47 protein-coding genes (2 of these 47 cut by a window edge) are annotated in these 57,671 nt (G+C 47.6%); 26 read left to right on the top strand and 21 right to left on the bottom strand.

Annotated elements, in window-relative coordinates; translation table 11 throughout:
* The 3 genes from LQ777_RS24550 to LQ777_RS24540 all read right to left on the bottom strand — a co-directional run.
* Positions 1–825, bottom strand: the 5' portion of a protein-coding gene (locus LQ777_RS24550; protein WP_232563109.1) for a baeRF7 domain-containing protein. Its footprint begins 375 nt before the window's first position; the window shows 825 of its 1,200 coding nt (coding positions 1–825); it begins with the start codon at positions 823–825; its stop codon lies beyond the left edge, outside the window.
* A 99-nt stretch (positions 826–924) separates the two neighbouring features.
* On the bottom strand, positions 925–1,221 hold the full coding sequence (locus tag LQ777_RS24545; RefSeq protein ID WP_232563108.1) for an HPF/RaiA family ribosome-associated protein: 297 nt from the start codon (positions 1,219–1,221) through the stop codon (positions 925–927).
* A gap of 508 nt (positions 1,222–1,729) precedes the next feature.
* Complete coding sequence (locus tag LQ777_RS24540; protein ID WP_232563107.1) at positions 1,730–2,278, bottom strand: DNA-3-methyladenine glycosylase I; 549 nt, start codon at positions 2,276–2,278, stop codon at positions 1,730–1,732.
* A 255-nt stretch (positions 2,279–2,533) separates the two neighbouring features.
* On the opposite strand from LQ777_RS24540, the gene LQ777_RS24535 reads away from it, so the two are divergent.
* From LQ777_RS24535 to LQ777_RS24515, 5 genes are all read left to right on the top strand, one after another.
* Complete coding sequence (locus LQ777_RS24535) at positions 2,534–2,896, top strand: hypothetical protein (RefSeq protein WP_232563106.1); 363 nt, start codon at positions 2,534–2,536, stop codon at positions 2,894–2,896.
* A 204-nt stretch (positions 2,897–3,100) separates the two neighbouring features.
* On the top strand, positions 3,101–3,352 hold the full coding sequence (locus tag LQ777_RS24530; RefSeq protein ID WP_232563105.1) for a hypothetical protein: 252 nt from the start codon (positions 3,101–3,103) through the stop codon (positions 3,350–3,352).
* A gap of 260 nt (positions 3,353–3,612) precedes the next feature.
* Positions 3,613–4,740, top strand: coding sequence for a sensor histidine kinase (locus LQ777_RS24525; RefSeq protein ID WP_232563104.1), 1,128 nt, complete (start codon positions 3,613–3,615; stop codon positions 4,738–4,740).
* A gap of 494 nt (positions 4,741–5,234) precedes the next feature.
* Positions 5,235–5,675, top strand: coding sequence for a response regulator (locus LQ777_RS24520; RefSeq protein WP_232563103.1), 441 nt, complete (start codon positions 5,235–5,237; stop codon positions 5,673–5,675).
* 153 nt (positions 5,676–5,828) lie between these two features.
* Positions 5,829–6,557: a hypothetical protein gene (locus LQ777_RS24515; protein WP_232563102.1), complete on the top strand. Its 729-nt coding sequence runs from the start codon at positions 5,829–5,831 to the stop codon at positions 6,555–6,557.
* A 46-nt stretch (positions 6,558–6,603) separates the two neighbouring features.
* Here the strand turns inward: LQ777_RS24515 and LQ777_RS24510 are convergent, their stop codons facing one another.
* The 10 genes from LQ777_RS24510 to LQ777_RS24465 form a co-directional block, all read right to left on the bottom strand.
* Positions 6,604–9,144: a PAS domain-containing sensor histidine kinase gene (locus tag LQ777_RS24510; RefSeq protein WP_232563101.1), complete on the bottom strand. Its 2,541-nt coding sequence runs from the start codon at positions 9,142–9,144 to the stop codon at positions 6,604–6,606.
* 126 nt (positions 9,145–9,270) lie between these two features.
* Positions 9,271–9,693 carry a BLUF domain-containing protein gene (locus tag LQ777_RS24505; RefSeq protein ID WP_232563100.1) on the bottom strand — a complete coding sequence of 141 codons (423 nt, stop codon included), beginning with the start codon at positions 9,691–9,693 and terminating at the stop codon, positions 9,271–9,273.
* Positions 9,694–9,762: 69 nt separating this feature from the next.
* Positions 9,763–10,182 carry a BLUF domain-containing protein gene (locus LQ777_RS24500; protein WP_232563099.1) on the bottom strand — a complete coding sequence of 140 codons (420 nt, stop codon included), beginning with the start codon at positions 10,180–10,182 and terminating at the stop codon, positions 9,763–9,765.
* A 617-nt stretch (positions 10,183–10,799) separates the two neighbouring features.
* Positions 10,800–12,302, bottom strand: a complete 1,503-nt coding sequence (locus LQ777_RS24495) for an FAD-dependent oxidoreductase (protein ID WP_425276961.1) — start codon at positions 12,300–12,302, stop codon at positions 10,800–10,802.
* A 233-nt stretch (positions 12,303–12,535) separates the two neighbouring features.
* A complete protein-coding gene (locus tag LQ777_RS24490) occupies positions 12,536–14,539 on the bottom strand; it encodes an FAD-dependent oxidoreductase (RefSeq protein WP_232563097.1) in 2,004 nt (667 codons plus the stop codon).
* Positions 14,540–14,623: 84 nt separating this feature from the next.
* Entirely contained in the window at positions 14,624–16,087 is a 1,464-nt protein-coding gene (locus LQ777_RS24485; RefSeq protein ID WP_232563096.1) for a RagB/SusD family nutrient uptake outer membrane protein, read from the bottom strand.
* Between the two features lie 18 nt (positions 16,088–16,105).
* Positions 16,106–19,429, bottom strand: coding sequence for a SusC/RagA family TonB-linked outer membrane protein (locus tag LQ777_RS24480; RefSeq protein ID WP_232563095.1), 3,324 nt, complete (start codon positions 19,427–19,429; stop codon positions 16,106–16,108).
* Between the two features lie 215 nt (positions 19,430–19,644).
* Entirely contained in the window at positions 19,645–20,664 is a 1,020-nt protein-coding gene (locus tag LQ777_RS24475) for a FecR family protein (RefSeq protein WP_232563094.1), read from the bottom strand.
* Positions 20,665–20,849: 185 nt separating this feature from the next.
* Positions 20,850–21,440, bottom strand: a complete 591-nt coding sequence (locus LQ777_RS24470; protein WP_232563093.1) for an RNA polymerase sigma factor — start codon at positions 21,438–21,440, stop codon at positions 20,850–20,852.
* Between the two features lie 360 nt (positions 21,441–21,800).
* The gene (locus LQ777_RS24465) at positions 21,801–22,802 is read right to left on the bottom strand and encodes a ScyD/ScyE family protein (protein WP_232563092.1); all 1,002 of its coding nucleotides are present in this window, start codon (positions 22,800–22,802) and stop codon (positions 21,801–21,803) included.
* 452 nt (positions 22,803–23,254) lie between these two features.
* Between LQ777_RS24465 and LQ777_RS24460 the strand changes: the two genes are divergently transcribed.
* Positions 23,255–24,052 carry an SDR family NAD(P)-dependent oxidoreductase gene (locus LQ777_RS24460; protein WP_232563091.1) on the top strand — a complete coding sequence of 266 codons (798 nt, stop codon included), beginning with the start codon at positions 23,255–23,257 and terminating at the stop codon, positions 24,050–24,052.
* A gap of 141 nt (positions 24,053–24,193) precedes the next feature.
* Here LQ777_RS24460 and LQ777_RS24455 read toward each other — a convergent pair whose 3' ends face one another.
* Positions 24,194–24,550: a winged helix-turn-helix transcriptional regulator gene (locus tag LQ777_RS24455; RefSeq protein WP_232563090.1), complete on the bottom strand. Its 357-nt coding sequence runs from the start codon at positions 24,548–24,550 to the stop codon at positions 24,194–24,196.
* A gap of 160 nt (positions 24,551–24,710) precedes the next feature.
* On the opposite strand from LQ777_RS24455, the gene LQ777_RS24450 reads away from it, so the two are divergent.
* From LQ777_RS24450 to LQ777_RS24430, 5 genes are all read left to right on the top strand, one after another.
* A complete protein-coding gene (locus tag LQ777_RS24450) occupies positions 24,711–25,583 on the top strand; it encodes a pirin family protein (protein ID WP_232563089.1) in 873 nt (290 codons plus the stop codon).
* A gap of 64 nt (positions 25,584–25,647) precedes the next feature.
* Positions 25,648–26,196, top strand: a complete 549-nt coding sequence (locus tag LQ777_RS24445) for a YceI family protein (RefSeq protein ID WP_232563088.1) — start codon at positions 25,648–25,650, stop codon at positions 26,194–26,196.
* A gap of 139 nt (positions 26,197–26,335) precedes the next feature.
* Positions 26,336–27,196 carry an AraC family transcriptional regulator gene (locus LQ777_RS24440; RefSeq protein ID WP_232563087.1) on the top strand — a complete coding sequence of 287 codons (861 nt, stop codon included), beginning with the start codon at positions 26,336–26,338 and terminating at the stop codon, positions 27,194–27,196.
* A gap of 75 nt (positions 27,197–27,271) precedes the next feature.
* Positions 27,272–28,087: an inositol monophosphatase family protein gene (locus LQ777_RS24435; protein WP_232563086.1), complete on the top strand. Its 816-nt coding sequence runs from the start codon at positions 27,272–27,274 to the stop codon at positions 28,085–28,087.
* Positions 28,088–28,112: 25 nt separating this feature from the next.
* Positions 28,113–28,739, top strand: a complete 627-nt coding sequence (locus LQ777_RS24430) for an NAD(P)-dependent oxidoreductase (protein WP_232563085.1) — start codon at positions 28,113–28,115, stop codon at positions 28,737–28,739.
* Between the two features lie 34 nt (positions 28,740–28,773).
* Here LQ777_RS24430 and LQ777_RS24425 read toward each other — a convergent pair whose 3' ends face one another.
* Complete coding sequence (locus LQ777_RS24425; RefSeq protein WP_232563084.1) at positions 28,774–29,982, bottom strand: FAD-dependent monooxygenase; 1,209 nt, start codon at positions 29,980–29,982, stop codon at positions 28,774–28,776.
* A 130-nt stretch (positions 29,983–30,112) separates the two neighbouring features.
* Between LQ777_RS24425 and LQ777_RS24420 the strand changes: the two genes are divergently transcribed.
* The 6 genes from LQ777_RS24420 to LQ777_RS24395 all read left to right on the top strand — a co-directional run bounded on the left by LQ777_RS24420 (position 30,113) and on the right by LQ777_RS24395 (position 36,216).
* Positions 30,113–30,739: a MarR family winged helix-turn-helix transcriptional regulator gene (locus LQ777_RS24420; RefSeq protein WP_232563083.1), complete on the top strand. Its 627-nt coding sequence runs from the start codon at positions 30,113–30,115 to the stop codon at positions 30,737–30,739.
* A gap of 144 nt (positions 30,740–30,883) precedes the next feature.
* Positions 30,884–31,498 (top strand): trimeric intracellular cation channel family protein, encoded by a 615-nt coding sequence (locus tag LQ777_RS24415; protein ID WP_232563082.1) that lies wholly within the window; start codon positions 30,884–30,886, stop codon positions 31,496–31,498.
* Between the two features lie 388 nt (positions 31,499–31,886).
* Complete coding sequence (locus tag LQ777_RS24410) at positions 31,887–32,621, top strand: helix-turn-helix domain-containing protein (protein WP_232563081.1); 735 nt, start codon at positions 31,887–31,889, stop codon at positions 32,619–32,621.
* 72 nt (positions 32,622–32,693) lie between these two features.
* Positions 32,694–33,422 (top strand): SDR family oxidoreductase, encoded by a 729-nt coding sequence (locus LQ777_RS24405; protein ID WP_232563080.1) that lies wholly within the window; start codon positions 32,694–32,696, stop codon positions 33,420–33,422.
* Between the two features lie 398 nt (positions 33,423–33,820).
* A complete protein-coding gene (locus tag LQ777_RS24400; RefSeq protein ID WP_232563079.1) occupies positions 33,821–34,621 on the top strand; it encodes a lipid II flippase Amj family protein in 801 nt (266 codons plus the stop codon).
* 506 nt (positions 34,622–35,127) lie between these two features.
* Positions 35,128–36,216, top strand: a complete 1,089-nt coding sequence (locus tag LQ777_RS24395) for an acyltransferase family protein (protein WP_232563078.1) — start codon at positions 35,128–35,130, stop codon at positions 36,214–36,216.
* Between the two features lie 94 nt (positions 36,217–36,310).
* On the opposite strand, the gene LQ777_RS24390 is transcribed toward LQ777_RS24395, so the two are convergent.
* The 5 genes from LQ777_RS24390 to cobA form a co-directional block, all read right to left on the bottom strand.
* A complete protein-coding gene (locus tag LQ777_RS24390) occupies positions 36,311–37,768 on the bottom strand; it encodes a rubredoxin (protein WP_232563077.1) in 1,458 nt (485 codons plus the stop codon).
* A 43-nt stretch (positions 37,769–37,811) separates the two neighbouring features.
* Positions 37,812–41,330 (bottom strand): nitrate reductase, encoded by a 3,519-nt coding sequence (locus LQ777_RS24385; protein ID WP_232563076.1) that lies wholly within the window; start codon positions 41,328–41,330, stop codon positions 37,812–37,814.
* A gap of 57 nt (positions 41,331–41,387) precedes the next feature.
* Complete coding sequence (locus tag LQ777_RS24380; protein WP_232563075.1) at positions 41,388–42,704, bottom strand: NarK family nitrate/nitrite MFS transporter; 1,317 nt, start codon at positions 42,702–42,704, stop codon at positions 41,388–41,390.
* An 89-nt stretch (positions 42,705–42,793) separates the two neighbouring features.
* Positions 42,794–44,317, bottom strand: coding sequence for an alginate export family protein (locus tag LQ777_RS24375; protein WP_232563074.1), 1,524 nt, complete (start codon positions 44,315–44,317; stop codon positions 42,794–42,796).
* Between the two features lie 271 nt (positions 44,318–44,588).
* A complete protein-coding gene (cobA, locus tag LQ777_RS24370) occupies positions 44,589–45,347 on the bottom strand; it encodes a uroporphyrinogen-III C-methyltransferase (RefSeq protein WP_232563073.1) in 759 nt (252 codons plus the stop codon).
* A 278-nt stretch (positions 45,348–45,625) separates the two neighbouring features.
* Here cobA and nirB point away from each other — a divergent pair, with 278 nt between their 5' ends.
* From nirB to LQ777_RS24345, 5 genes are all read left to right on the top strand, one after another.
* Positions 45,626–48,160, top strand: coding sequence for a nitrite reductase large subunit NirB (nirB, locus tag LQ777_RS24365; RefSeq protein WP_232563072.1), 2,535 nt, complete (start codon positions 45,626–45,628; stop codon positions 48,158–48,160).
* Positions 48,161–48,269: 109 nt separating this feature from the next.
* Positions 48,270–48,623 carry a nitrite reductase small subunit NirD gene (nirD, locus tag LQ777_RS24360; RefSeq protein WP_232563071.1) on the top strand — a complete coding sequence of 118 codons (354 nt, stop codon included), beginning with the start codon at positions 48,270–48,272 and terminating at the stop codon, positions 48,621–48,623.
* Positions 48,624–48,695: 72 nt separating this feature from the next.
* Positions 48,696–50,174 (top strand): ATP-binding protein, encoded by a 1,479-nt coding sequence (locus LQ777_RS24355; protein ID WP_232563070.1) that lies wholly within the window; start codon positions 48,696–48,698, stop codon positions 50,172–50,174.
* A gap of 2 nt (positions 50,175–50,176) precedes the next feature.
* Positions 50,177–50,851: a response regulator transcription factor gene (locus tag LQ777_RS24350; protein WP_232563069.1), complete on the top strand. Its 675-nt coding sequence runs from the start codon at positions 50,177–50,179 to the stop codon at positions 50,849–50,851.
* 193 nt (positions 50,852–51,044) lie between these two features.
* Positions 51,045–51,419 (top strand): nuclear transport factor 2 family protein, encoded by a 375-nt coding sequence (locus LQ777_RS24345; protein WP_232563068.1) that lies wholly within the window; start codon positions 51,045–51,047, stop codon positions 51,417–51,419.
* Between the two features lie 85 nt (positions 51,420–51,504).
* Here the strand turns inward: LQ777_RS24345 and LQ777_RS24340 are convergent, their stop codons facing one another.
* Positions 51,505–51,693, bottom strand: a complete 189-nt coding sequence (locus LQ777_RS24340; protein WP_232563067.1) for a hypothetical protein — start codon at positions 51,691–51,693, stop codon at positions 51,505–51,507.
* Positions 51,694–52,176: 483 nt separating this feature from the next.
* On the opposite strand from LQ777_RS24340, the gene LQ777_RS24335 reads away from it, so the two are divergent.
* The 4 genes from LQ777_RS24335 to LQ777_RS24320 all read left to right on the top strand — a co-directional run.
* Positions 52,177–53,421, top strand: a complete 1,245-nt coding sequence (locus LQ777_RS24335; protein ID WP_341871382.1) for a sterol desaturase family protein — start codon at positions 52,177–52,179, stop codon at positions 53,419–53,421.
* A gap of 79 nt (positions 53,422–53,500) precedes the next feature.
* Positions 53,501–53,941, top strand: a complete 441-nt coding sequence (locus tag LQ777_RS24330) for a DUF4395 domain-containing protein (protein WP_232563066.1) — start codon at positions 53,501–53,503, stop codon at positions 53,939–53,941.
* Between the two features lie 12 nt (positions 53,942–53,953).
* On the top strand, positions 53,954–54,772 hold the full coding sequence (locus LQ777_RS24325; RefSeq protein ID WP_232563065.1) for a phytanoyl-CoA dioxygenase family protein: 819 nt from the start codon (positions 53,954–53,956) through the stop codon (positions 54,770–54,772).
* 989 nt (positions 54,773–55,761) lie between these two features.
* On the top strand, positions 55,762–57,671 hold the 5' portion of the coding sequence (locus LQ777_RS24320; RefSeq protein WP_232563064.1) for a TonB-dependent receptor. Its footprint extends 652 nt past the window's final position; 1,910 of the gene's 2,562 nt are visible here — the first part of the coding sequence; the start codon lies at positions 55,762–55,764; its stop codon lies off the right edge, out of view.

Raw genomic sequence — 57,671 nt, 5'->3', positions numbered from 1 at the left:
TTCCATCAAATCCCAGGCTTCGGCGGCAAGCGCAAGCATGTCATCTGCTGAATAGCTACCAATTAAATGAGGCTCCACGATGTGCGCGTACTTGCTCACCTGTTTGTAAATAGGAATCAGATAGTCGACACCCGCCAGAAGCAACGGCAACGGATTTCGGTTAAGCAACGTATCGATATCCGCACTTAACCGGTGGTAGTACTGTAAAATGGCTACTTTACGGTCTTCGCCCGAACCACTGCCCTGCCCGTGGAACATCGCGCCGGCTTCTCCGAAACCGCTTCGATGCTGTAAGGCTTTCTGATTATCGGCATCCTCAATTTCTTCGGTGTAGGAAGTCGACAAATCGTCTGGCAACTCGATGAGCTGAATAGCCGAGCGGTTGATTTCGAATAAAGAAACTTCCTTTAAGTTGAGCGCCAGCAGATAAAAATGACCGTCGTCATTCAACTCCGGGATAAGCGGCAGCAAATAGGGGCGGCTCCCTACCCAGCAACCTTGCGACTCAATCGGCAGGGGCAGTTTGATAGCTGTGCCTTCGCCATCAAGGATAAAATAAGCCAGCATATCGGACGAGCGCATCCAGAACTCCTGATCGCCGAGCAACTGAACACCTTCAGCCAGAAATGTCTCAGCCGCTGCCGCAGACAGGCCATACTGATCCGTCAGTTGCGTACGAGCTTCGGTCAAAGCATTCTTGAAATTAATCTTATTGGCTTGGTACCCGTCCGTTGACTGGCGATCAGTAGGGGTGTAAATAGATACGCACAGGTTAGCCTGTTTTTGGGCTAGCTGGTTGAATTGATCAATATCAAAAAGAGTCATGATTACAGCGGTTAGTAAAAAAAGAAGTGAACGTTTCGGCATACCCATTCCGCCTTTCAGCAAAAACCAATAGAGCGGCAGACCGGGTAATACACGCGGTTAATCGACGAACTGACGACGTAACTTTTCACCAGCTTCACGCAGACTGCTCGACCAGGATGCGGTTCGGGCTTCGGCAAAAAGATCATTACCCGGTACACCCAGCCGCCAGCGAACCAGCTTATTAGTTTGTGGATTAGAACCGTCTTCACTAAGGTAAAAATCAGCGGCTACTATGTCTTTTCTAAACCGTAACAATCGGTTAAGTTCGCTTTTAACCTGCTCCGCCAACTGAGGACTGCTGTCAAACCCTACGGTCTGTAGATCAATTTTGATCGTGTCAACTGTGCTTTCCATGGTTGCTTAATTAGATTTTAATCTGGTTTTAATCTATATTTTCAACTTAGTAAAGCGTCGGATTGTTAAGAGCAGCTCGATTCAGCTTGTCATTCTTGTGTCTAAGAAAGTAGATTTTGGCTCATTAGAGCCGCGTTTGAAGGTTTTATGGATGTCTCGGTTAAACCAATTTTTTTTTGCCTCACTTATAAAAGCCCGGCCAAATGGTTGACCAGCAGACTATACTTTGAACTTGAATTAAGGCGATTTTAGAAGAGACAAGCACATACAGACGGACACGGATATGAGGATGCTGTGACAGTACAGATCAGAGTTGTTCAGGAAGAAATAAAAGAAGTGCAGGAAGGATAATAAAACCGGCCCAATATGGATTCGGGCAGTAACGAGAAAGAGGCACCAGCTCTGTAAGAGCCACTTGGTTGGTTACGGTATCGAGGGTACAGCCCGGTTCGACACCTCCGCTTGTTCGATTTGGAATACAGTTGCGTTGACCGCAAAAGTTACACTCTCAATACTGGCTCCAGCGAGGCTTTGCTTCCAGTACTTTACTATAGATTGCACAGATTAGCTCGTGAGCCCCTGGCAGATAGCCAGTACTCTGTAAAAACTCATTGACGATTTCACCACCAGTAAACCGGAACGTTTTCTTAAACAGCTTCACCCATTCTTCTTTGGTTCTGGGATGCTGAAAATCTAGCCAGTTTTTGAAGGAGCCATACTCGTGTTGCAATCGTTGTATCGTTATTGCATTGTCAATAGCAGCGTTAATTTTCAACCGATTACGGATTATTCCTGCATCAGCCATTAGGCGCGCCCGGTCCTCTTCGGAATAGGCAGCCACTGTAGCAATGTCAAAATTGTCATACGCTTTCCTGAAACCAGCTTCCTTCTTTAAGATGGTTTCCCAACTAAGACCAGCCTGATTAATTTCCAGGATCAACCTGCCGAACAATTCGTTGTCATCGTCAATCGGGAAACCATACAAATGATCGTGGTAGGCTTTATGTAAAGCCTTTTTTTCGGCCGACATGGATTCAATGGCGCTACAATAAGACATGGTATCTAGAAATGGATAATAGGTTGCAATAAATCGTTCAAACCTGAATACAATCTATGGTGTCGGTTTTATGAACCGAGCGGGCATACCCGATCTCACTACAGACACAAATATAGTACAAGTAAAACATATAGACATAGTAAGGCGCTGCCGTGATTGTTATTTAGAGTGAAATAGAGGCCAAAAAATACCTCCCAGCCAAAACAAATGAACTTTCAGAGTGTTGTATATTACACATGAAATACAAACAACGCTATGAAAATTGCCGTAGAAAAAGGACAAGCTAAATCATTACTGACCGACGGTCAGCAGAACGTAAGTATCACAGACATCGAAGAAGGTTCCAGCGAACATAAGCAAATTCCCTTTTTCGCTGTTCGATTCGAGAACGAAGACGGTTATATTTCACACCGATTTTATCAGTCAGCCGCCGGTATGCCCGCCATCATCGGTTTGTTTGAAGCAGTAGGTATTCAGGTGGAAGAAGGAAAAGAGCTGGATACGAAACAACTGATCGGTAAAGAATTGACCATCGAGGTTGGCGAGCGATCTTATACAGATCCGGAGACGCATAACGAACGGACGCTGAAGCAGGCCGTCAATTTTATCGTCAGCTAACAAACATAGACCCAGTGACACAGGCCGGAATGAAGGATTATTCTTTGTTCCGGCCTGTGTCTTATTGTCGAAAACTTAATTCGACCGTTACGTTTTCGAGTGAAGTCATTAACGTAGCCGCCCTGCTTAAAACCAAATGCTAATTTTCGGCTACTGGAATCGCTATCCGTTCAGCCCCGTAGTTTAGACATAAAGGTTAAGCAAATGGAAAAGCAAATCAGAATGTATTTTCCCACTACGAATGGTGCCGCAAGTGTAGCCAATGCAGGCTCGTCAGACCGGACGGGAGATGATGTAGAGACAAGTGATGATTTGGGCGTAGGCGCTGATGTGGAAGACGATGCGGGCTTCGACAACGATACAGATGATCAGGCGGGCTCAGCAGAAATGGGTACCAAAACGGTGTCAGGAACAAAGCTAGCACCAGGCAGCAACGAAGAATCCACCTCGGACTGATCGTTCCGGTAAAATCAGCAATAGAACTGGTTGACGGCTCTTATTTACTGAAACGATCAGTCCGTAAAGGGTCTGGTACACTTTCTCTCTATCCGTTTATGAGTTTACCTCCTTTTAGCTCTCCTCAAACTGTTGATCAGTTGATTGCCTTTCTCTTCAGCCGTCGTGAGGCCATATTGAACAATTGGCGTTCAACCGCACAAACTGATCCTAGACTTTCCAAAATAGCGCTCCTGAGCAGGGAGGAGTTCAACAACCTCATGCCTGCTATTCTTGACATCCTGGAGCAGCAACTGAGAGGCATCAAACCTCAATTGGATTTAGCCGCTGCGGCTCAGTCGCACGGGTTACACCGCTGGCAAAAGTCGCACCACCTACCCGATTTATTACGCGAGTTTCATCATTTATCGATGAGTTTATTCGAGGAATTAAGGCTTTTTCGGCAGTTGTTCCCCAATACTGATCCCGATACCATTTTGTTGATACAGCAGCACATTATGGTGTTTATCAATCAAACCGTTGGTGAGAGCATTACTAAACTTGACGAACTTCAGCGCCTGGAAGCAGCTAACCGAGCCACTAGTTTACAGAAAGCGTTGCAGGAGATGGAGGAACTTTCGCGTCAACGAACGGAATTGCTGCGAACGTCGTCTCACGACCTTCGCTCCGGTCTGGGCCTGATTAGTGGAGCAGCTCAAGTTCTCAACATGGACGAACTGACCGAGGAAGAACGTAAACGGTTTACAGAAATGCTGAACCGAAACCTGAGCAATGTTCAATCGTCGCTAACAGACCTGATTGACCTTGCCCGGCTGGAAGCTGGTCAGGAACCGCTTAAAATCGAAGAGTTTGATGCTGCTCAGCTCTTAACAGAGTTAGTAAGCACAGCGCAGGACATGGCTAAAGAGCGCGGTATTATTTTGCGTGCAGACGGACCCGCCAACTTACAGGTAAAAACGGACCGGGAAAAAGTGTACCGGATCGCGCAAAACTTAGTGATTAACGCCTTAAAATACACACTATCAACGCCGGAGCGTTTAGCGATTGTCTCCGTATCGTGGTCAACTGAAAACGATTGGCGGTGGGTCTTTAGCGTTCACGATTCAGGGCCGGGTTTACCAGCCGGCCTAATGGAATTATTTCACCAACAGCTCAAGCCAACTGTCGAAGAAACGAGTGTACTTTCTTTGGACGAAGGGCAACCTGTATCAGCGAAGCCGAACCTGGAACATACAATCGAAACCCTGCCCTTAGGTAAAGGAGAAGGTATAGGTTTACAAATCACCAAACGACTTTGTGACCTATTGAACGCCAGCATGGAAATTGAAAGTATTCCAGAACGGGGTACGCTTATTCGGATCCGTCTGCTCACGCAATTTCCGGATTAGATTGATACCCACATTATTTTCAGATTGTTCTAATTGAATGAACGACATTGTTGGCTATCAGTGTAATGGGCCCTCCTGTTTAAGTAAACCAGGTTGCAGCAAAGCAGTACAAAAATGAGCGTACTCCAAAACCTGGTTTCTCGACCATAATTTGTCAAACCTATTTCACTTACAATGTGAACTGTATTGTTATTGTATACACCTAAAATCAGTTCAATCTATTGTTCGATTTCATTACTGACTCATCTGTAAGTAATATTGCAACCTGTTGAATAAATTGTTTAGTGGAGGTAAGCCAGTCTTCGCTTGAGGGCTGGCTTATTATTTATGTAAAACTTAGAATCGCTTTTATAAAGACAGGTCGATTAAAGTATCACAATAGATCAGTTATTTCCAGCTACTTTTCCCACTTATCAATAAAGGCTTTGCTTTTTTCTAACTATTCTAAACAATTATAGGTTGATACTAAGATACAACCATAATTTTAGTCAACAGTGGAAAAAACGGGTCCAATTATCTTTATCGATGATGACGAGGATGATCAAGTGTATTTCAAGCCTATCTTAGAACAGCTTGCTCCTAACAATCCTATACTATTTTTTGATAATGGCCAGTCAGCTATTGATTACTTAAGAACCAGTGATCAGCGTCCCTTTCTAATCATTTCCGAAGTAAGTATGAAGGTGATGAGTGGGTTGGAATTACGTCGGCAGATAGAGGAAGATCCTGAATTACGTAAACGGGCCATTCCTTTCATCTTCTTTACTCACCCGGTTTACCGACATTTGGTTGAAGAAGCCTATGAGTTGACAATTCAAGGCTTTTTTGAAAAACAGTCAAATATTGAGCAATTGCGAAGTCAATTGCAATCAATTGTTTCCTATTGGTCAAACTGTCTGCATCCAAACAGATTTACAAGTAAAGACATCTACTAGAAATCTCCCGTTTTTGCTGATAGACCTATTTGCTAAAGATAAGTTTGTGCTATTTAAAATAATGCGTGAATAATTATTTTTAGCAAACAGGTCTATCCTTTTTTAATTTCTGTACATCATTTACTTTTGTAGTAAATAATACATGGTATTCGTATGGCTAACAAACCAACTAAACGAGAGGAACAAGCGCCTATTCAAGCGATTCGGCCCTTACTAAAAAATCAGGCTATACAGCTTTCACCACTTGTCAATCAGATTAGTAACATTCCGCCTGCCGATCAACAGCTTGAGTACTATTTCATTCCAATGCAATTTATGAAAGAGTACAAGCCTTACCATAGACCCGGCAGACCTTTTAAGAACCTTAAACTAGTTAACTATGACAAACCAGCTATTTCTCTTTCGTTTTTTTACAAACATAAGTATACTATTGAGCGTACCGTCAGTCATATTCAGGTAGTACAGCATATCAAAAACTACCGTGATGAGTTGTTAAACCGTACTCTTTTTCAACAGCTTAGCTACAACGAACAGAAAGATTTACAGCGTTCAGACGAGATTTTACGCACAATCCGTCAACGTCCTGATGCTTATCAGGCCTGCTTTTCGAATTACCATCATAAGTATTACTATTGGTACTGTACGTACCGATACTTTGATGATCTTGCTTCGATGAAAACCACTACCAGTAGTGAGCATTTGCTTAAACACACGGAACGCCCTGGCCACCAAGTACATGAGCGACTAAATATAATATTCATCGATCCAGAATACATTAGTGAACCCGTACCGCACGATCATAAGATAGTCGACCGGGAGTTAGATACATTTCCAATCCAGCTACGGCAAGGAATCACTACCTTGTATTTGCGTGAGACTTAGTAACTCCATTTATAATGTAATGCCGTATTTGCATTACTGCTCCGATTTATACAGGCAAGTAAACGCTAAACGTTGACCCTTGTCCAGGCTCGCTACTAGCGGTAATTCCACCTCCGTGATTTTCCACCACACGTTGGCAGATTGCCAACCCTACCCCTGTACCAGAGAACTCGCTCATGCTATGAAGCCGCTGAAACACCTGAAAAATGCGGTCCAGATACTTAATATCAAAGCCCACGCCTTGATCAATGACGTTGATCTGGTGGTAATGTGATGTTTGTATACTCGGTTGCACCACAGCCGGCAATTCCTTTTGTGGGCATAAGAAATACTGAACATGCACCTGCGGCTTTTTTCCGGGGGCTACGAATTTAAGCGCATTGGCTAGCAAATTTTGAAACAACTGAGTTAACTGTGTTTCGTCGCCCTTTATAACGGGCATTTCATCGACTTTGATCTGAGCGTCACTTTGCTCAATTTGCCAGTCGAGCAGACTAAGTACCTCTGTAATGATTCCTGTCAGGGAAACGGGACCAAAGACTTGCTGACGCGTCGAGATGCGAGAGTAGGCTAACAAATCTTTGATCAATGTGGACATGCGAGCGCCAGCTGAAGAAATACGCAACAAATGGCTCTGAGCCGTCTCGTTTGACGGTCCTTCTAGCTGTCCACTTAATAAGCTACTGAAGGACTGAATCTTACGAAGAGGTTCTTGCAGGTCATGACTAGCTACGTAAGCAAATTGTTGTAAGTTATCGTTAGAACGCTTAAGGTCCTGATTCGCCTGAACCAGTTCCTGAGTTCGATCAGATACGCGCTGCTCCAGCTGCTCGGATAAAAGACGATATTTCAGTTCGCTTTCGCGTAGAGCCTGCTCGGCTTTGGCGCGTTCGACTGCGATAACCAGACGAGCACTAACGTCATCTACGAGCATTAACTCATCAGCGGTCCAATAACGCGCCTGACGATAATGGATGAACAAAATAGTGACAGATCCATCTTTTAATACCAATGGCTTGTTAAGCGTCGAACCCAATTGCCGTAATCGATGGGCTTCTTTTTGTTGTTCACCAAGCGTTGGATCATTGGCAACATCAGGACGAACTATAATACGGTTGTCATCAAAGCCAGCCAGCAGCGGTCCATAGTCGGCAAAGCTTTGTTCACCCTGCCAATCATCAACTCCGTTTGTGTAGTTAGGCATTATCAGAACAGATTGCCTGTCATTCTTTTCTTGAGCATACCCGATACGGTCAACGCCAAGGTATGGTCCAAGCAAACAAGCAGCCTGATAGTACACTTCCGACGGGCTGGTGAGACTGCGAAGCTGGTCCGTCAGTTGCAATAAGAACGTTTTTTGCTCTTCACTACGTTGAATTACCTGCTGAGCAAGTACCTGCTTCGTAACATCAGTGGCCATTACCAGGATTGCATATACCTCTCCCTGCTCATTGAACAGGGGCTTGGCCGTGCAATCAACGTAATTTGTTCGGGGTGCACCGTCAACAAAAAAATCGGCTCGTGCACCCTGCGTTGAATACGTTTCCCCGGTATCGAAAACTTTACCTAAAATGGCTAATAACGGCTGATTCCGAAGCTCCGGTAGAGCATCGACCAGAGGCTGGCCAATCAACTCTTTTTGTCCACTAAAAATAGCGGATATGAACTCATTAGCCACTTCTATTTTAAACTCGCGGCCTACCAGGAGGCAGGTAGCAACCGGCGCTTCCTCAATTAAGCTACGAAAGCGAACTTCGCTGCGCTGTAATTGCTGAAGAGCCAGGACCTCCCTCGTTACATCAGTAGCTGTGTGTATAAAACCGAAGATAGTCCCTTCCTCCGTATATACCGGATTATAGGAAAAGTTGAACCAGGACTGTTGCCACTGCTCGTCAACAACGACTTTTGCCTTACCCTTGGTATTTTTATAAGCTTCTCCCCTATCGTAGACCCGCTGTAATTGCTCCAGCAATGGCTGGCTGGCCAGTTCGGGCACCGCCTGGTAAAGCGATTGACCCATTACGGACTCATCCTTACCCCATATCTGAAGCATAGGCATGTTGACCGTGTCAATCACCATGTCTCGACCGACAAAAAGAACTGTAGGCGTGGGAGAATTAAGGACTATACTCCGAAAGCGGGCTTTACTGGCTTCGAGTTGCTGCTGTGTATGTACCTGAACGGTAATGTCGCGAGCAACCCCTGAGAGTCGATAGGCAGCTCCTAAAACATCTACATAAGCCCGCCCTTGACAGTGCAACCAATGCGGCTGACCGTCTTGGGTGCCAACCGTACGAAACTGAACATCGTAGTAGCCTGCTGACGAAGGATCAAAAGCTACTTTGATAGCTTCACTAAAACGCTGACGGTCTTCTTCATAGACCAGCTCAAGAAGCTGACGATAGGCAATAACACCACTTTCTTGAGAGCCGAATAATTCCTGACAACGCTTATCCCACCATACCTGCTGTTGACTGATATCAAAATGCCACGTGCCTACCTGAGCTGCCTGAATGGCATACCGCAGGCGCTCCTGTTCGGCTTGGCTATTGGGCAAGAAAGGGAAGTAAGATGATTGATCCATCATAAAAGGCACAGCTTGTCGCTTACCAACGAAACGTTTAATGGATCGGTTTTCTTTGTGTCAATAAAATTTGTTGATCATCAGCCACTACTCGAATCCACACAGTCGTTGTCTTAAACCATTTGTTTTTCAGGGACGATGAGTAAGTTCAAAAAAGCGCTGGAGCATGCGAAGAATAACCGGCTGGTTGGGATCGAAAGACTTATTGTCTTGGTTATCAGTCGAAATAATACCCTCCACCTCCTCATATTGCTGAGTAGTCACCGTTTCATAACCCATGTACCAATGACTAAATAACCGTTGGGATATAGGCTGGCTAATAACTGTTCTAACATCTGTATGCCGAGGATCTTTGCGGATGCTGTTATACAATTCTTCCACGAGTGGCTGCTCACCCTCCAGCACTTGCACAATGTTACCCTTAACATAAAGCAGCACGCCCGTAACCCCTAATCGGGCGTTTTTGATTCGACTGAACTCGACGATATCCATTATGTCGTGCTCAGTGGTCGATTCGACGGCGGTGCTGAAGTAAGTAATGCAATAATCCATTTCTAAAATACTAACGGAACAGTTTACTGTTCGCTAAACAGAATTTTTAATCTGTGGGTTTAAAAACGCTTAATTATAGCGGTTGCTTTCGTAAAAAACTTTTAGCGTCCGCAAGAGAATATGGTCGGTCGGTTGGTCAGCAAGGCTCTCTTTCGTTTCCAGATCAATCAACGCTGTTATCTCTTCGAGTTGACGATCCGTCAGTGTTTCAAAACCCATCCACCAAGCGCTGAACAACCGTTCCGAGATAGGTCGCGACAGCACGGTTGTTACCTGAGCGTGTCGGCTATCCAGCTGAATTCGTTCATAGAGCATCTCCACTGCTTCTTTTTCTCCTTCAAGAACCTGAATGATGTTACCTCGTACGTACAGCATGACCCCGGTGATACCCGATTTGGCGTTGTTCAATCGGCTCTGCTCGACAATAGTTTTAATCTGCTGATCGGATAAGTCAGGAGAAGAACTAAAGTAAACTATACACTGCTCCACAGGATACTATGACGATTTAGAATACTCTTTATCAACAACAACAGTTGGTCGGAAATTTATTCCGACATCGACTAGCCTACAAAATTACAATAAATATACTCCCGCAAACTCAATAAAATAATTCCCATTTTGGCCAGCGCCGTCAGTCAGCGTAAGGCCAATTATATCTCGCTAAGTCGATCAATTATCTGTGTGTTTTCTTTGGTAGTATTATATATGTTAATTCATTGATAATTAAATTATTTACGTAAATGCTTTCGAATCCACCACTTGATTTCGATACTGTTTTGAATTAGTAACTGAATAGCCTGCATGAGTTCGCTTGAATAAAATTATTTATCCAATGCGCCTAAAAGCGTTTTTTGACAGTACTGTGTTGCGTGCCGCTTCAAGCACCTATCAAATACGGTTATATAGCTACAGAATTTGAGGTTATGACAAAAATGATAAATACACACAACTATACAAAAGGCGATTTAATGGAGTAAATCATTGACTCCAATGTAACTCGTATAGCATAGCTGTACGCATGACCTGGTCGACTGTTTTGTCGTAGAAACTTATTAGAGAGCCACTCTTTCTCGAATGACTCTCTCTACTTTCCTAGATGCGAGACCTTATAAAGTCAATCGTTGCTGATCTTTCAAAAGTACTGCTTTTAAGGTCGCGTAAGGCAACCGCTGGGGCGCTACCTTGTTATCAATCGAAAGGACAGCGGCAGTAGCGGCTGACTGGCCTAGGATCATAAAGACCGGCTCCATCCGAATCGAACCGTAGGCGATGTGTGAACTGGATACGCAGACCGGCACCAGCAGGTTATTGCATTCAGACTCCTTGGGCAAAATAGAGCCGTAAGAAATGGAATAAGGTTTATCAGGATGTACGCCAATATCCCCCTCGTTCTGCACAAAACCATCTGGCCGGACGTATCGCTGGGCATTGTGCGCGTCCAGCGCGTAGGAACCCATGCCGATGGGTTGGGGTACATCCGTTTTTCCCAGCGCGTCGGCTTCTTTCATCACAAACATACCGAGCATCCGCCGGGCTTCGCGAACATAAATCTGGTGCGGCCAGTTGCCGTTGTCGGTAAACTCATCCTTCGCCAGTCCCCACTGACTTACCGCCTGCCGAACGTCATCCGGAACGCGTTTATCATTGGCCATAAAGTACAGCAACCCCTGCTGATACAGTTGATGATCCCGGATAATCTGCCGCCGACGGTCGTACGTAGCGTCGGGATAATCATAATTTTTACCGAGATAATCGCTGCTGAACGGCCCGTGGTTATTGGTATCCGTCTTACGGTTCGGGATTGGATCAAATTTCTGGAAGGTTTCGCGCCAGCCACTGTCAAATACCCGGCCCAGCAACTCATAACGAGTTGGGTCGTACCCTTCGGGCTTCGGGAACGGAACGCGGTTTTCGGGGTTGTTCGTCATGCACATCCGAAAACAATACGCCTGAATTTTATGGTCACCCGCCCCTTTTTCGCCTGGCCCATCCGGAGCGATTTCGGGCAGTAAACCACTTTTGGGATCTCCTGGCACTTTATAAGGGCTGACGTTGGCTTTGAAATAATGACCGTGCTGGAACACATTGGGCTGCACGCCATTCCAAGTTTCCCCATACACGCTGTTTGCTTCCCGCCCCACATGGTAACGTACCCCCGCAGCGGCCATCAGGTCGCCTTCGTAAGTAGCGTCGATAAACATCTTACCCTCGTAAATCTGTCCGCTCAGCGTACGAAACGATTGAATGGCACTTCCTTTTTTTGTAACGCCCTTCGATGACCGATCAAGCCATTCGTTTCGGTAAACCGTCAGCTTATTTTCCCGAACGAAATCCTCAAAAACCTGCTCAGCCGCGTGGGGTTCAAAAATCCACATGGTACGAGCGTTGCCATCGATAGCCGGTGTCCCCTGTCCTTTGTTGCCGTACTCATCCCGTTTCTGCCATTTCCAGGCCGAATCCTGTTGATAGTGCTGATAAAGGCGCTGGTAAAATTCGCGGGATAAGCCTCCAATTACTTCTTTATTACCCGTATCGGTAAAGCCTAATCCGCCCGACGACAGTCCCCCGAGGTGTTTGTCCGGCGAAACAATCAGCACCGACTTACCCATTTTTTTTACCTGAACGGCGGCTGTCACGGCAGATGCCGTTCCTCCGTAAATAATAACATCGGCGCGTCGAACCGCCACTGGTCGGGCGGCATTAGCAGCGGTAAAAACAGTTAACAAAAGCGCTAAGCAGCTTACAATCAGACTTGCTACGAACTCGTTAACAGAAGATATTAATCCAGAAAAGGAGGGTTTAGTCATTGTCAATCAATAAAGTGTTAGGTCTAATAGAAAAGTTATAGCCGTTTTTCAGGAACAAACAGAACGTCATCGGCAACAACGGGACCCGTTGCGCCTTTACTACTGATTTCAACATAAGCGTTATTTCCGGCGGGCAGTTGATAATCGCCCAGATGCACCCATTCGCCAGAAGTTTGACCCGCTACTTTCACATCCGCACTACTAATCGTTTTCTCCATTTTCCGTTGACCGTCAAAGACGTCAATGGTTGACTGAGAAGAGGCTTTCGGTACTTTGGGTACGTAAGTGTAAATCGCGTATTTACCCGCTTTAGGAATGGTGGGTTTGAAGCGAATGGATTTTGCTTCCTGATGACCCGTCGTATCGACAAAAAACGAAGGACCGTAACCACCGGATGTACGTTCTACCCAACTTCCCTGCGTCGTTGTCTGAGCGGCATTGTCACTGGCTATCAGAATATCGGGCGCACTTCCGTCGGCAAGTGGGTTAGATGCCAGTCGTTGCTGTAATTTTTTTACATCAATGGCCTGAACAGACTGTTTGGCATCAATCGCCATACCCGCAGCTACCGCAGCCGACTGACCCAGCACCATGAACACGGGTTCCATCCGAATAGAGCCGTAGGCAATGTGCGTGGCTGACAAACAAACCGGAACCAGCAGATTACTAACTTCTTTCTGTTTGGGAATGATGGCGCGGTATGAAACCGGATACGGCCCGAAGCCTCCCTTTTCGACATTACCCTCGTTTTTCACAAACCCATCGATAATCTGCCGGTCGCAGTTGTGCGAGTCCATCGTGTAAGCCGCCATGCCCACGCCGTCCGTTACCGTTTCGCGACCCTGACAATGATTCTGCGTCATCACTAGTTCGCCAACCAGCCGCCGGGCCTCCCGAACGTAGAGTTGATGAGTCCAGTTACCGTTGTCGGTGTACTCATCCTTGGGATAGCCCCATTTTTGCATTTCGTCGCGCATAGCCGCCGGTATTCGGGGGTCATTGCCCACAAAGTACAGTAACCCTTTGGTGTAGCTGACGTGGTCGTTCCAGATTTTGGCACGGGTGGTATGATCCGCATCCGGGTAGGCCCAGTTCATACCAATCATATCGGTCGAGAACCCATTTCGGTTATTAATGTCCGTTTTACCATTGGGCATCAGGCTCCAGATAAAGACATTATTGATTGATTTCCAACCCCGTTTCTCGATAATCCGAAGCAACAGTTCGTATTTCTTGGGGTCGTAATCGTCAGGTTTGGTGATGGGTACCCGGTTTTCCGGTTTGTTAGTCAGGCAGATGCGGAAGTTGTAAGCCTGAATCTTTTTGTCCCCCGATCCGGCGGGCTGCGGGCTTGTTGGATGAATACCCCATAGTAAACCGCTTTTAGAATCGCCTGGTGTAACATAAGGATCAGTACCCTCGGGCATCTGGTGTCCTTCCATGACCTGAACGCCGTTGAACGTTTCGTTGTACTGGCTGTTGGCCTCGCGCCCAACCGTGTACGAAACCCCGGCTTTCGCCATCAAATCACCTTCGTAGGAACAGTCAATGAACATTTTGGCCCGGATTGTCCGGTTGGTAGATTTGGTAGGCTTTGTGGAGCTTTCGAGCGTAATCTGCTGAATAGTAGTACCTTTTTTCTCGACATCGACCAACCGGTGTTCGTATAGAACTGGAACATCTCCCCGTTTGCAATAGTCCTTGAACAGGTTTTCGGCTACACTAGGCTCAAAGATCCATTGTTCAAACTTGCCGTAGTGCTGACCCATCCGTCTGTAAAAATCGTTGGCCAATCCCGTAATGGCGTATTTGTTCCCAATATCCGTGTAGCCCAGACCGCCCGAACTCATGCCACCCAGATGCCGGCCCGGTTCGATCAGCAGTACCGTCTTTCCGGTTTTCTTTGCGGTATAAGCTGCGATGACACCCGCCGATGTACCGCCGTAAATACAGATATCGTACGACTGGTTCTGCGCCTGAACGTTGCCTAAAAGCGTTAGCAATAGCAAGCACAGGAGGTATAGCCCCGTTTTTTTCATAAGTACAGAATAAGACAGTTGATAAAAATTGGTTCAGGCGATCAGCAGTTGGTGCGACCACCTGAACGTAATTCTAAATAGTAGTTAGTAGCCAGGATTCTGGTCCTCGGCGTTGATCAATCCGTTGTTGTCAATCTCCACTTTCGGAATGGGCCATAGCAGGTGCGACTCTTTAACCGTTTTGCCTTTAGCCGCCAGAATAATGGCTTTTAGTCTGTCGACGCCCAACCGCTTGAGGTCGTTCCAGCGCTTGCCTTCAATCATAAACTCGTAGGCTCTTTCCTGAAGTACCGCATCCCGGAACGCCTGCGCGCTTAAACCAACCAGATCAACAGCAGCGTTCGGTGTGTTGATATCCACACCGTAAGCTCTCCGCCGAACCTGATTGACAGCAGCATAGGCGTCAGCGGCTGGTCCACCGGCGGCCTGGCTGGCTGCTTCGGCGTAAATCAAGAGCGCATCGGCATACCGGAAAATGGGAAGATCGTTGCCACTGGCGTTGGCCGCTACGGAAGAGGGGTCCTTAAATTTGCGAAACTGATAAGGCTCATTTACGGGTAAGGTAATGGTCTGGCCCGTTGTGCGGTTTACGTATTGGCCGTATAGATTGAACTCCTTACGCAAATCTTTAGCATCCCAGTTAGCAATGAGCGGAAACGTCTGCCGTGCATAAATGGTGCGGAAACCGGGCGGTGAGTATTGCGTATTCTCAGCGTGAATGTAAAGCAGATACTGGAAGCCCTGACCACCCGCCGACGAGTATTTCAGCGAAAAAATATCCTCTGAACTAGTGATGGCCGTAGCTCCGTAGATCTTTTCAAAGTCGGCAACCGTTTGTACCGGAACGAGCGAATACACTTTAGCGTCCATCACCTCCTTGGCTTTATCGCGCGCCAACGCCCATTCTCCCCGCGTCAGGTACACATCGGCCAGAAACGTTTTGGCTGCCCATTTTGTTGGCTGACCGGCGACAACCGGTGCTGCGGGTAAGTCGGCCTCAGCCACCGCCAGATCATCCAGAATGAGTTTGTAGACATCCGCTACCGGGGAACGAGCAACGTCGTTTGACCCTTTAGAGACTGTCCGGATCGGTACCGGTCCCCAGCCACGTACCAGGTCATAATACACCAGCGCCCGCAGGAACCGAGCCTCGGCCAGCAACGTCTTTTTATCATTTTCGTTCATGGCAATGGCCGGAATACGCTCCAGGGCAATATTGGCACGCAGAATAGCCCGGTAACAAAACGCCCAGATTCCTTCAACCCGACCGATGTTTGTTCCATCCAGCCCCTGGTATTCGCTGATAATGGCGTAAGAACCACGTCCGTTGGCGTAGTCGGTATTCGCTTCCTGTTCGAGCAGGTGTACTGTGCCATAATAGCCGAACTCCCGGATTGCCTGATAAATAGCGTAGGTCGCGGAACGGGCATCGGTGGCATTTTGGTAAAAATTCTCCTCGGTCAGGCGATCAACCGGAACTTCTTCCAATGCGGTTTCGCAGGAAGAAAACACGGCTAAAGTGGCAATAATGAATAGTATCTTTTTCATGAATTGGGCGGCTGAAAATTAAAATCCGACACTGACTCCGAACGTGAAGGTCTTGGCAACGGGGTAACTAGTCTGGTCGATACCTACACTAATCGATGCTGCTCCACCCCGGCTGCTGACTTCCGGATCAAACCAGGAATACTTGGTGAACGTAAGTAGATTCTGGGCGCTGGCGTAAATCTGAGCGGTTTTCAACCAGTTGATCTGCAATTTGGAAACTGGCAGGTTGTAGCCCAGCCGCACGTTTTTGACGCGCATAAAAGAGCCATCTTCGACGAAGCGATTGGATTCGCGAAAGGTCGTACTAATACTTACTTTCGGGTTTTTGGCGTTTACATTCGGATTTTCCGGTGTCCACCGATCGAGTGAACTCCTTACCTGATTTTCACCAAAATTGAAGGCGTTGGCCTGATTCGACAGGTTAAAATTGAAAATGTCTGCTCCCTGTACACCCTGCAAGAAAACGTTCAGCGTGAAGTTTTTGAAGGAGAAATTATTGTTGAACCCGTAGATGAATTTCGGGTTTGGATTACCGATAATTGTACGGTCGAGATTATTGATTGTACCGTTTCCGTCAAGGTCTTTGTACTTGATCGTACCATTTTCATTCAGCCCATCTTCCAGGTAGCCGAAGAAAACGCCAACCGGCTGACCTTCCCGCACCAGGTTAATGGAAACGTTGAGGGGAATGTCCAGCGCCTGACCAAACACATCACTGCCCGAAGCCAGCTTAATAACTTTATTGCGATTAGCAGCAAAATTGACGTTAGCATCCCATTTAAACGCGCCGGTTAAGATATTTCCGCCCAAATCAAGTTCAACACCCTGATTGCGGATGGTACCCAAGTTTTGAATCTGGCTCGAATAACCGGATGACGACGGGAGCAGCACATTTGCCAGCAGATCATTCGTGTTTTTTACGTAATAATCAGCCGTGAAGCGCAGCCGTTCGTTGAAAAAGCCAAAATCTATCCCAGCGTTGGTTTGGCTTGTCGTTTCCCATTTTAGATCAGGGTTAGGCTGCGTATTACCAGGAGCGAAGCCGGTGTACAAATCGTTACCCAAAACAATCTGAGATGAATTCAATGTATTGAGCGTCTGGTACGGATCGATTGCCGTACTGCCTGTTTGCCCCCAGCCCAGCCGCAGTTTCAGGTTGGAAACGTAGGTCAGGCTTTTGATAAAAGGTTCTTCACTGACGCGCCAGGCCAGAGCCGCCGACGGAAAATACCCCCATTTGCTGGATACACCGAATCGGGAAGAACCATCAGCCCGTATGCTGGCCGTAACTAGATACCGGTCGCGATAGGAATAATTAGCACGGGCTAAACCAGAAAATAGTTTCCAGTTTGTAACAAGAACAGTCGGTGTTTGAATGACACTTCCTGATTGCAAATTATTATTTGAGAGCACATCCGTTGTGAAACCGCTAGCTCCCGTTATGTTCCGGTTAAACTGTTCGCTTTGGTACGTAACTCCCCCGGTGAAGGCTAGCGAATGAACTTGATTGATTGTCTTCGTGTAATTAAGAATATTTTCGTTCAGGAAATTAGTCCGTGTTTCATAAGTCGTAGTACCTACCCCGGACGGAGACGCTTTGAAAAGTCTCGGCGAATAATAATCGGTTCGGGAGTTTGCATAATCAACCCCCGCCGAAACGCGTAATGTTAGGCCGGGAATAAACTCATAGGTTAAGCCTAAATTCGTTAATACACTACTCCCCGTCCTTTCGCTCAATCGCTCTAGCGCCAATGCCACTGCGTTTTCAGCAGCATTGGGACTAAACGAATACGGCACTACGTTCGAATAATTGCCATTGGCATCCCGGGGCGCAATCATTGGCGGAGCGGTCAGCGCTGCGGACACGACGCCATTCCCCCGTGAACTATTGTCATTGGAAATCATCCGATTACCAGTCCGGCTCAATACACTGGAGTAATTGAGTTTCAGCTTATCATTGATTTTTTGGTTGATATTCGCCCGTACGGAATAGCGCTGATAGCCTGATCCAATAACAATACCGTCCTGGTCGAAAAAACTGCCGGAAATGGAGTATTGCGTTTTTTCACTACCTCCCGAAAACGTAACGACGTGGTTCTGGATGGGTGCAGATCGGAAAATGGCATCCTGCCAGTTGGTACCCTCACCAAACGAATTAACCTGTTCGGGTGTAAAATAAGGCTGAAGGCCATCGTTCTTCGCCCGTTCGTTAGCAATCTGAGCAAACTCCGTAGCGTTCAATAACGACAGTTTTTTGCGTACCTGCTGAAATCCTACGTAGCTGTCGATATTCACCCGGTTGGAGCCACTTTTACCAGTTCGCGTCGTAATCAGCACAACACCGTTGGCCCCGCGTGATCCGTAGATAGCCGTAGCGGACGCATCTTTCAGCACTTCAATCGATTCAATATCAGCGGGGTTAATTGTCGTAGGACTACCCGAAAGCGCAAACCCATCCACAACGTACAGCGGTTCGTTGTTACCCAGCAGCGAATTGCCGCCCCGTACCCGAATGCTGATGTTTGAACCCGGCGCACCGGAGTTCTGAATGACCTGCACACCAGCCGCCCGGCCCGCCAATCCCTGCGCGGCATTGACAACCGGAAACGCATTGAGTTCTTTACTACTGACGGATGCAAGCGCACCCGTGACATCACTACGCTTCTGGGTGCCGTAGCCAACCACAACCACTTCGGACAAGGATTTAACGTCCGATCCGAGCTTAACATCAACTACCGTACGTCCGCTGATGGCGATTTCCTGCGTCTGATAACCGATAAAGGAAAAAACCAGCGTTGCCGCTCCGTCGGGTGCATTGATTGAATAATGTCCGTTCACGTCGGTGACCGTACCAGTTTGCGTACCTTTTACAACGACACTAACCCCCGGTAGGCCCTGACTCTGATCGTCAATGACCGTACCCGAAACCGCCAGCGCCGAAGGAACTGCTGGATTCAGAACAGCACCCTGCATGTCTTCTCGGGTGAGCAGAACCCGTCCGGAAACCACGCGATAGCTGATGGACAATGGGCCCAAAAGCGTTTTCAACACCTCGTGAAGTCGCTCGTTGGAAGCCCGTATCGACACCAGCCGATCGGCCTGAATTATCTTTTTGCTGTAAACAAACTTGACGGAAGCCTGGACTTCAATCTGGTTTAGAACGTTCTGCAAACTTGTTTTTTCCAGTTGCAGATCAATCGTCCGCTCCAGAATTTCCTGCGCGCTACTAGGATGCGCGTAGGTTAACGTAGTAAGTAATAGAGCAAGGATCAATTGGGTCAGGGACAGTTTCATAAGCATGCCAACGGATGCACACAATTTCAAGTGTCGAATTCTTTTCATACTTTTAATCGAGTTCTTTTTTGCGAAAAAATGGAACAAACAATCCCGCACTTACTCGAAAGCGAATAAGTCAATTCTGGTGGCACAGAAGCGGGTTCTTTCTTGGCCGGTAGTGGTGGCACACTATCGGCTTTTTTGCTTCTACAGAAATTAGAAAAGTGATTTACATGAAATTCAAGGATTTAAAGTGAGTACAGACTTCAACAGAAAGCAGTTTATGGGTGGCAACCAGAACCGCTAATCAAAATACGGGTGCCTTTTCGGACGTAGCTGGCGTTGACGGATTGACAGATAATATTCAACTGCTCATCCATTGTCAAATCGGTAATATCGCCGGTGAAGGTGCAGTATTGCATGTTTCGGTTACGCGCCGTCAACGCAATGCCGTAGCGTTTTTCCAATCGCTTTAATACAGCCGTCAGCGGAACATCGTTAAACGCGATTGTTACGGAAGAATCAATGGGAATTGGATTGCGGACCAGACCAGTCTGGAGCCAGGGAGCTTCAGCCGAATAAGACACCTGCTGGTTTGGCGTCAAGGTTACCCGTTTACGAGCGGCTTGCTGTTGTTCATACACGGCTACTTTACCGGTGACCACGGCTACCTCAATACGATTTTGTTTCACTTCATTTTTCACCCAAAAACTGGTGCCCAGCACTTGCGTTACCAACTTGCTGCTATAAACCCGAAAGGGCTTACGCGCATTTTTGGTAATCTTGAAGAAGGCGTTTCCCGTCAGGTGGACTTCGCGCTGGCTAGCCGCAAAAACGTTAGGATAGGTCAGGCTGCCGCCTGGCATCAGCGTGACGATACTCTTATCGTCTAGGACGAGTGTTTGTGGATAAGCGCCCGAATTGGTCAGATGCCGCACATTGCTTCCTGACGGTAAGTAAGCCGTTTCCTTGACCGGAGAGGTAAAATAACCTCGACTGAAATACAACGCAGCCAGCAAGGAAATAGCAGCGATTGACGCGGCCAATCGGGCATAGAAACCAAACGAATACTCTCGTCCCAGCGGTTGCTGACGAACTATGGGTGCTGCCTCCTCGACCGCGCGATGACGGATCGCTGACCAGATTCGCTGTTCCGCCTGATCTTTCTCTTCCAGTGATAAAGCTTCCTGTGAATCGTGCGCTAACTGGTCGTACCATTCATGAATCAGGCGGGCCTCCTGTTCGGTGCATTCGCCACGCTGGTAGCGCAACAGCAGTCGGCCAAACTCTTCCTTGTTCATACTACTTCCGGGTAGGCTTTGCTCTCCCCTACCTCACACAAGTCGTTTGACCTGACACTTTCCCTAAATGCTTTTAAAACTTATTGAAACAGTTATAGAATAATAACACAAAACCGCTCAACCAATTAGAATAATACAATTTTTGATATACAAGATACCACCTGTCAGTTAATAAAAAGCCTGGATTACTCAAAGTAGAAAATATAGTAGAGCAACAGAATGATGAAGTGTTCTTTGCAGTGCATTCGCAGAAACTTCACGGCCTTGGTCAAGTGATACTCAACGGCTTTTTCTGAAAGATGCAGATGAGTGGCTATTCTGGCGACGGACCAGTTGTCTAAATAATTTAACCGAAAGATTTCTTTTGACTTTTCGGGTAGTGTTTCCAGACCATCTTCCAGAATCGCCAGCAATTCATTGCCCAGGATAGTTTCCTCGGTTGTAACGTCCTCCTGCACCAGAAAGGCCCGGTAGTAGGTGTTGTATTGTTCTTGAGTTACCTGAGTCCGGATATGGTCAATAACGGCATAGCGGATAGCCGAAAAAAGGTAATAGCGCAAGTGAATTATCCGGACCGTAGCTCTTCGCTCCCAGAGCTTCACGAAGATATCCTGCACCAACTCCTCAGCAACTTCTTTATTTTTCAGCTTCCGGAAAGCGACCAGAAATAAAGGATACCAATAATGCTGATAAATGGTTTGGAATGCGTTTAGCTCACCAGCGCGCAGTCCATTCAGCAACGTTTCTTCCTCTATTTCCGGAATACTTTCGTTCATATTGGTATGATTAGGAAACCTGATTGGATGCTGACGCTACAGCGATCAGACTTTTAGATCAATAAAGTTATGTGAAATAATTTTATATTATAATAATCGCGTTTTCTCACGCATTTTTTACCGATTAAGCTAGACCTATGTTTTTAATTTAGTAGTATCCTTGGTAATCAATGACGCACGAATGTATAGCCAAAGCAGGCTCTGCCTAATAAGCCTAAAGGCGCTAGACACGGTAGGGTCGGTTTTTGAGAAACCAACCCCGCCGTGTCTAGCGCCTTTAGGTACCTTTTGTAGTTTGAACCACAGAGGTTCACTATCAGCTAGCCATCAGACCACATCTAAGAAAGGTAGTTAGAAGGGCTAAAGGGTTACTTTTTGAATAGTGCCGTCAAACGTCTGGGCGACGTAATACGTAGTTGGCCCAACACGCTTGATCGAATTAGGGAAGTTTAAACCGCTTAGTAAGGCCGTATTCGCCTGAGCCGATGAACGAACAATCCGGCCTGAACGCTCGTCGAAACCCTGCCCGTTCCATTGGCCGTATTCAAGCACGACCGGCTGTCCATCTGGTCCCAGTTCGATGTCGGTCAGCGTCGTTAAGCCTGTCTGAAATGTAGACTCGTTACCATTCAGGTCGAACTGATAGATGGGTGCCTGCCCGCTTGGGTATGGATAACCGGAGAAGTTACTGACCAGAAATTTCTGGCCATCGAAAGCAATGCCCGTTGGTACAGCTTCCAATGTATCCCCGCCCGGATGAATGATTGGTGGAATGGTAGCAAATACGCTGAACGCGCCCGTAGACGCTTTTCGACGGATAATTGCATTAGCAGCAGCATCGACAATAAACAGGTCGCCATCCGGCCCTACGGTCAGATTAAACACATCCGATGCATCGGTATCGGATTGAAATGAGTAGGCTTTGACAAATGAGCCAATATCTTCATAACTCAAATTAGCAGCATTCAGAGGAGCGTCTCCTGGCTTGAATGAAGTAATGTCAAACCGGTATAATCGGCCTTCAACCCCGTGCAGCAGCCATAACGTGTTGCCTTGAAGCAGCAGGTGATTAAGACCAAACACGGCCCCTTCGGGACTTACTTCCGAGGAAAATCCTTTAACCACTGGATAGACCTTACCGTCTTGCGTAATCAGGGTCAGTTGTCCGTCGTTTGTCGTTCCGCTGCCAGCTTCAGTAACCCACAATTGACCCTGGCTATCTGCCTCCAGACCCAGCGGGCTGACTAGACCAGACGCTACCTGAGTGACAGGCGATGGACTAATATGATCCTTGAAGACTTGGCAACCTGCTGCACCGTATAAAAGAGCAGTTGCGATAAATAGTAAACGTATGTAGCGCATATAGTATAGAGAAAAATAGATACACCTACAATTTGACACTTACCGCATCGGCAAGCCATTTTCAATCAATGATTAATTAAGGTCCAGATACTTAGCTCAGAAGATACTCATTCAACTACTTACTTCGTCGTTATGGACAAAAATCGATTATTCTAGGAAATATATTTATCGAATTTGAGTCAAATGCTATCACATTCGGGACACCTATCGTCAACTACACAAAATAGTCAGCAAATAGCTAATAGGGCTAGCATCGAATTCGGCATCGATTCAATTACCGGTTTTTTGCAGGAAATTTTAATACTCGGTACATATTGGCAAATGATGGATAACTTAAAAGATAGTAAGTCCAACGCTGGTACTATATACATGCCCCTACAACTACAGGATTGACTGTTTGAACATTCTCTCTCAGAAAATGTACTACTTTCATAAAAACAAATGCCTCGCTTATGCTTTCGGTACTAGTCACAGGAGCAACTTCTGGTATTGGCTTAACTATCGCCACAAAACTGCATGAACGTGGTTTTAAGGTTTTTGGAACCAGCCGCTTTCCGGAGAAGTACCAGCAAAAGTTACCCTTTCCCCTCTTACCGCTTGACATCACCTCCGAAGAGTCAGTTAACCGTTGCGTAGCGGCTTTTTCTGCGCGTTCGCCCGTTATTGATGTGTTGATTAATAATGCCGGTATGCTCGTCAGTGGCAGTGCTGAAGGAACAAGCCTTGATGAGGCACGTCAGCAGCTAGACGCTAATTTTTGGGGAACGGTTATGCTGACCAGAGCTATTTTGCCACGAATGAGGCAACAGCGAAAGGGCCGCATTATTACGATTGGATCAGTAGCCGGTTTGATTGGAGTTCCGTTTCAAAGTTATTACGCTGCCTCTAAACACGCGATCGAAGGTTTTTTCAAGTCGCTTCGTTTTGAGGTAGCGCCCTTCAACATCGATGTTTCTGTTATTGAGCCAGGTTTTTTCAAAACTAACCTGGAGCAAACCAATGAGCCAGCCCGCTCTACCATTCCCGACTATGAGGTAAGTCAAAAGAACGCGTTGCGTATTTTCGCAGAGTCCATCCGAAAGGCGCCAACTCCTGAACCTGTTGCAGAGGTTACGTTAAAAGTAATTCAGGCCAGTCGCCCCCGATTCAGTTATCGTGTTGGCAGCGAAGCAAAGCTATTACCATTGCTACAGTTCATGTCCTATCGTTTTTTTGAGTGGGGAGCCCGAAGAAAGTTTAAGTCAGCGTAAAATGTACCATCAAGCCCGTTCGCTCTGGGCGAGTTAGTTAGATAAGACTTACATCATACCTTATCTTGATCCACTATACGGCTCTGCTACGTAGCCAGTATAAAAGAGGAAAACAGATAGGACTATTTTGTACTCGTTTGTTTACTCTTCACCGGAGAGGATTTTGCGCCGATGAAGTTCACCCCAGCTGCGTAAGGATTCTATAACTCCGCCCAAGGTTTTGCTATGAGGTGTCAACGCATAAGTCACTTTAACGGGATAGGTGTCGTAGACAGTCCGTTTCACCAGCCCATTCACTTCCATATCCCGTAATTCTTTAGATAGCATTCGGTCGGTGATACCGTGAACTTCTTTCGCAATTTCGCCAAAGCGCTTTTCCCCAAAGGTCAAGGCAACGATAATGGGCAACTTCCATTTGCCGTTTAATACGTCCAGCGCATCCCGTACGGGACGCAATGTGCTGACGCATTCTTCATGTTTCAATTCACCTATTTCCATCTTACCAAACTAGACGATTGACAAAACCCTGTTTCCGTAAGTACTATACCAGAGTATAGCGCTATACTCTGGTATAGTACTTACAAAAGTATAGTATATGAAGTAAATTTGCATCATCAATCAGGGCAAAATTTATGACCTGACTAAAATGGAATCGGCAATGAATCTTCATAGAAAACTTGTCAACGTATATACCCCACCTGTTCAACAGGGTTTTTTGGGCGATGGCCATGTTGCTAGGCCGGTCATTCAGGTTGATTACACCCAAAGTGATCCGTTCATTGTGCTAATGGACGATCAGCTTACCAAACAAAATGAGCAACCCGTGGGTGGTCCGCATCCGCATGCCGGGTTTGAGACCGTGTCCTTACTGCTGGAAGGCGAAATGGGTGATGAGGCTCACCGATTGCACAATGGTGATTTACAGATTATGACCGCTGGTAGTGGCATCATTCATACGGAAACCATTGAGCGCCAGGCATCCATGCGGCTGCTTCAATTGTGGCTAAATCTACCAAAAAAAGATCGCTGGGCTAAGCCACGTGTACAGGATCTGTCTTTGGATAAGGTACCGACTTTTTCGCAGGATGGTGTAACCATAGGGGTTTACAGTGGCTCGTTGGCTGGTTTGACTTCACCAATTCAGAATTATGTACCACTCATCATCGCCGATATCCGGTTGCAGCCAGGAGCTAGTACAGTGCAGCACATTCCGGCTTCGTATACCGCTTTCTTGTATGTACTTGACGGAAGTCTACAAGTAGGAGATCAGGCCCAAGAGATACATCAGGAGCAGGTCGGTTGGCTGAACAGATCCGCTGATGAAGCATCGAGCGAGCTAAAATTAACGGCTGGTGAATCCGGAAGTCGATTGATTCTGTACGCCGGTGAGCCACAAGGTGATGCCATCGTATCGCACGGCCCCTTCATTGGCGATACGCAGGAGGACATCAGACGGCTCTATCAGGAATACAGGCAGGGTAAAATGAATCACATAGCCACCGTTGAGGCTTCGCAGCGGATGCTGTGGTAAGCTTCTTGTAGGCCATCAACAAAATCACTTTCTCAGTACGGACAAGTCAATAATTTTCAAGCATATGTCAACTACCAAATGGGTCCTAGACCCCACACACAGCGAATTAGGTTTCAAGATCAAACATCTGATGATCAGCAACATTTCAGGCTCTTTCCAGCAGTTTCAGGTAGCGGTTGAAACAGATAACGACAATTTCAGCACGGCACAGATTCGGGCGACTGCCGAAATAGCTTCTATCCACACCAATAATGAGCAACGCGACCACCACTTGCGTAACTCCGATTTTTTCGATGCGGAAACCTATCCCCAGTTGACGTTCACATCAACGAAAGTAGAGCAGCTAACCGACGATACTTTTAACGTCTATGGGGATTTGACCATGAAGGGGACCAGTAAACCGGTCAAACTAACGGTTGAGTACAGTGGCGTTACGAAAGACCCCTGGGGCGGTCAGCGAGCGGGTTTTACCGTGACTAGTAAAATCAACCGCAGCGATTGGGGCATTAACTTCAACGGCGTCCTGGAAACCGGCGGGTTAGCGCTGGGCGAAGAGGTGAAGGTTAATAGCGAAATACAGCTGGTTAAACAGCTCGCGACGGTAACCGCTTAACCAGACTCATTTGTAAAGCAGCCTTCTGAAGTGCCTGATTGAATCGGGTGCTTTAGTAGGCTGCTTATTAATTTATAGTCAGATCTAAAATTGCCTGTACTTTTGCGGCTGCCTGACACTTACTCATCTTACGTTATCCTTGTCACAATCGTCTTCCATTCAAGAATTTACCCTTGATCCGCAGAACAGAGCAAGCCTGTTTGTCAAAAAGTTGCAAGGCTCTTTTAGTCAGGAGGGGCATGATATCGGTACGCCACACCGCGATGACCATTATCTTTTTATGCTGGCTTCTGAGGGAGAGATGGTCTTAAACATTGACTTCGCTCAGGTGGAGGTCAAAGCACCCGCGCTGGTGCTAATTACACCTGGGCAAGTGCATAACGTGCTTGCAGCGGAAGGGATGCAAGGCTGGACCGCTGGCTTTGATGCTTCATTGATTGATGGTGATTTTTTGCAGGTATTAACCCGCTACTTTCGCAGGTCAGTGGTTAGTCACCCCCAACAACCTTTGCTGGATCGTAGCTATACGCTGTTGCAGCTGTTGGAGGTCATTCAGACGGGTTCGCACGATGCATACACCCACATTACCCTGCGCAGTCTGCTGACGGCCTTGCTGAGTCTGCTAGCCGGTCAGCTTACAGATCAATCAACAGGCGTGAAAGAGCCAGAGCGACGGGCAACTGTGATTGAGCAGACATTTCATCAGCTACTGGAACAGCACTATGCCAACTGGAAACAACCCGCTCAGTATGCCGCCGAACTAGCCGTTTCCGTTTCGTATCTCAACGAGGTGATCAAAACCATCACGGGCCATTCGCCTTCGAGCCTGATTCAGCAACGATCCATCCTGGAAGCCAAACGACTGCTTTATTTTACGAATCTGACTGTCAAGGAAATTGGTTACCAACTTGGCTATGAAGACCCCATTTATTTCAACAAACTATTTCGTAAACGGACGGGCAGCACCCCACTTGCCTTTCGTCAACAGTTCCGCGATTAGGACCATCTTTTCCGCTAACAGAGCTATATAGGACTACGGTCTATACGTTTGTTTTGCAACGAAATCAAACTCGTTATGCAAACCAACATAAATATTTCACTTGTTCTGGAAGCCGTCCGGCAAATTGGCGATACGTTCCTCATCCATTACAAAAAAACAGCGATTCCAACCGACATGGATTCACTCATGGATCGCTTGAATCAACTGGACGAACAATGCCTGTCTAGTCTGAAAGCCAATCTGTTGCCAGCTTATCCGGACATACCCTGGTTCGTCGGTGATGAGTTTGACAAAGCGGGCCAAAAACAGCCGCTTGATCTACCCGAATACTGGCTATGCGATACGATGGACGGAGCCATTCAGTATTTGCAACACCTACCGGGCTGGACCATCAACCTCGTGCTGATCCGTCAGGGACAGCCTTACTTGTCGGTGGTGTATGCTCCACTGGAAGGCGAGCTGTACTGGGCTCAGCAGGGCAAGGGGGCCTATCTAAATGACCAGCCTATCCATCCCAGCACTAAAACTGATCCCGCCGTTATGGTAGCGGTATTCGATTACGGTCACCAGGATGAAGCGGCCTTCGCTCCTAACCTGAATCAGCAGGTAGGCACGGCTGTAACCCGCTTGCTCGATCACGTTGGTATCGTTCGCAACTACGGTCCACATGGGTTGCAACTGGCCAATGTAGGAGCAGGTCGCATCGATCTGTTTTATCAGCCCGGTCTGGACACCTTCAACTGGCTGGCCGGGCTACTTATCGCTCGTGAAGCCGGTGCTCTCGTGCTGACCACGACTGGACAACCTTGGCAATGGGGCGACGATAGTTTGCTGGTAGCAGCTCCCAGCGTAGCTAAAACGCTGTTGACTAGCCTAGTAAAGGACTTGTAATTTCTCACCTAATCTTTTCTAAATCATGACAATAGCCATCATCGGTGCTTCTGCGGGCATTGGCCTGCTCACCGTCGAAAGAGCCCTGACCAGTGGACACCAGGTGATTGCCCTTTCGCGGGACACCTCACCCATTCCAGATCATCCGGCCCTCACTAAAGTAAAGGGCAGTGCCACCTCCGTTGCTGACCTTAAAGGACTCATCATCGACGCCGATGCGGTTCTGGTTACCATAGGGACTAAGAAAAAGAAAGGGACGACCTTGTTCTCCGATACCGCTCAGGCACTTATTACCGCGTACGCTGAGACTCGATCCAAGGCCCCGCTGCTGGTAATTACCGGCTTCGGCACAGGCGAAAGCAGGCGATATTTGGGGTTGTTCATGAAACTAGTTATCCGCTTTTTTCTCAGGGATCAGTATACCGACAAAACGAGAATGGAAGTCATGCTGGCCAAGGGTTTGATTCGCTGGGAAATCGTTCAGCCGGGTATACTCACCAACGGCTCGCACACAGGAAACTACCGAGTACAATCCTCACTGCATAAAGGCATGCAGGTTGGCCGCATATCCCGCGCTGACGTAGCTGATTTTATGATAAATCAGGCAGAAAATCCCACATTCCTGGGCCAGCACGTGGCTATCAGCTACTAAACGAATGGGCCGTTAATCAAAATACAGGCAAAACTTACCGGGCATATTCGGGTAACGGCGTGTCTTTAAGCAGTTCCTCCTCTTCCGGGTCCGAGCTACCAAACACGCTGGCGATCTTTTGGACCGGCTCGCTCGCCAAGATGCCCACTACGGTGTTGACGATTGATACACCCAGCGCTGTTTTGGGATAAGCTATCCGAGGGATACCGGGCGGCAGTTTTTGAACCGACTCAACGTAAGGTCGGAGAATACGTTCGTAGCTGGCAAACCCATCTTCGAAGCGTTCATGGGTGGCCAGTTCGCCCGCCAGTACGTAAGCCCCTACAAAGGCTAGTGTGGTACCTTTGCCCGTTATGGGTGCGGGGCAGTAGGCTGCGTCCCCAACCATGGCAAAACGACCGGTTGACCAGCGGGGAGCTTTAATCTGACCAACGCCGTCAAAGTAGATATCGTCGCTTTTTTCGACTTCCTGGGCCAGGCGGGGTGCTTCCCAGCCTGCACCAGCCAGCCGACTGAGCAGAATGGCTTTCTTAGTATTCTTGTCTAATTTTTCATACTCTTCCTGCGGCAAAAGAAAATTGATGGAAGCACGGGTGGTTCCCTCGTTATCGGGTCTCAGCAACAGCACACGTGAGTCATCCGCTGTGTACCAGCGTGCCCAGTTGGTGTCCGTTTCCGTTTTGGCAATTGTCAGGTAGGCCGTGCACAGGCCTAGATAGTTGAACACGGACTCGTCGCCAAACATCAACGTTCTCGTCCTGGAACGAATCCCATCTGCCGCAATTACCAGATCGTACGTTTCGGTATGGCCGCTGGCAAACGTAACCGTGGCCTGATGATCATCCTGAGCCAGTTGAGTAATCTGATCGTCGAACCGGTACGTTACGTTTTCTTTAGTGAGCTCATAAAGAATGTTCACCAGATCACCCCGAACAATTTCCAGTTCTTGGGTGAGGCTGTTAGCTCCCTCTTTGGGAAAACTAGCCGTCACCTGGTTATCCTTGTCTACCCATTGCGTTCCGATTTCACCCGTATTGGCAGCCTTTATCTGATCCAAAATGCCCATCAGTCGGGCAACTTTTCGGGCAGGTCCGTTAACATCAATGTTTTGCCCGCCCAGCCGAAGCGACGGTGATCGTTCGACAACCGAAACCTCAAATCCATATTTATGCAGCCAGTAAGCTAGCGTGGGTCCGGCAATGCTAGCACCAGCGATAAGAACTTTCTGTTTTTTCGTTTCCATTTTATTTACACGTCGTTCGAGTTAACTGCTTCCTCAGTTGTTTGAGGATTGTTCAGCGTTTACTTTTGATTAGATACAAAACAACGATATTGTACCTTTGTTATAATATTACAACGGAAATCAAATAAATATGCCTAAGCTATCCGCGGTTCCGGTATTAATGGAGTGGGAACGCTTTGTGGACGAGAACCCACAAGGGGGTATTAGGGAGTTTGCCAGTTGGTTGCTAACAAATACCGATCCGCTACGAAAAACCCCAACAAAGCTGGAATCAGAGCCCTTGATGAAATCGGGAATGCGCCTGTCGGAAGCCTTCCAGGAAAGTGAAGATTTCCTATCCTGGTTTTTTATGGGCCGTCTAATCCGGTACGTTAAATTTTACACCAAATCGATGATGGCAGAGCAGGGCATGAGCGGGCCAGACGAGTTTTTGTTTCTTTCCCTGATCAACGAGATGGACAGACCTACCAAAAAAGAGGTATGCGTAGCCAACGCTACCGAGTTGACCACCGGTATGGACATCCTACGTCGATTGATCAAGCTAGGGCTAATTGATGAATTCGCCGATGAGCGGGACAGGCGGTCTAAGCGGTTAAACTTAACACCAAAGGGACACGACACGGTACAAACAATAGCGGAGGGTTTGAGTCAGCTCCACCATAGCGTACTGGCGGATCTTGAGGCAGCGGAACGAAAGCATTTTTTACAGACGCTCCAATACCTCAACAATTACCATTTCCCGTTTTATGAACCTTGATAAGAAAAAGCCGTTCGATACTCTCGAACCGAATCTAGCCAGCTATACATGAACGAAGGCATTGAATAAAACCGATCTGACGTAAGTTTGCGAATTGATCGCCAACAGAAAGTCCTTAATCGCTTCTGAGCGACGCTTTACTTCATGACTATTTGGTACTTCATCGATCTGGCGGGGACAAGTGTCTTTGCTATTTCGGGCGCACTTTCCGCCCTGAGCAAGAAAATCTACCATGATCTGGTTGCCCTTTTTTTTGTAGGCTTTTTGACAGCCGTGGGTGGAGGAACGGTTCGCGACGTCATCATGGGTGCCTATCCGATTGCCTGGATACGGGATCCGGCTTATTTGATCGTCATTCTTCTCAGCGTTCTTGTTGCGGTGGCCGGGCGCACCTGGTGGCGTGGTGCTTTTCGGCGGCCTTTAGTCTTCTTCGACACGATTGGTCTTGGCCTGTTTACGATTCTGGGTATGCAAAAAGCGCTGCATGCGGGTGTAAACGACTGGGCTGCCATAGTGTTGGGGATCATCACGGCACTTTTCGGCGGTGTGATCCGGGATACCTTCGTGAATGATTTACCCCTTATTTTAGATCGGCAGCTCTACGTTACACCCTGTTTGACCGGTGCTCTCCTCTACCAATTGAACGCAAGCCTGGGCCTAGACCCAACGCTCAACGTGATCGTGTCAGCGGGTTTGATTACCCTATTCAGGCTCATGGCAATTCGTAAGGACTGGACCTTACCCCGGATTGAGAATTAAGCGAAACCAAAAAGCTTACCCTTAATCGAGCCATTCGTAGCGACAACTAATTCTTCGTAACAGCTGCGTCATTAGGCGTTTTGAACGAATCAGACAAAATCACCCGGCTTCAAGTTGAACCAATTGTTGGCTGGACGTGTCAGGCAAACGATTGGAGATGTGTCTGGCGTCTTCGTTGCATTCTCCAGTCACTACAAAAAGTGTAGTTAGTCAGATTAGCTGACGAACCAATATACTGCGAGCCGTGGAAGATACCAAGGGACTACTTAATCAAATAAAACACCATGATCAATTAGCGGTTACGGTGAACCAAAACTGTTCAATCGCCTTACCCGAAGCGGCTTTACACAAGTTGCTTCAGCCACATAGATTAACGTATTACTATTTCATGTTCTTTGATCAGGGAACGGAAACGGTTGAGGTTGATCGGCAGGAAGTAACGGTTTCCAGCAGCCAGCTTGTATTCGGTCTACCCAATCAATCGTTCGTTCACGATTCACCCAATCACAACAATCAACAATATAAGTTTAGCTTTGACGAACAGACATTGGCCTTGCTCCCACGGGCTTACCCTTTTCTGACGAACCCCAAACAGGCTAGCGTAATCTCCTTTGATCCGCTTGCCAAACAGCGGGTTAGCGCTTTGCTGTCCATGTTGTTTCAACTACTCCACGCATCCACCAAGCCGATCAGTACGGATATTATTTTAGCGCATTTAAACTCGCTGCTCAGCGAATTCAATGGTGCCTACTTTGATGACGAACGCAGAGATCTCCTGCCCGACCCAAAACGGTCGAAATACGTTGCGTTTAAATTAGCCGTCGAGAAACAGTTGACCGAGCAACCAGACATGCATTCTATTGCTCACCAACTAGGCTTGACAACCAGCAGCCTATACGCACTAGTTAAAGAATATTCTGGCCTGTCACCCAAAGAATGGGTCATCAATCAACTGATGGTAGAAGCGCAACGTCAGCTTCAGTATTCACCTCGTTCGGTGAAAGAAATTGCCTACGAATTAGGGTTCAACGATCCGGCTTATTTCTCCCGGCTATTCAAAAAAAAGACGGGTAAAACGGTCAGTACATTTCTAGCCGACTTGCGCGATTTGTCCAATAGATAACACGATTTGTCCCCCTCCCTTCCTGTAGAGCACTCTACTTTTGCTGAACTCATTGATAGATAAATAAGTAAAATGAAAACAGCACTAGTAACCGGAGCCAATAAGGGTATCGGTCTGGAAGTCGCCAGACAGCTCGCGCAGCATGGATATTTCGTATACTTAGGGAGCCGCACGCTGGCGAATGGTCTAGCGGCTGTCGAAAAGCTAAATGCCGACGGTATCAGCAACGTGGAAGCCATTCAACTAGACGTTACCGATGAGCGGTCGGTTCAAACCGCGCGCATAGCGTTAGCAAAGAAAACGGCGACGTTAGACGTACTCGTTAATAACGCTGGTATTTCAGGCGGGTTTCCCCAAGCAGTGTTGCAAGCATCCATTGATCAATTCAAGGCTGTTTTCGAAACCAATTTATTTGGAGTTGCACGGGTTACTAAAGCCTTTATTGATCTGATGAAGCAATCGCCTGAACCACGCATTGTCAATGTAAGTACAGCCTTGGCCTCGCTCACGCTTGCCGCTGACTTGAGCAATGACAACCGATACGCAGTTTATCAGTCAAGTAAAGCGGCTTTGAACATGTACACCGTTAGCCTGGCCCACGAATTGCGTGATTCACCGTTTCGGGTCAACGCGGTTTGTCCTGGCTATACACAAACTGATTTTACCAACCATCAAGGTACGAGTACAGTGCAACAAGCCGGCCAACGCATCACTAAATATGCCCTGATTGATCAGAACGGCCCAACCGGAAAATTTATCAGCGAAGAATACTTTCCTGAACCAGCCAGCTGCCCCTGGTAAGGTTAAAAAACAGCTTGCTCAGGTCTGGCCAGTAGCGATCTGAAATGAGGTAAACTGTATAATCAAAGTGAAGGCACTATACTGAGAGATTATGAAGTAAGTAAGCGGAACAGAGTAAGGAGCTATGAGAGAAGATAACGACCTTCAACCTGGACTGGTCGGGTAAGATTCATCCAACTAGCCCTTCTGCGCTTATAACAGTGGAGAGGAAGGCACTATCCAAAGCTTGGCAAAATAGAGCTTTGGGCCTTTGCTTCGTTTGAAGTAGGTTTGTTTTACTACAGTGTTGACGCGTTGGGTTGGGAGAACCTCTTGATTCGTATTTTAGTCAGTTCATTGCACGAGGCCGTTTTTTCTGAAAATAGAGTCTATTTTCGCACAAACTTGGTCACTTTCTAATGTCTTCACAAATACTCTGGGTTCTGTTGCTGACTTTTTTGATCAATCTTATCAGCACACTCTCCTATTCGGTGCGTATTGTTGGCATACGGACTCGTAAGATAGCCGTTTCGTTCGCTCTGTTCAACGTATTGGTGTTGATATCAAGAACGGCTAACGGCTTTCAGGCTCCTATTTTAGCTAACATCGTTGAGAAAACGATTGGGACTCATCAACCTGATCCGATTAATCAGTTTTACTGGATCTTATGGATGACCTCGTTAGCTACGCTCGTAGGAGCCCTGTTGATTCCTTCTTTTCAGCGCCTATTTTCGTATGCCGTCAGCCATTTCAGCCTTCATAAGTCGATGCCTAAGCTACTGATGTCAGGTCTATCGCCAGCCGGGTTTCACTTAGTTCGATCTAACACCGTGGCCCCCAGCCATCTCAATATCACGCAACTAGTCAATAAGGGTCCAATTCCCTGGCGTGTGTTTGGATTCAACGTGGTAGCTGTAGCTGTTCTTACAGTAGGTGTGTTAGCCTCCTTATATGCTGGTTATTTGAATCCAGATCTACGAACAACGTCGAGTAACCTGTCATCGGTTATTAATGGATTGGCCACTATTCTGATGTTTCTATTCATTGATCCCTATCTGTCAATCCTGACCGATGAAGTAACCGAAGGAAAATACAAGGAGCCTGCTTTTAGACAACAGGTTGTTTTAATGGTTATCGCTTGTCTAACAGGAACCCTGCTGGCACAGCTCACTTTTTTACCAGCTGCCCGATTGATTGTGATGATTGCGGAGCGTATGTAACAACCCTCTTTTCTTAAGAACAATAATCAGCAAACCTATCTATTCATTGATGGAGCGGGGAATATGCGTATTGGCGAAGTAAAAGAGTATGGGTGAAAGCACATTCACCATTTGAAGTTCTTGTAACGTACACTTCCCGATTCAGTGCGCAATACAGGGTAAACGATTGTGGTCATAATCTCATTGCAGTTAAATTGCGACGGTATTTTATACAGACAATGACGAAACAGATTTTTCTTGCTGGTGGGGATATTCGCTTAAACAGCAGTGACGAATGCAATCAGTATATCATCACCCAACGAACCACGGAAAAGGTAATTAAAAGCAAAGCTTGGCGAGCTGGAGGGTCTGTTCGCTCATACCTGGTTCCATCATCAGAGATTCATCTTCTCAAACACATCACAATTGGAGAAACTGACATTTCACATAAGCTTTACTTAATAAATTCTGATGTATATAAATAGAAACCGTAAGGTAATAGTGCGGCTCCGGTGTCTTTAATAGCAATGAACTCAACGAAACCCATTGCGAATCCATTAACGACAAAACACCACTTTGCCATTTTAGACGGTCTCCGGGGAGTGGCCGCTGTAGCCGTAGTTATCTTTCATTTTATGGAGTTCATCGAGCCTGACTACCACGATAGCTTCATTGCACACGCCTACCTGGCCGTTGACTTTTTTTTCTGTTTGTCCGGCTTTGTCATCGCTTATGCTTATGATGATAAGCTCCAGCAAATAGGCATTGTTACGTTTCTAAAGCTTCGTCTAATTCGCTTGCATCCACTGGTTATCATTGGTTCCGTGATTGGTTTGATCGCCTTTTTGTTTGATCCGTTCAGTAACCTTCACCGACTCTATGACCAGAAAATTGTCGCGATGTTTGTCGCTTCCTGTCTGATGATTCCATATCCCCTGGTAAGGGAACGCTACTTCAATCTATTTCACTTAAATCCACCTACCTGGTCGTTGTTCTGGGAGTACGTTGCTAACTTGCTTTACGCCCTGATCTTAGTCAGGTTACCCACAAAAGTAGTATGGACTTTAACGATCCTAGCGGCTTTTTGCTTAGTGTATGAAGCGCACCAGTCGACTTACCTGGGTGTAGGCTTCGGCGGGGATAACGTCATGGGTGGAGGTATTAGAGCGTTGTATTCCTTTCTGGCAGGCATGCTCGTGTACCGCTCCAAGTGGATTATAAATACTCGTCTTGGTTTTATTTCGATGAGCACGTTGTTGCTAACGGCTTTTCTTATTCCTTTTTCGAAGCCCGTCAATTGGTTCGTCGATTCCGGAGTTGTCATCGTCTACTTTCCTTTTTTAATAGCTTTGGGGGCAGGGGCACGATTGAATAAAGCACTGACAGGGCTTTGCCGATTTTCGGGTGAAATTTCGTACCCTTTGTATATGATTCACTACCCTTTTTTGTGGATCGTTTTGAGTTATATCGAAGTAAAAAAGCCGTCGATTAGCCAATTGACCGTTATCACGATTGTCGGGACTATTTTATTGATTCTGCTCGCCTATGCAGTCTTGTTATTCCTGGATAGTCCCATTCGGAAGTACCTAAAAAAGAAACTATTGATAACGATGTAATTCCTTGACGGCTTAAATGATGTATTGTTACGAGTCAAATGCGCAGCTATACACCGATAACTGTATTCATTTACAGCCGTTTAAGCCTGTCATTTTAGGTTAATTCCGCCATTTCGATTTCGAAAAAGTCTTCTTTGGGCGCGTCGCAGGTTGGACAGGTAAAGTCATTGGATAATAAAGCAAAAGAGACACCGTTCGAAACACCCCTTAATGGCTCACCAAATTGGCTGTCATAAACCGTGAAGCAATGACTGCATTGGTGGACTTTTGGTCGTTCCTGTACGTCAACTTCCGGCTGGTCAACTTTACGATCAAGCGGCTCATCGTTCCTGCTTAATCGCCGGGCACTGAACTTCCGACAAAGTCGTTCGATCTGAGCCGGCACGTGAATTTTTAGTAACCCCCGTTCGAACAGATGGTAAGTGCGACTGTTTGGGTTAAAATTATCGGTAAAGTATAAATCGTACACGCTGAACAAAGCCAGTTTGCCGACGCGAAAGACGGGACGCTGCCGTATCAATACGGAACCGAACACCTCCGACTTTGGCTGCGTCTGAACGCCAAAACACAACCCAAAAGTGCGGGTATCGTTTTTCTCAAAATACCGCATAACGTAACTTTTGAGCTGCGTTCCATCGGTTGTATAATCCTCGGTTTGCCAGGCCAACTCATTAGCCGCGTGACGAACGTTGATATTATGCTTTCCCAAGATATGAGACCATGCCGCACGGTCTTTCTCCTCAATACCTTTGATAATAAGCGACTTCCAAGGGGTTGTGCATAGTTCACCGACGCGGGTTTTCAGGCATAGCGCACATACATCCAATAGAAAGGCAATGGAAAACTGTTCATCCCGGCGGTAAAGTCCCAACCAAGACCGTTGTCCGTACCGATTAAACCCTTCGTAGTAAGGAAGCGAGAAATCAGGCAATTCCACGTCCTGCGAGGCCGGTTGCGTAACGAATGGCTGAGCCGTTGTTACAGCGTTATACAAGGCTTCTTCCTCCTGAATAGCCTCATCGAGCATCGCTTGTTCCAGCGCTTTGGCCAGACGGCCAATATCATTGGTATACACCAGTTCGGGCCAGCGAAACAAGGTATTTCGCTGCTTTGGACGAATGTACAAAAACCAGAAGTGCGGCTCTGGTGAAGCAATAAAGTTTAAATTTCCGGTAAAAAAAGGCGTAAAACTTTGGTTAGCATCGGACAGGTTGACTTTCAGGCGGGGCTGATAATCGAATTGATCCAGCACAGTATGATACTCGCTTTCGCGAAGCCACGCGCCCGTACGAAAGACTTCTTCACCGCAATAAGAGCTAATGATATTGGGGAATTGCTCGGTATTTATTTCGTACTTGATTTGGTGCTGCTTCAACTCCTTTTCGAAAAAGCGCATGTCCTCGTAATGGACCGTCATCAGCAATTGCTGACGAGCGCCAAAACGGACGGTTCTGACCTTGGCGTCGTAGGCTAATTTCAACACCAGTTGCAACGCGCCAGGAGATACGATTCCAGCGGGCAGATTGACTTTTAAGCTATAGTAATCGCGCATGGATCAAAGCAGATAAGTGACTAAGAAACAGTTTTCAATCGATTTAAACACCCGTTAACTCACTCATGGACAACAGTATGCTTCGAATTTCAGGTCGACAAGAGCCGCAGCCTGTTCCAGCACCCGTTTTTTGACAGAGTTGCTGGAAGTCGGTGCAACCAGCTTCGATAGCCCGCTCTAAATTTCCCTGACCAACGGTGTTACACGAACATACCAGTTTACCTTCGACCGGGTCTACGCTCTTACTGGATCGCAAAAGCTGAAGGCGCTTTTCGGAGAGCTCTATGCCGTTTGCAATCAGGTCGCGGAATTCCGTAAATTCGTTTTTATCGCCAACCAGGATAGCCCCAACCAGCTTGTCGTGGTGTACGATACATTTCTTGTAATAGCGCTTTGCTTTGTCGATAAAGACAATTTCTTCATAGCCAGATTTTCCCGCCGGGACTTCACTGATACCGATGCTGCATAAATGCAGTCCTTCCATTTTCAGAATGTTCATGGACAGACTACCCCGGTACGGCTGAGAAATATCACCGGCAATAAATCGGGCGGCTGTTTCTGCCTGCTGCTCGGCGGCTAAGGTTACGCCCCACATGTGACCGTTCCACTGCGCTACTTCACCAGCCGCAAAAATAGCGGGATCGGACGTTTGCAGGTAGTCATTTACCACTACTCCTCGATTGCAGGTAAGTCCTGCTTCGCGCGCCAGTTCGATATTAGGTTCGGTGCCGATTGCCATGACAACGACCTGACACGCCAACTGGCGGCCTGATTTTAAGCGAACACCATCCAACTGGTCAATGCCAGCAAACGTCTGAATTTCTTCGTTGAAGTACACCTCAATGCCCCGGTCGAGCAGTTCCAGGTAAAGTAATTCGCTGGCCAATGCGTCAAGCTGCCGCTCCATAAACCGGCCCGACCGATGAATCAGCGTCACACGAACATTAATTTGCCGGAGCGAAGCCGCCAACTCCAAGCCAAGCAAACCTCCACCCACCACTACCGCGTGGGGCGCGTCGCCGGTAAGAAACGGCAGCAGTGAATCAGCATCGAGTCGTGAACGCATGTTGAAGATGCCCGGCAATTTAGGAATCCCTTTCGGCATAAAGGCGCGACTTCCTGTTCCAAGCAGCAGCTTATCGTATGTATGTTCGACCCCTTCTGTATCCGTAACGACTTTGGCTTTCCGGTCGATATGCGCAATGCCCACGCCTTTGTGAACGATTATGTTGGCTTCGTTGAACTGATCTTCACGCAATCGGACAAGCTGATCCCACGTTTGCTCTCCGCTGATGTAGTCGGGCAGCAAGACCCGATTGTAAAAGGGGTAAATCTCTTTTGAAAATACGTGAATCTCATCCTGATTTACGTTCGGCTCCAGCGACCGGTACGCATTAATAAAGCCTAGCCCCGCCGATCCGGCACCAATAACGATTATTTTTTCAACTGGCTTTTTGTAAGGAACTACCTCTACCGCCGAAAACTTAAAATCCGGTTCTTTGGAGCGCGGATCAACCAGTGCATTGGTCAGGTTGTTGGCCCGATTCAAGTTACTGTTCAGCATCTTACCCCAGTGCATTGGCATAAAACACAAGCCGGGCCGGACGTCATCGGTCAGTTGCGCTTTTACCCGAACCACTCCCCGCCGTCCCTGCACCTCAACAAGTTGCCCCTGGCGAATGCCACGAACCTCAGCATCGGCGGGATGAATTTGCAAAAACGGCTGTGGGTTATGTTGGTTAAGTTTCGCAACGCGTCCCGTCTTCGTCATGGTATGCCACTGATCCCGAATGCGACCCGTGGTAAGGACAAGGGGAAACTGCTCATCCGTTGGCTCCGATCTATTCTCGTCCGGTACCGGGTGTATCTGCGCCCGACCGTTTGCTGTGTGGAATTGATGGTTGGCGAATAATCGTTTTGTTCCTGCCGTGCCGTCCGCTCTGTCGTTCATCGAATACGGCCATTGAATTGTCCGGTTCTGCTTTAGGATGTCATAACTTACGCCCGTTACATCGATGCTTGTTCCTTCCGTAATTTTTGCGTATTCTTCGTACACCTGTGCGGCTTCGGTATAGTCAAAAGAAGCGCCAAATCCCATTTTCTGCGCGAAACGCCAGATAATTTCCGCGTCGGGCAGAGCCTCACCGGGCGCGTCGAGTACTTTGGGCAGATAGCTGATTCGACGTTCAGCGTTGGTCATTGTTCCCTCCTTCTCCAGCCAGGCCGCAGCAGGCAATACCACGTCGGCAAACTGGACAGTGTCGGCCCGGTTCGAAACATCCTGTACCACCACAAAGCGGGCCTTTTTCAGCGCCTTCTCGGTCGCGTTGACATCGGGCATACTTACCAGTGGATTGGTGTTGATTATCCAAATGGCTTTCAGTCGATCATCTGACAAGGCGTCGATCATTTCAGTCGCTGTCAACCCTGGTTTTGCCGCAATCTGGATTGGGCTATTCCAGAAAGCTTCCACTTCGGCGCGGTGTGCGGCATTGGTCACATCGCGATGAGCGGGCAGCAGATTAGCCAAACCGCCTGTTTCGCGCCCACCCATTGCGTTAGGCTGACCCGTTAGCGAGAAAGGTCCATTGCCCGGTTTACCGATCCGACCCGTAATTAGGTGCAGGTTGATGAGCGACAGATTTTTGTTAACGCCGACTGCCGATTGATTGAGGCCCATTGTCCAGAGCGACAGAAAACCCTTTGAACGGGCAATCCAGCGCGCAGCGGTGTAAATACCTTCTGAGGGAATCCCACACAACTCGGCAGCTTCGTCGATGGATCGTTGCATCACCTGTTCACGGTACGCGGTAAATCCATCGGCGTGATTGACGATAAATTCGTTATCAACAGCGTTATTTTCGATCAGCAAGCGACCAATCGCGTTGTTCAGCACAATGTCCGTACCGGGTCGGATGGGTAAGTGTAGATCAGACGAGCGGGCGGTATCGGTACGGCGGGGGTCTACGCAAATGATTTTGACGGTAGGGTTAGCGGCTTTGTGTGCTTCAATCCGACGCCAGAGAATAGGATGGCACCAGGCTGGATTAGCTCCCTCGACCAGAAAAACGTCCGCTTCTTCAATATCGTCGTAACAAACGGGTACAGAGTCTTCACCCAATGTCAGTTTATAACCGACCACCGCCGAACTCATGCATAACCGGGAATTTGTATCGATGTTATTTGACCCGATAAAGCCTTTGATAAGCTTGTTGACCAAATAATATTCTTCCGTCAGGCATTGTCCCGATACGTAAAACGCAACGGAATCAGGGCCGTATTTTTGAATCAATGTTCTGAAAACAGCAGCCGTTCGTTCCAAAGCTGCATCCCAACTCACCCGTTGCATGGGCATCGACCGATTGAACCGCATCTGCGGATACAATAGCCGATCCGACTGATCCATGACGGTGTAATGCAAATTCATTCCTTTGGAGCAAAGCATGCCCTTGTTGGACGGATGTTGCGGATCACCTTGCAGGCTCAGTCGCCCGTTCTGCTCCTGTTTGATCACGATTCCACAGCCAACGCCACAGTAGCAACAGGTAGTTTGGTGAGTCATAAGTTTTCAGAGAAAATAAGAAAGTAGCCCTTGACGCGTTGCTATTCTTTTTGCCAACTAGGCGGTTTGCAGTTCCGCTTCCGTTGGCTCAATCACGACGGCTTTACCGAAATTGACCAGGAACAAGAGTACCCCCACAACGGCAACAATGCAGCCGATGTACAGAAACGCCTGACTGTAGGAAATCGATTGCGACTTGAACAGAAAGCCCATTAGCATCCCTCCTACGTTACCACCGGCACCGACAATACCGGATATCATCCCTACTGCTTTCGGATTAACAAACGGAACAATGGCGTACGTACCGCCATTCGACATTTTCAGGAATAATGCGAAAGCAAGCATTGATGCAATAGCCATCGGTAAACTCCCCGCCTGCGCGAACAGGATAACGCCCAGCCCTTCGAGCAATAACATACTGGCTAACAGGATACCTTTACCGCGCATACCGTATTTGTTTCCTACTTTATCGGCTACAATTCCCCCCAATGCACGGGCAAAAATGTTCATGCCGCCAAAGAGCATAGCCCAAAAACCAGCCTGCGTTTCCTCCATCTTAAAGTTATCGAAGAAATACAGCGCGGCTACCCCATCGAAGGTAATTTCCATCCCGAAGCAGCAGCCATACGCCAGTGCCAGCGCCCACACCCGAACGTCAGAAATGGCTTTACCGAAGATAATTTTTTCACCCTTATTGGCGGAATAACCACCCTTTTCTAGTTCGACGGAGCTGTCGCCGTAGTTGCCATTCGGAGTATCTTTCGTAAAACGGTAGTAGACGAAGGCCATGATCAGCATCATTACTCCTGGTACAACCATTGCCAGCCGCCAAGCTTCCGGCTTGGTGTAGCCTAAACCGACGATAGCGGCCATGATCAGCGGCATTGCCACCTGCGTTATACCACCACCAAGATTACCCCAGCCACCCGCTACCGCATTGGCCGTCCCTTTGATTTTTGGCGCAAACATCATCGACGTGTGAAACTGCGTAATCACAAATGACGCGCCGATGGTGCCAATCGCTAATCGAAATAATAAAAACGTCGTGTAATCGTGCGCCAGTCCGACCAGCATAACCGGTAGCGAACCCAGCACCAATAAAGCCGTATACGTTTTACGTGGTCCCCACGTATCGCAAAGTTTACCTACCAGCAGGCGGGCAAAGATTGTCGCTGACACGGCGGCAATGATCGTGTTGCCAACCTGTGGTTTTGTCAACCCCAAATCGGCTCGAATAGCGGGCATTAGCGGAGCCAGCCCGAACCAACCAAAAAAGCAAACGAAAAAAGTGAACCACGTAATGTGAAACGTACGCATCTGAATTCCGTTAAATCGGAAGACATTGAGGGACTCAAGCGGTTTGTTAACGTTCATGATTAGATCGTGTTTGAGATTGGTGAAAACGTGTGTGAAATCACTATGGATAAAATCAGTTTTGAGAAACTAAGCGCACAGGAGAAGGATTACTTACTCGCAAAAAAATCGGGTTTGATATTGATCATCAGATAAGCCCACGTGCCTACTTTATCTTTCTGATTCATCGTGCCCTGCTTCGTGTATTCCAGCGTATTGGTACCGTTCATGATCGCATATCCGGCTTCCAGCATTGTGTATTTATTGAGCGCGTACGTAGCAACCAGATCGTATTCGACGCCTAACTTCGCAGATAAGGGAGTTGCTGAAGTCACATCGGGCTGCTTGTTGTAGGTGGTATTGGCTAAGGCAAAATAGTGGATGTCAAACGTCGTACTCAGGCGTTTACCGGTGTATCTGACCTTTACATAAGCATCCTGCAAACCTCCCGATGGCGAGCCGGTACCCGCGTAGAAGTAATCCATCAGGCCCCAAAACTTATGAGGTGTGCCGTAGAGTGGATCGAAGCGATTTGTTTCACCCGCTTTGAGGGTAGCGTCATTGTTGCCCGATACAATTTCATAGCCAGGCCCCACGCCAAAATTCCCTTTCTGAACGATGGCATTTGCACCGTAGTGATGCGCTTTTCTGATCTGCAATCCGTCGCGGTCTTTGCCGGTTTGCCAGTACCCAAAAGCCTGCCAGAACACTTTGGTCGCAATGCCGGACTGCCCGGTCAACATCCCTCCGTACGTTACCCGTGAATTTGTACCAGACTGGTCATAACGTCTCCCATATACGTAACCGGTAGAAGCAGTACCAATTGAGTCGAGCCGGTACTTTTGAAAATCATCTTTGAAAACCAGCGCGGAGAATTTCGCCTGTCGAAATTTGCGTGTCAAATACGCCATCTGAAACGATTTGAACTGTTGGTTCTGCCCGTTTGTACTTACCGCATTGACAACCACTGGCGCACCGCCCTTCCCTACTGTCGGCAGAAAGCCGGACGGTACCGGTAGCGTTACGTTTTGTGTTGATAAAGCCGATGTCGGTACGTTGGCGGGGGTGTAATACGTGCCCGCCAAGCCAAATGCATCGGTATTTTGGTTGAAGCCTACGCCCAGATCGAGCGCCCAACCGTTGTGCTGTGCTTTTAACAGTGCAGCATCGAAACGGCGGCCCTGCTGCAACCAGTCTAGATTACCGATTAATCGGGAATCGTCGTACACCATTTCCTGACGACCGATTTTCAGGGATAGAAAATCAATTACTTTCGATTTGATCGTTGTGTCGGCGCGGTTCAGCAGAACAATGTCACCCCACGCTTCGTGCACCATCAGCCGATTGCCGTCAGCGCTGGAGATGGTTGAAGCGTCCTGCCCCCAAACACGTACGTCCTGAACGGCAAAGCCAAAGGTTATCCGTTCCCATTTGTAGCCGAAGGTCAGCCGCGCCCGCTGCGACGTAAAAAAAGCGGGCGAAGCACCTGCCAACGGTAAATTAGCGACACCGTTACGAAGTTCCGTGCGGGTTCTGAGTTGACCAATCAGTGAGAATTGCGCTTTCAGCTGCGGGGTTGAACCGAGTAAGCCAACACCGAGCAGCGCTAACCGCGTCAGGTAAGATTTAGTCATTTTGAGTGAATTGGGTGAGAAAATGAATCGCTTTGGCAATGGTATTCCTACCTACACAGGAATGTGTAGTAATCAATACATTACAGGATAACGGAGCTGGGTCTACCAACTAGATTCCGAATACAATACGGCGTTGGCCCCAGTTGATAGCAGACGGAGATTTGCTTTACGAGTAGCTTTTCATTTTCTTTGACATGTTTGTGTTTTTCGCATAGACAAACCCTGTTAAGCCGGTCCAAAGGTGCCCCCACACCGGATCGGCTTTTTATTATTAGCTAACCAGCGATACGTTGTGCAGGCATTCCGCTAAATACGACGGATGCAAGGAAACGACATCGCCGATGACAAGAACAGCAGGCGCCCCCACGCCATGCTCTTCTACCAACTGCGGAATACTCCAGACTTGCCCAACGACGCTTTGTTCATCAGCCCGCGTCCCGTTTTGAATTACTGCCATTGGTAAATGACCGCGTCCGGCCTGGCAGAACATGGCGCAGATTTCGCCTACTTTGTTAAGTCCCATCAGGACAACTACGGTCGCTTTCGACTGAACGGCCAGCCGCAAATCGTCGGATAATTCACCATCCCGCGTTGTACCCGTGATTACCCAAAAGCTTTCACTTACACCCCGACTGGTAACGGGTATTCCCTGCGATGCAGGAACCGCAATGCAGCTGGAAACACCTGGGACAACCTGACAGTCGATGCCATACTGCCGGGCGTAATCCGCTTCCTCGAAGCCCCGACCAAACACATAAGGGTCTCCGCCTTTCAGCCGGACCACATGACCGTGCTCCTGTGCCAGTCGAACGATTAGGGTGTTAATTGCCTCCTGCGAAAACGACAGCTTGCCAGCGCGCTTGCCAACGTATGTCTTGAGCGCATGTGCTGGTGCAAAGTCCAGCAAGGATGCATTCGCAAGGTCGTCATAGAGCACAACATCGGCCTGTTTCAGCGCTCTGATCCCTTTTAATGTAATCAATTCGCCGTCGCCAGGACCCGCTCCTACTAGTGTAAGCTTTGGCTGCATAATAGTAGTATTTAATCAGCTGCATAGTAGATATCTACTATTTGCAGCTAGTAATAATCATTCGTTATTACGCTTCAAAATTAGGTACGACATTCTTAAAAACAAGACTTAAGCCAATAATTATTTTTAATAAGGCACTTTAAACAAAATTTAACATTAGGAATTAATACAAATGCATTTTACTTTTGACGCGGTTGTTTTAGGGGGAAAACAGCTCGATTATTAGTAAAGTGCAATAATAAAACAGGGTTTTTATACACTTATAGTTGTTATTGACTATGGTCGAACACACAAACAAGCATGTTGTTGTCATTGGCAATGGCATGGTAGGCTACAAATTCTGCGAAAAACTGGTAGCCAAACAAAAAGATCAGGGTCGTTTCACAGTGACGGTTTTTGGGGAAGAACCGCGCGCTGCCTACGACCGCGTCCATTTAAGCGCCTATTTCTCGGGCAAAACAGCAGATGATTTGACCCTGGCTCCTGTTGGGTGGTACGCCGAAAACAATATCAACCTGTATCTGACAGACCCCGTGGTCGATATCGACCGGGAACGGAAAGAGGTACGTTCACACCACGGCGTCGTAGTACCTTATGACTATTTAATCCTGGCGACCGGCTCAGGTGCTTTTGTTCCGCCGGTAGCTGGCGTAGAAAAGGACGGTGTTTTTGTTTACCGCACGATTGAAGACCTTGAACTTATTCAGTCTTACGCGGGCAAATCCCGGAATGGTCATGCGTTGCGCGGAGCGGTACTGGGGGGCGGTTTGCTTGGTCTGGAAGCAGCCAAGGCGTTGCTTGATTTAGGATTGGAAGAAGCACACGTCGTCGAATTTGCCCCGCGTCTGATGCCCCGGCAAATTGATGACGCCGGTTCGGGGGTTTTACAGCAGCAACTGGAATCGCTCGGATTGACCATTCATCTGTCTAAAAACACGCAGGAAATTACCGGTGGCGATTGCATCACGGGTATGCAGTTTACCGACGGATCGCACCTGGAGGTCGATATGCTCGTGATTTCGGCGGGTATTCGTCCACGGGATGAACTGGCCAAAGCTGCCGGACTCAACACCCACCCACGCGGAGGAATAGTAGTTGATAATGCGCTGCAAACCTCGGACCCCAGCATTTTTGCGATTGGCGAATGTGCAGTTGCTCACCACATGATTTATGGTTTAGTAGCTCCCGGTTACGACATGGCGGAGGTGGTAGCCTCTCAACTCATGGGTGTACCGAAAGAGTTTAAGCCGTTCGATATGTCCACGAAGCTAAAGCTGATCGGTACGGATGTAGGTAGCTTCGGTGACCCCTTTGCGAGTGAATCGGACCACCGCACGATCGTTTACGAAAACAAAGCGAAAGGCGTTTACAAACGTATCAACGTGTCGGCGGATGGTAAGTATTTGCTGGGCGGTATTCTGGTGGGTGACGCTGAGCAGTACAACATGCTGTTGCAGACCTGCAAGAACAAGACTATTCTGCCGCCTGATCCAGAGGATGTTATTTTAGGATTCAGAGGGGGTGAAGAATCGGGTGCGGGCGTAACCAGTCTTCCCGACGACGCGCTGATCTGTTCCTGCGAAGCCATCACGAAAGGAATGATCTGCCATGAGATCAACGAGAACGGACATACAACGGTCGATGCGCTAAAGAAAGCAACAAAGGCTTGTACAGGCTGTGGCGGTTGTACACCCATGGTGAAGGATCTGCTCCAAAGCGTATTAAAAGAGAAGGGCGTTTACGTACGTAATGTACTCTGCGAGCATTTCGATTACACCCGTCAGGAGCTGCTTGATATGGTGAAAATGAACGGAGCAAAAACCTATACCGACGTTCTCAATACGTTCGGGCGGGGCGATGGCTGCGAAATATGTAAGCCCGCCGTGGCCTCGATTCTGTCGAGCTTGTGGAACGAGAACATTCTCACCAAAGATCGTGCTCCTATTCAGGATTCGAACGATCGGTTCCTGGCCAATATTCAGCGGGGCGGTACGTATTCGGTTGTGCCACGCGTAGCTGGTGGTGAAATCACGCCCGAAAAGCTGATTGTAATCGGTCAGGTTGCCCAGAAATACGGCCTGTACACAAAAATCACGGGCGGGCAACGGATTGACCTGTTTGGCGCTCACGTCGGTGATTTACCCAAAATCTGGGAAGAATTGATTGCTGCCGGTTTTGAAAGTGGTCACGCGTACGGGAAATCGCTGCGCACGGTCAAGAGCTGCGTAGGAACAACCTGGTGCCGTTTTGGCGTACAAGATTCCGTCACCTTTGCCATTGAGTTGGAAAACCGGTACAAAGGCTTACGATCACCCCATAAACTCAAATCTGGTGTGTCGGGCTGCACGCGCGAGTGCGCCGAAGCGCAAAGCAAGGATTTTGGCATTATTGCTACCGAAAAAGGCTGGAACGTTTACGTCTGTGGCAACGGCGGTACCAAGCCACAACACGCTCAACTGCTGGCATCCGATGTAGACAAGGAAACCTGCGTGAAGCTGCTTGATCGGTTCCTGATGTTTTACATCAAAACGGCCGATCCGCTGGCCCGTACTGCGGCCTGGCTCAACAAAATGGAAGGCGGAATGACGTACCTGAAAGCGGTTGTGGTCGACGACATTCTAGGCATTGCGGCTGATCTGGAACGCGAGATGCAAATGATTGTCGACACCTACGCCTGTGAATGGAAAGAAGTTGTCGAAAACCCAGAACTCCGCAAACGTTTTACCCACTTTGTCAATGCTGTTGAGGTAAAAGATCCTACGGTGGAGTACGTACCGATGCGTGATCAGATCCGTGCAAAGGACTGGGTTTAGGTTCTTGACCGGATTAGTAGAATTTGCAGGATGGAGTAGATCCGAAAAATCTTGTCAATCCTGTTCATCCTGTCGAAAAAACAAAATTCTTATTCTAAAAAACTTTCCTATGGAAGCGCTCACAATTGACACTGAACAAATAACCTGGCACGCCGTCTGCCGCGTCGATGACATTCCGGAAGATGGTGGTGCCTGTGCACTCATCGGTGGACGCCAGATTGCCATTTTTAATTTCACGCGCCGGGGCGAATGGTACGCTACGGATAATCAGTGCCCGCACCGCCAGCAGATGGCACTCGGTCGTGGCATGATCGGTAGCCAGGGCGACGAACCAAAGGTTGCCTGCCCCTTTCATAAACGGACGTTCTCCCTCAAGACGGGCCAATGCCTGAACGACGACAATTATCGCATCAACACCTTTCCGATACGTGTTGAGCAGGGCGTTGTGTACATTGGCGTTTAAAAATAGCAGCAAGTATGGACATAAGAGCTGACTTAGTCGCTTGGCCTGTCCGGATACTGTTTACCGTACTTTATGAATCAGCTTGATCAACAGGTAGCCCACCGACTGACACGGTTTTATTTACTGGCACTTACCGTCATTGCCGTCCTGTCGATCAGTGGGCTACTGTTTATCCGAAGTACGCTGAACAATCACTACGATGATAGCCGGATCGTCAACGTGGCTGGTCGTCAGCGAATGTTAAGTCAGCGATTAACGAAACTTGCCCTCCTGCGAGTAACGGGTTTATCGGCTGCGGATACGATCTCGTTTGATTCGTTGCAACGGACCTGGGCGCAAACGCATAGCCAACTACGAAACGGTATGCTTCGGATGGAAACGGTTTACACGGTACGTAAAAGCGCTGCACTCGACAGCATGTTTACCCGCATAGAACCTTACTTTCAATCGCTCAATCAACGCTTTGATCAGATCAAAAGTCCTACAGTTTCTCCCACCGACAAGCAAGCAGCGCTCCAGATCATCTTACGCGATGAGTTGCCGTTCGTACAGCAGATGAACGACATTGTTTTCCAGTTCGACACCGAAAGTTTTGAGCGGGTAAAAACCCTGGAACGCATCGAGTGGCTATTGGCAGCGGCTACTTTGCTGACCTTACTCATCGAAGGATTTTTCGTATTCAGGCCCGTAGTCAATCACACCAAGCAGGTTATCCGTAGGCTGGATCAGTCAGAAAAAGCGTTACAAGTAGCTAATTCGAGCCTTGAAGTTGTCAATCAGCATCTGGAAATGACGAATCAGGATCTGGCGACTTCTAATCAGCAGTTGGTCGCTACGCAGGCCGAATTAGTGCAGGCTACCGAAGAAAAATACCGCTTGCAGCTTTCCGAAGCAACGGTACGTTCGGCGGCACTTCTGGAAGGGCAGGAAGAAGAGCGAAGGCGGTTTGCCCGCGAACTTCACGACGGTATTGGACAGATGCTCACGGGGCTGAAACTACACGCTGAAAAGCTTAAATCGATGGTTATCCACGACGAGAAGCAAAAAATGCGTTTCGCTGAATTGTGCGACCTTATCTACGATACCATCCAGACAACCCGGCAAATAGCCTATAACCTGATGCCATCGACGCTAAGTGATTTCGGCTTAGGTGCCACCTTACAGCTCTTGGCTGACCAAACAGCTCGTTCGTCGGGTATCGATGTTATTTTTGTCGGTGAGCGGGAAGGTGAACGGCTCAGCCCTGCCATGGAAATAGGTCTGTATCGCATTGCGCAGGAAGCCCTGCATAATGCCGTCAAATACGCCGGTGCCCAGTTGATTCGCGTAGTCCTGGTACAGACTAGCCGTAAGCTGATTTTATCCGTGGAGGATGACGGAAAAGGATTCTCGATGAAAGCGTTACCGAAGCAGGAAAACGCTTCGGTAATCGTAAATGGCCTCCAAAATATGAAAACAAGAGCTCATTTGTTCAACGGCGATTTGACGATAACCTCTAAGCCTAAAAAAGGAACATCAGTCAAAGTCAGCGTCAATTTATTAACTCATTGAGTATGTCGATACGTATTCTTGTTATTGATGATCATTCCGTTGTCAGAAAAGGCATTCGAATGCTGTTGGAAGACGAAGCCGATATACAAATTGTGGGCGAAGCCGCTGACGGTACCGAAGCGATTGACTTACTGCCAATGATTCAGCCTGACGTTTTACTGCTGGACATTACCATGCCTAAACTATCAGGCATCGAGACCCTGAAAATCGTCTCTAAACAGTACCCTGGCATTAAGACGCTCATGTTCAGTATGCACAACAATCCTGATTATATTTTGAACTCGGTGCAGAACGGAGCGGCTGGTTATCTGCTGAAAGACACCGACCAAAAAGAAATCTTACAGGCGGTACGCATGGTGGTTAACGGCGACTTGTATTACCCGCCCAACGCTTCGTCAATCATTATCAAGAGCCTCGTAAAACCCGGCAAAAGCATTCCCAAAAGCAACGACGAGCCAGTCGCCAAAGAGCCATCGATCTGGAGTAAAATTACAGCTCGTGAAGAACAAATTTTGACCTGTCTGGTCGATGGGATGAGTAGTTCGGCGATTGCCGACCGGTTTGGAATCAGTATCAATACGGTTGCGAATCAACGAGCGAGCATCATTCGCAAAGCTGGCGTCAAAAACACAGTTGAGCTGATTCGACTGGCCTTGCAAAATAAACCCCAGCAATGAGGCTCCTATTACCTTACACGACTGAATTGACTCGGTCTGAATTGACTCGGTCTGAATTGACTCGGTATCAACGTATCTGTTATAGCGCTACACGTTTGTATAACAGTTGTTCCGTAATCAGCATGCTCATGGTTCAGCCAGCATTTTGTTTTTTCCGATTAGGCCAATAGGTTTGATGCCTAAACAAATAGGTATGGACCATACAGCAGCACAATTATTGGAAGACAGCCTTTTAAAGGTGTGGAGCGAACGCGACGAGGAAAAACGAATGGCCGTTATAACGCGAATTTATTCAGCTGACATTGTCTTTTACGAAACCGATAACACTCCAGTTATCACGGGACACCAAGCGATAAATCAGCTCATTAAAAGTCTACAAGCTCAGTGGCCGCCAGAATTTACGTTTAAGCTTACCAAACCAGCGGTAGCCAACCACGGTGTCAGTCATGTAGCCTGGACGCTAGGAGTAGCGAATGCAACACCAGCCGCTAGCGGTATGGATATTGCCATCGTTAAGGATGGACTCATCAAAGAATTATACCTGTATCTCGATGCTACTGCAAGCTAATTATAAAGACTGCCCGACCTACTTTTGTAAGCCGGGCAGTCTTCAATAGAAATGCACTAGTCATTTTCTACCTACCAATATAAGCTTATTCTTCGTCGTTTCCCTGATCAACGTGACCATGAATAAATCCACCGGGCAACTCTTCCTGATCCTCCAGAGGTGTATCCCCCGGTTCGTGGGTTCCTTCCTGACGCAGAATTGACTCTCTGTCATCAGCACTGCTTCCTCCTTGATCTCCGTCTCCTCCTGGCGAATACCATCTGATCGTCTTCATAGCTACTTGGGTTTTGTGCGAGTAATAGACCGTATAACGTTGTCAAAGCAGGCTAGGTTTGTAAAACAGAGAATACGGTCAGCTCGAGAAGATTTATCAGAAATGCTAGAGTCAACTACAAACCATATTCATTGAATCCCTTTAACCTTCACTTCTTGAAAACATATAAACTAAATTTTAAAAATAACCTTGTTCTATAAATGCAGGTATTTTGATGACTCTTTCTAACTCAACTAAACGCTAACTAGCTGGAAAAGAAACACATTGCCGCTTTGACCTACCTATCAGATAGATTACTCCTATTTCTCGATAGATTATTTGACAACATATTGACAATCATTTTTTTATGATTTTGCTTGGATAACTAAATTTTGCCGATAACCTTTGCGCATCATCGCTGTTAATAAAGCAAGCGTATGCAACAACAAAAGTCAGCTAGCTGGCTTATTTATTTATCAAACAAATCTATATAATATATAGATTATGAATAGTATTAGTTTAAACTGGCTTGCTCTTGCTATTCCTTTCTTTCTGCTCATGATGGGGCTAGAATATCTGCTAGCCAAAGCCATGAAGAAAGTTTATTTCCGGTTCAACGATTCCATCGCTAATTTAAGCGTGGGGATCGCTGAGCGTTTGCTGGACCTGTTCACAGTAGGCGCTTTTTACGGAGTTTATGACTACCTGCATCGCCACTATGCTTTGCTATCCATCAAGCCTTCAGCGTGGACTTGGGTTGCCCTGTTTTTTGCAACAGATTTTGTGTGGTACTGGTATCATCGGTTCGCCCACGAGGTCAATCTGTTTTGGGCGGCTCATGTTGTACATCACCAGAGCGAGGAATTCAATTACACGGTTTCGGCTCGAATTACTGTCTTTCAAGCGCTTATTCGTACCGGATTCTGGGCTATCCTGCCCATCATTGGCTTTCCGGCAGGTATGATTACGACGCTGCTGCTGTTCCATGGTTTGTACCCATTTTTTATTCATACCCGCACAATTGGGAAGCTAGGTTTTCTAGAATACATCCTTGTCACTCCTTCTCACCACCGGGTTCACCATGCCAGCAATCCGCAGTACCTCGATAAAAATTACGGGGATGTACTTATCATCTGGGATAAACTCTTTGGTACGTTTGCGCCCGAAGTAGAAGAACCCGTGTATGGTCTGACCAAACCACTTCGCAGCTACAGTTTTCTTTGGCAACAATTTCATACCCTACTGGAGCTTTTGGAAGCGACTCGTCGCACGAGCGGTATTCGCGCCAAAGTCAGATTGCTCTTTGGCCCGCCTGATCGGATTGACGGGCAGATAAGGGACCAGTTGGCTACTCGCTTTTTTGTGGCAGCTCACCCCCTCACGCTGGTCCAGTCGATTACCCGCTTGCGAGGATACGTGGTCGGTCAGATCATTGGTTTATTAGTCCTGCTGTTCGGCCTGACTTTGTTTGAACAACAGATCCCCCTTCTCTGGCAGGTGATGATGGCGCTCTTTATCCTCCTAACCCTTATCAACTGTGGTGCTATTCTGGAACAGCGGCAGTGGGTCATTCACCTGGAACTCGCCAGATTGATCGTTCTGTGGGCTTTTCTGTACGTTACCACCGGCGATCCGATTCTCATTATACTGGCCTACATCGGTGCCATAAGCTGGTGGGCTTATCAATCCCTTATCCAGCGCGTTTACTTCAATTTCTTATTCGGACTCGCTAAACAACCAGCACAATGACAGTAGGAAACAACAGTGAATCAGAGAAACTACCCGGAGTGGTTATGACAAGTTTGTCGTTGTCTAAACAGAAAAATTGATGGAATCGAACCTTCTATGCCCTGTCGATGGGGTTCAAATCAACGAAACGAAAGTGCGCCTGACCGCCGGGTTCATTTTACTGATAACCTTGGTGTATTTACTGACAGGCTGGGTACTGCTGCCTGTGCTACTACTGGCTGACTTTGGTTTGCGGAGTTTTCATGTAGGCGAGTATAGCCCTTTGGGAAATGGAGCGTCCTGGATCGTGAAAGTGCTTCGGCTACCCTATAAAGCGACAGATCAGGCACCAAAACGATTCGCGGCTCGCATCGGCTTTGGCTTCAGTCTATTGATTCTAAGTCTTGATCTGGCTCATCGATCAACGCTACTTCCGGCCAGCATACTGGCTGTTTTTGCCGCCCTTGAATCCTTTTTTGGTTTCTGCGCGGGCTGCTATGTCTATACGTTTTATGTACGCCTGTTTTCACGGGCCGCTTAATTGACTCATCCTATGCTTACAAATTCCACGCTGCTTCCTGACCAATTGACGCAGGTACTATCCGCCCAGCAACTTGATTTTTTCGACAAGAATGGGTTTATCCATATCAAACAGTTCGTCGACCGTCTGACAGTGCAGACTTTCCTGCATGAGATTCAACGGGTCGAAGCGATTTGGCTAGCTGAAAACGTAGACACTGTGAACGGCACGCCCCTCAAATTTGGGCACGACGAGACTGGCCGTCAGATCATTCAGCGGTTTGCCTTTACATCGCAGTTCAGCCCGCTCCTGAGTCAATTTCTGAAAGATCCTCGTCTGCAAGGACTTACACAACTCTTATCGCCCTTCGAAGGCCGGATCAGTCCGAACGAAAAAGATGGCTTGGTTGTCAACCACTACGTGCGAACGCCAAACAGTAATTTTTCGCGGATGGGCTGGCATACGGATAGCCCACGGGATCTGTTCCTGGGTCGGCGCATTCGCCCAATGCTCAACGTTGGTTTACATCTGGACGATTGTCCACAGGCTAACGGGGGTTTACGGGTCCTACCGGGCACGCACCGGCAATCGGTGCTGCTGACGTTGTTTCGCAAGCGCCAGTTTATCGACCACCGGCCAGACCCGCGTGAGGTAGGATTTGACATCGAAGCGGGTGATCTTACCATTCACAATGGGAGTTTGTGGCACCGCGTCGAGCAATCGCCCCATCTAGGAGCAGCCAGTAGACGGCGTGTGATGTACATCCCGATCATTACGGGTGACTACCAACCTAAGCATGCCTCCAGTAAAACGCCTTTTTACCACCGTTTCGCCCAACGGATACAGGATTAATCTATTAGAAAGACCACTAAGGCAAAACTTTGGCGGAAACCAGATGTTTGGCGATCGAAAAATAGAAGATCACGCTGCGATAAATAGACAGGAAACAAAAAGCCCCACTTGCACAGCAAGTGGGGCTTCGCAAACGCTAACAGTACATCAACGCTAGTAGCATTCTTTTATTGTGTAACCTGCAACAGACTGGGCCTTATTTGTCATTATTTTTTTACTTCTACGAATCAGTAAATGGAAGTGGTATTTCTTAATCGGTTAACCAAATGTGTTTGCTTTCCTGGCGGGTGTAATTATGATCTTTGGTTTGATAGGCTATTCTTAGTGAAGACAACAGTTTGTTTCAGACAGTTGACTTCTGAACAAATTCTCCGATTCTTACGGATTGTCTCCTTGACTAAGCTTTCACACCAAGCATCCCCGGAAGCTTAGTGCACCAAACGGTTTTGGGCAAGATCGGGTACCTAACAAGGAAAAGTAATAGACTTAGGGACTAGTTGTTGGAATATTCTCATCAAAACAACTACTTTTGCCCAAAGTTTTACTAGCTAGGTAGCCGACCAGCTCTTATGTGGCCCATTACTTTTGTTTAGTTGTAAAGCAGATTCACTAGTTATCTCGTCCAGCAGACGTATTGCTTTGCCATAAGAACAGCCTTTACAACGGCTATCACTTTGTTAAATTAATCGTATGACGTAACGAAAAGTAGTACCGCACTTTAGTTTTCTGAGTGCTATTTCATTTCTCGGGAAGCTAATTTTTTTAAACTACCAATTAAAATCTACTAATTCTATATACTATATATGTTTATAGACTTTTAGATAATAAATCTTTTGATTGAGATAAGGCCCATTCTGTATCGATCATTAAACCTAATAAACGATCCTGATTGTAACCGGCCTGATTTGGAGCGGCTGGTCGGAGTCAACATAGTGCACAATCCGCTCCTGTTCATTTAAACAACCATGAATTCCACCAAATACACTAGCATGAATCTATTTCTAAGGTCAGTTGTCTTACTTACTGCACTTTTTAACGCACAACTTTTATTCGCGCAGACGCCTACAATCAATTCGACCGTTTCCGGAAAAGTAGTCGATGCACTGACAGGTGAAGCCTTGATCGGGGCCAGTATAACCATCAAGGGAACAACCAATGGATCAGCAACGGACGCAAACGGAGAATTCAACCTGATTACCGGACAAAAACTACCGTTTACGCTGATCGTTTCCTCAGTTGGTTACCTCAAAAAAGAAGTACAAATCAACGAAAGCAGAGTCGAGATAAGGCTCGATGCGAATACTACCCAACTGGAGGATGTGGTGATTTCTTCCCGTCGGCGGCAGGAGTCGGCTCAGGAGGTACCCATTCCCATATCGGTGGTCGGTGGGCAAAGGGCCGAAGACGCCGGTGCTTTCAACGTGAACCGGCTTAAAGAATTGGTACCCACAGTTCAGCTATACGCGTCAAATGCCCGAAATACAACCCTGAACATTCGCGGATTAGGATCGACTTTCGGCTTGACCAACGATGGTGTTGACCCAGGTGTCGGTTTCTACGTAGACGGCGTTTACTACGCGCGTCCGGCGGCTACGGCACTTGACTTTATTGACATCGAACGCGTCGAAGTACTGCGTGGGCCACAAGGAACGCTTTTTGGTAAAAACACGACGGCGGGCGCTTTCAACATTACGACGCGGGCAGCAAGTTTTACACCCGGAGCCAACTTCGAACTAAGTTACGGCAATTTCGGATTCATTCAGGCTAAAGGATCACTGACGGGACCACTGAGCAAAAAACTGGCCGCTCGTCTTTCGTTCTCGGGCACGCAGCGGAATGGCTTGTTTTACAACGTACACACCCAGATGCCCATCAACGACATCAATAACATCGGCGTCAGAGGTCAACTATTATACACGCCCAGCGATAACGTACAGATCACTGTAATCGGCGACGTTACTGATCAGAAGCCCAATGGATACGGTTGGCCAGTAGCTGGCGTGGTACCTACGCAACGGGCAGCTTATCGCCAGTTTAATGCCATTATTGCCGATTTAAACTACAAGCTTCCTTATTCCAGTGCGTTCGAGCGTGTTGTGGATTTGGACACTCCGTCAAAAGCGGATAACCAGTTAGGTGGTGTTTCGGTCAATGCGGACATCAAAATCGGGAATGGAACACTGACCGCTACATCGGCCTGGCGCTACTGGGTATGGACGCCATTGAATGACCGCGATTACATCGGCTTACCGGTCTTTACGATCTCTTCTGGCAACTCGAAGCATGACCAGTGGTCGCAGGAGATTCGCTATTCGGGCAAAGTGTCTTCGAACCTAAGTGGGGTTGTCGGCTTGTTCGGTCTCTGGCAAGACTTGAAATCGGACCCGGTTCAGACGGAAGAAGCCGGTTCGGCCCAGTGGCGATTTGCGCAAAGCTCGACCAGCGCCTTGTGGAAAACGCCCGGTTTATTCGACAACTTTGGTATTCGTACCACGAACGAAATTAAGAGCACGAGTTTAGCGGTATTCGCTCAGGCTGACTGGGCTGTGACCGACCGGCTCCACATCTTACCCGGCGCGCGTTACAATTATGACAAAAAAGTAGTTGATTACAGCCGGGTAACGTATGGTGGTTTGCAAACTACAGACCCGGCCTTGATCGCTTTGAAAAATAGTGTTTACACCAACCAGGCGTTCAACACGGATTACGCGCAGGGTAATTTCTCGGGACAACTGTCTGTACAGTACAAAGCCAGTACTAACCTCAATGCGTATGCAACCTACTCCATTGGGTATAAGCCAATTGGTGTAAACGTCGGGGGCTTACCTACAGCAAATGGACAGGTTTTGATTGATCTCGCTAATGTGAAGCCTGAATACGTAGACCATAAGGAATTTGG

The sequence above is a fragment of the Spirosoma oryzicola genome, assembly GCF_021233055.1.
GTDB classification, from domain to species: Bacteria; Bacteroidota; Bacteroidia; order Cytophagales; family Spirosomataceae; genus Spirosoma; species Spirosoma oryzicola.
Note: the sequence above shows the minus strand (reverse complement) of the source record. Positions and strands in the feature narration are given on the sequence as shown.

What these genes read in the sequence shown, in the direction of transcription:
- LQ777_RS24545 (WP_232563108.1), bottom strand. Translation starts at nt 1,221, where the DNA reads ATGGAAAGCACAGTTGACACGATCAAAATTGATCTACAGACCGTAGGG.
- LQ777_RS24540 (WP_232563107.1), bottom strand. Translation starts at nt 2,278, where the DNA reads ATGTCTTATTGTAGCGCCATTGAATCCATGTCGGCCGAAAAAAAGGCT.
- LQ777_RS24535 (WP_232563106.1), top strand. Translation starts at nt 2,534, where the DNA reads ATGAAAATTGCCGTAGAAAAAGGACAAGCTAAATCATTACTGACCGAC.
- LQ777_RS24530 (WP_232563105.1), top strand. Translation starts at nt 3,101, where the DNA reads ATGGAAAAGCAAATCAGAATGTATTTTCCCACTACGAATGGTGCCGCA.
- LQ777_RS24525 (WP_232563104.1), top strand. Translation starts at nt 3,613, where the DNA reads ATGCCTGCTATTCTTGACATCCTGGAGCAGCAACTGAGAGGCATCAAA.
- LQ777_RS24515 (WP_232563102.1), top strand. Translation starts at nt 5,829, where the DNA reads ATGGCTAACAAACCAACTAAACGAGAGGAACAAGCGCCTATTCAAGCG.
- LQ777_RS24510 (WP_232563101.1), bottom strand. Translation starts at nt 9,144, where the DNA reads ATGATGGATCAATCATCTTACTTCCCTTTCTTGCCCAATAGCCAAGCC.
- LQ777_RS24505 (WP_232563100.1), bottom strand. Translation starts at nt 9,693, where the DNA reads ATGGATTATTGCATTACTTACTTCAGCACCGCCGTCGAATCGACCACT.
- LQ777_RS24495 (WP_425276961.1), bottom strand. Translation starts at nt 12,302, where the DNA reads ATGGGTAAGTCGGTGCTGATTGTTTCGCCGGACAAACACCTCGGGGGA.
- LQ777_RS24490 (WP_232563097.1), bottom strand. Translation starts at nt 14,539, where the DNA reads ATGAAAAAAACGGGGCTATACCTCCTGTGCTTGCTATTGCTAACGCTT.
- LQ777_RS24485 (WP_232563096.1), bottom strand. Translation starts at nt 16,087, where the DNA reads ATGAAAAAGATACTATTCATTATTGCCACTTTAGCCGTGTTTTCTTCC.
- LQ777_RS24480 (WP_232563095.1), bottom strand. Translation starts at nt 19,429, where the DNA reads ATGAAAAGAATTCGACACTTGAAATTGTGTGCATCCGTTGGCATGCTT.
- LQ777_RS24475 (WP_232563094.1), bottom strand. Translation starts at nt 20,664, where the DNA reads ATGAACAAGGAAGAGTTTGGCCGACTGCTGTTGCGCTACCAGCGTGGC.
- LQ777_RS24470 (WP_232563093.1), bottom strand. Translation starts at nt 21,440, where the DNA reads ATGAACGAAAGTATTCCGGAAATAGAGGAAGAAACGTTGCTGAATGGA.
- LQ777_RS24465 (WP_232563092.1), bottom strand. Translation starts at nt 22,802, where the DNA reads ATGCGCTACATACGTTTACTATTTATCGCAACTGCTCTTTTATACGGT.
- LQ777_RS24460 (WP_232563091.1), top strand. Translation starts at nt 23,255, where the DNA reads ATGCTTTCGGTACTAGTCACAGGAGCAACTTCTGGTATTGGCTTAACT.
- LQ777_RS24455 (WP_232563090.1), bottom strand. Translation starts at nt 24,550, where the DNA reads ATGGAAATAGGTGAATTGAAACATGAAGAATGCGTCAGCACATTGCGT.
- LQ777_RS24450 (WP_232563089.1), top strand. Translation starts at nt 24,711, where the DNA reads ATGAATCTTCATAGAAAACTTGTCAACGTATATACCCCACCTGTTCAA.
- LQ777_RS24445 (WP_232563088.1), top strand. Translation starts at nt 25,648, where the DNA reads ATGTCAACTACCAAATGGGTCCTAGACCCCACACACAGCGAATTAGGT.
- LQ777_RS24435 (WP_232563086.1), top strand. Translation starts at nt 27,272, where the DNA reads ATGCAAACCAACATAAATATTTCACTTGTTCTGGAAGCCGTCCGGCAA.
- LQ777_RS24430 (WP_232563085.1), top strand. Translation starts at nt 28,113, where the DNA reads ATGACAATAGCCATCATCGGTGCTTCTGCGGGCATTGGCCTGCTCACC.
- LQ777_RS24425 (WP_232563084.1), bottom strand. Translation starts at nt 29,982, where the DNA reads ATGGAAACGAAAAAACAGAAAGTTCTTATCGCTGGTGCTAGCATTGCC.
- LQ777_RS24420 (WP_232563083.1), top strand. Translation starts at nt 30,113, where the DNA reads ATGCCTAAGCTATCCGCGGTTCCGGTATTAATGGAGTGGGAACGCTTT.
- LQ777_RS24415 (WP_232563082.1), top strand. Translation starts at nt 30,884, where the DNA reads ATGACTATTTGGTACTTCATCGATCTGGCGGGGACAAGTGTCTTTGCT.
- LQ777_RS24410 (WP_232563081.1), top strand. Translation starts at nt 31,887, where the DNA reads ATGTTCTTTGATCAGGGAACGGAAACGGTTGAGGTTGATCGGCAGGAA.
- LQ777_RS24405 (WP_232563080.1), top strand. Translation starts at nt 32,694, where the DNA reads ATGAAAACAGCACTAGTAACCGGAGCCAATAAGGGTATCGGTCTGGAA.
- LQ777_RS24400 (WP_232563079.1), top strand. Translation starts at nt 33,821, where the DNA reads ATGTCTTCACAAATACTCTGGGTTCTGTTGCTGACTTTTTTGATCAAT.
- LQ777_RS24395 (WP_232563078.1), top strand. Translation starts at nt 35,128, where the DNA reads ATGAACTCAACGAAACCCATTGCGAATCCATTAACGACAAAACACCAC.
- LQ777_RS24390 (WP_232563077.1), bottom strand. Translation starts at nt 37,768, where the DNA reads ATGCGCGATTACTATAGCTTAAAAGTCAATCTGCCCGCTGGAATCGTA.
- LQ777_RS24385 (WP_232563076.1), bottom strand. Translation starts at nt 41,330, where the DNA reads ATGACTCACCAAACTACCTGTTGCTACTGTGGCGTTGGCTGTGGAATC.
- LQ777_RS24380 (WP_232563075.1), bottom strand. Translation starts at nt 42,704, where the DNA reads ATGAACGTTAACAAACCGCTTGAGTCCCTCAATGTCTTCCGATTTAAC.
- LQ777_RS24375 (WP_232563074.1), bottom strand. Translation starts at nt 44,317, where the DNA reads ATGACTAAATCTTACCTGACGCGGTTAGCGCTGCTCGGTGTTGGCTTA.
- cobA (WP_232563073.1), bottom strand. Translation starts at nt 45,347, where the DNA reads ATGCAGCCAAAGCTTACACTAGTAGGAGCGGGTCCTGGCGACGGCGAA.
- nirB (WP_232563072.1), top strand. Translation starts at nt 45,626, where the DNA reads ATGGTCGAACACACAAACAAGCATGTTGTTGTCATTGGCAATGGCATG.
- nirD (WP_232563071.1), top strand. Translation starts at nt 48,270, where the DNA reads ATGGAAGCGCTCACAATTGACACTGAACAAATAACCTGGCACGCCGTC.
- LQ777_RS24355 (WP_232563070.1), top strand. Translation starts at nt 48,696, where the DNA reads ATGAATCAGCTTGATCAACAGGTAGCCCACCGACTGACACGGTTTTAT.
- LQ777_RS24350 (WP_232563069.1), top strand. Translation starts at nt 50,177, where the DNA reads ATGTCGATACGTATTCTTGTTATTGATGATCATTCCGTTGTCAGAAAA.
- LQ777_RS24345 (WP_232563068.1), top strand. Translation starts at nt 51,045, where the DNA reads ATGGACCATACAGCAGCACAATTATTGGAAGACAGCCTTTTAAAGGTG.
- LQ777_RS24340 (WP_232563067.1), bottom strand. Translation starts at nt 51,693, where the DNA reads ATGAAGACGATCAGATGGTATTCGCCAGGAGGAGACGGAGATCAAGGA.
- LQ777_RS24335 (WP_341871382.1), top strand. Translation starts at nt 52,177, where the DNA reads ATGAATAGTATTAGTTTAAACTGGCTTGCTCTTGCTATTCCTTTCTTT.
- LQ777_RS24330 (WP_232563066.1), top strand. Translation starts at nt 53,501, where the DNA reads ATGGAATCGAACCTTCTATGCCCTGTCGATGGGGTTCAAATCAACGAA.
- LQ777_RS24325 (WP_232563065.1), top strand. Translation starts at nt 53,954, where the DNA reads ATGCTTACAAATTCCACGCTGCTTCCTGACCAATTGACGCAGGTACTA.